Below are 57,671 nucleotides of genomic sequence, written 5' to 3'. Positions count from 1 at the left end.
CTGCTCTGGGGAACCGGGCTGACCCTTGCAGGCTATTTTCTCGGCTACATTCCGCCGGTTGCTGACTTTGTGACGGCCTACATCGACCTGATCCTAATCGGTGCCGTCGTGATCACATTGATCCCGACGGTGTACCACTACGTGCAGTCGGTCGTGAAGGCCCGTCGCCTGCGCGATCGGCCCAGCGAAGCCACCGGCAGCCACCTGCTCGACCCGGACACGTTCAACACGAACCACTCCGGGCGGCACGAGGTCTGATCAGCTGCTTCTGATCAGCTGCTTCTGATCAGCTCAGCGGTGCTGCTGGTCTTCGTGCTCGGCGTGCTCGGCCGGTTCCAGCTGAAAGGTGGAGTGGGCGACGTCGAAATGCTTCGCCAGGCACCCCGACAGCTCGTCGAGCAGGGTGCCCGTGCCGGCAGCGAGCACCGTCGGTTCGACGACGACGTGGGCGGTGAACACGTGCGCGCCGCTCGTAATGGCCCAAACGTGCACGTCGTGCACGGCGACGACACCGGTGGTACCGAGCAGGTGGCGCCGAATCTCGGACACGTCCGTGTCGGCCGGTGTTGACTGGCTGAACACCCGCACGACGTCCCTCAGCAAGAAGTAGGCGCGCGGCACGATCATTCCGGCGATGACCAGCGAGGCGACAGTATCCGCCCCCGCAAAACCGGTCAAGAGGATGACGATGGCCGCGACGATCACAGCTACCGACCCGAGAGCGTCACCGAGCACCTCGAGGTAGGCGCCACGCATGTTTATCGACCCGGCGGCGGCCGGACGCAGCAGCATCATAGCCGCCACGTTCGCGGCGAGACCGATGATCGCAACGACGAGCATCGGAGTGCCGAGCACCTCCGTGTCGCTCGGGCGCACCAGCCGCAGCACCGCCGCGACGGAGACGACACCGGCCACCACGAGCAGGATCAGACCATTGATGAGCGCGCCGAATACCTCAGCGCGCTGAAAGCCGAAGGTGGCCCGGTCCGTGGCTGGCCTTGCCGCGACCAGGGTGGCGGTCAACGCGACGATGAGCCCGAACAGGTCGGAGAGCATGTGCCCGGCGTCGGCCAACAGGGCGAGCGAGCCGGTCAGCCAGGCTCCCAGTACCTCGAGCACCAGAACGGAACCCACGATGCCGATGGCGATCGACAAACGCCTCCGGTTCGATCCGGTGCCGTGCGCGTGATCGTGGCCCATGGCACAAGGTTAGGGCCGTGGTGGGCTGCTCGCCAGCCGCCCGGCGAGTTGGCAGTGAATCAGCTGCCGAGCACCTCGCGCAGTACCGGAACGAGACCCTCGAAGGCGATCGCCCGATGGCTAACCTGGTTTTTCACGTGCCCCGAGAGTTCGGCGGCCGAGATGGCATAGCCCTCCGGCAGAAAGATCGGGTCGTACCCGAATCCATTCTCGCCGGCCGGTTCGAACAGAAGCTGCCCCGGCCATTCGCCGGTCACGGCACGTTCGGTGCCGTCGGGCAGTGCGAGGGCTGCCACGCAGGTGAAGTGCGCGTCGCGGTGCTGCTCGGGAACGTCGCTGAGCTGCCAGAGCAACAGGCGCAGATTCTCGCCAGCGTCTTTGGCCGGGCCAGACCAGCGCGCAGAAAAGATGCCGGGCGCTCCGCCGAGAATGTCGACACAGATACCGGAATCGTCGGCAATGGCCGGCAGCCCGGTGTGCGCCGCGGCAGCACGGGCCTTGATCAGGGCGTTCTCGGTGAAACTGACGCCGTCTTCGACCGGCTCGGGGCCGTCGTAGGCGAGCACCTCAACGCCCGGAAGCTGTGGGGCCAGGATGCGCCGCAGCTCTTCAACCTTGTGGGCGTTGTGCGTGGCGAGAACGATCTGCACGTGTCAGTTCCCCAGCGCGCTGGTCTGAAACTCGGTCAGGGTGAAGGCGCCCTTCAGCGCCAGATCGAGCAACGTGTCCAGTTCACTGCGGTCAAACGGTGCCGCCTCGGCGGTGCCCTGCACCTCGACGAATTTGCCCCGACCGGTCACGACCACGTTCATGTCGGTGTCGGCGCGCACGTCTTCGGTGTAGGCCAGATCGAGCATGGGGACGCCGCCGATGATGCCAACTGACACGGCCGAGACGCTGTCGATGAGCGGCCGCGCCTTCTGCGAGATGAACTTCTTGCTGCGACCCCACTCGAGCGCGTCAGCGAGGGCAACGTAGGCGCCCGTGATGGCCGCGGTGCGGGTGCCGCCGTCGGCCTGCAGCACGTCACAGTCGAGCACCAGGGTGTTCTCGCCCAGCGCCTTCATATCGACGACAGCGCGCAGGCTGCGGCCGATCAAGCGGCTGATCTCGTGCGTGCGGCCGCCGATCTTGCCCTTGACCGATTCGCGGTCCATGCGGCTGTTGGTCGAGCGGGGCAGCATCGAGTATTCGGCAGTGACCCAGCCCTTGCCCTTGCCGCTCATCCAGCGCGGAACGCCATTGGTGAACGATGCCGTGCAGAGTACCTTGGTGCGCCCGTAGGAGATCAGTGCCGACCCTTCGGCCTGGTCGCTCCAGCCGCGCTCGATCGTGATCGGGCGAAGTTCGTCGTTGGTGCGCCCGTCGGCGCGCAGGGTTTCGGTCACGGTGTACTCCTAGTGGTTCGGGTTCAAGACGGAAAAGGGTGGCGATGCGAGTGCGCTCAGATTGATCGCGCCGGTTTCGATCAGTTCGACCCGGTTGATTTCGGGGCCGATCAGGCGATGAGCGAGGGCCAGAAAATCCTCGGCGCTGTCACCGGTGGCCTCGTAGCGATAGGTCGGCGGACTCGTACGGCCACGTTCGAGCCCCTGGCTGACCAGCACCCGGTAGACGTCGTTGGCGGTTTCGGTGTCGCTGGAGACCAGACTCACCCCCTCCCCCATGACATATGAGATCGCGCCGCGCAGGAACGGATAGTGGGTACAGCCGAGCACCAGGGTGTCGACCTCGGCCGCGCGCAGCGGTGCGAGGTATTCCTCGGCGACGGCGAGCAGCTCGGCGCCGGTCGTGACACCGGCCTCGACGAACTCCACAAAACGGGGACAGGCCTGGCTGAACAGGGAGATTTGCGGCGCCGCAGCAAAGGCATCGTTGTAGGCGCGGGAGTTGACGGTGCCGACCGTTCCGATCACCCCGACCCGCTGGTTACGCGTGGTCACGACCGCACGCCGAACTGCGGGCTGGATGACTTCAATCACCGGCACGCTGTAGCGTTCGCGGGCATCGCGCAGCATGGCCGCCGACGCCGTGTTGCAGGCAATGACGAGCAGTTTCACGTCCTGGGCGACGAGGTCATCGAGCACGTCGAGTGCGAAACCGCGCACATCGGCGATCTTCTTCGAGCCGTAGGGCGAGTGCGCCGTATCGCCGATATAGAGGATGGATTCGTTCGGCAACTGGTCCTTGATCGCCCGGGCGACGGTCAGGCCGCCCACTCCGGAATCAAAAATACCAATCGGTGCATCCGTCACGAAGATCAAGCCTAGCCCGACCGAGCGGATAAGCTGTGCCGGGTGACCCCGTCCCCGACTTTCCCCGTTCCTGCGCATGGCGACCCGGCCGCCCGCACGCCGGCACTGCATTCACCGGCACTGCACTCACCGGCACTGCACTCACCGGCACTGCGAACCGACCGCTACGAACTCACGATGGTCGACGCCGCAATCCAAAGCGGGACCGCCGATCGCGAGTGCATGTTCGAGGCCTTCGCCCGGCGCCTGCCGGCGGGCCGTCGCTACGGCATCGTCGCCGGCACCGGCCGACTGCTGGACCTGATTCGGCAGTTTCGCTTCGAAACCGAAGAACTGACCTGGCTGGAGCAGAACGGGGTCGTGCGCACGCCCACCCTCGACTATCTCGCCAATTATTCCTTCAGCGGCAACGTCTGGGGCTATCAGGAAGGGGAAGCCTACTTTCCCGGGTCGCCGCTTCTGCTGGTGGAAAGCACCTTCGCCGAGGGCGTCATTCTGGAGACACTCATTTTGAGCGTGCTCAACTACGACATCGCGGTCGCGAGCGCGGCCGCGCGCATGGTCTCGGTCAGCCTCGGCCGCCCGATCGCCGAAATGGGCTCACGCCGCACCAATGAGCATTCGGCGGTCGCCGCCGCCCGCGCCGCATTCATCGCCGGCTTCGCCTCGACCAGCAACCTCGAAGCCGGCCGCCAGTGGGGCCTGCCAACGATGGGCACCGCCGCGCACTCATTTATTTTGCTGCACGACAGCGAAGAAGAAGCATTCCAGGCGCAAGTGGATGCCTTCGGTGCGGCCACGACGCTGCTCGTGGACACCTACGACGTGCCCGCCGGCATCGCCCGGGCGGTCAAGGTCGCTGGCCCCGACCTCGGTTCAATCCGCATCGACTCCGGAGATCTACCCACCGTCGTGGCCGCCGCGCGCGCGCAGCTTGACGCGCTCGGCGCGGTCAACACGAAGATCACGGTCACGAGCGATCTCGACGAGTTCGCCATCGCTGCCCTGTCGGCCAGCCCGGTCGACGCCTTTGGCGTCGGTACTTCGGTGGTCACCGGTTCTGGCGAGCCGGCCGCCGGCCTGGTCTACAAGCTCGTCGCGCACAAGGGCCACGGCGATGACTGGATTTCCGTTGCCAAGACCTCAACCGCGAAACTGTCCATCGGTGGACGCAAGAGCGCACTGCGCCGAGTGGATGGCGCCGGTATCGCGCAGGAAGAAATCGTCGTGCTCGACCATGGGCCCGCTGCCCAGTTCGATTCCCGCAGCGGACTGGAACGAACACTCCTCGTGCCCCTCATCGAAGGCGGCACCGTCGACGAACGCTACCTGGGATCTGCCGGGACCCTGCGCGCTCGCGCGCATAATGCATCCGTTATGCAGGAATTGCCGATTGAAGCGTTTCGGCTCGGGCGCGGCGAGGCTGTTATTCCGACCTCGTACCGATAGCTGCGGCCGGACTATCTGCTACTTGGCCTTCATCTTTTCGTAGATGGCCTTGCAGGTCGGGCAGACCGGAAACTTCTCCGGGTCGCGCCCCGGCAACCACTTCTTGCCGCACAGCGCCTTGACCGGCTTGCCGGAAATGGCCGACTCCATGATTTTGTCTTTCGGGACGTAGTGCGAAAACCGTTCGTGGTCGCCCGGTTCAAGCTGCTCCTGCTTGATGAGTTCTTCGAGCTCACGGTCAAGGGTGGACGTTCCGCCGCCGGGCTGGCCGGGTTCTGCAATGCTCGCGCGAAATTCAGTCATGGCACCAGTCTAAGCAATCTCGGGCCGTCTGGGCTGGCACGGGGTGATCAGGTAGGTGGTGATCAGGTAGGTGGTGATCAGGCGCGCTGCGCGGAGGCGAGCATCTCGGGTCCACGTCGTTCGAAGGTGCGCGAGCCGAGCCAGATTCCCACGATCACGGCGAGCAGACCGAGCCCGATTCCAGCTCCCAGGCTACGCAGATGCCAGACCGGATCCTCGGTAATTCCCAGGTATGCGAACAGGAGCGCGGGCAGCGCGAGAACGATCGAGCCGGTGAAGGTCAACGATTGCACCAGAGCCGCTGCCGTGTCGGAGGCCTGCGGCTGCGCAAACGGGCTGTCGCCGGGTTTCGTGACCGGGTACGGAAACCTCGTCGAGGTGTAGCTCGAAAAACCCAGACCGGCCAGGAGGATGCAGGTGCTCACTCCCAGCATGGACGGCAGCACCGTCCAGTCTCCGTAGAACCAGATACTGATGGCCGACCCGATACCGATAACGGGGATGGCCATGACCAATGCGGGAACAAGCCGACCGATGCGGTCGGCTACCCCGCGCGTACCGGAGGCAACGTGCAGCCAGATGGCCGTGCTGTCGTAGGCGACGTCGTTGTGCATAGTCCAGCCGAGGAAGACGCACATGAGCGGCACCGGGACCAGGGCGAGGTAGTGCAAGGGCACACCGGCGATATTGAGTGGCAAGACCGCGATAATCGGAACGATCGGGATCATGATGAGCGATACCCAGTAGCGCGAGTCACGGGCCCAGTAAGTGAAGGTGCGCGCCGCGATGGCGCCGACGGCGTTGTGCGGCATGCGGTCGAACCAGCCCAGCCCGGAATACTGCTTCGCTGCCGCTTCGCGACCAGGCGACACGAGCATACGCGCCACGACCAGCTGCCAGATCAACCACAGGGTGTAGACCGACGCTGCAGCGATGACGAGCTTGAGAATGGCCGGGCCCCAGGCACCGGTGGAGGCGTCCCCGGGCACTGCCCAGGCTGCACCGAGCGGCGTCCAGCCCAGAATTGAGGCGAGCGTGCCGAGCAGGGTACGGCCGTGCCGGGCCCAGTCCGTACTGATCAGCACCACGACCACCGGGGAAATCATGACCAGCACGACGACTCCGATGAGGCCGGTGAATTCTCGCGAACGCCGGGTGGAGAGCAGAAATGCTGCAAGGGATGCGCTCACTCGCGACAACAGAATGCAGGTGGCCAGGATGAGCCCGGCTGAGACGAGCGCGAGCAGCGTCTGGCCCACGCCACGCGACCAGGTAAACACCGTGCCGAGCAGAACAATGCTCAGCGTGACGGCCGGAACACCGATGAGAGCCGACCCTGCCAGGCCCAGCGACAGGGAACGATTCGGGATGCCCAGGAAGGCGAACTTGCGTGGGTCCATGCTGTCGTCGATTCCGGCGACGATCGGGATGAGCAGAAAGCCCAGCACCACCACCGATCCGGCCACGATGAGCGAATCACGAATCAGAACCGGGTCACCGACGAATCGCATTGAGATCAGGGCGACGAGAAAGGTTATGGCAACGCCGAGCCCGTAGAGCAGGCCGACGACCAGGCCGACGACCTGCCAGGGACTCCGGCGAAACAGGTTAGCGAGCAGCCGGAGTTTCAGTCCGAAAAATTGTGCAACCATTCCATGCCCTCCGCCACCTTGCGCCCACCGGCGAGTTCAACGAACCGGTCTTCGAGCGTCTTCTGACCACGCACCTCGTCAACGGTGCCGGCCGCCAGGACCCGCCCCTGCACGATGATCGCGACGTGATCGCAGACCCGCTGAATCAGATCCATACCGTGGCTGGACAGCACGACGGTGCCGCCGGCAGCAACATACTTCTGCAGAATTTCGGTGACGTTGACCGCGGAAACCGGGTCGACCGACTCGAAGGGTTCATCGAGCACGAGTACGCGGGGGGAATGGATCATGGCACAGGCCAGGGCGATCTTCTTGGTCATGCCAGCGGAGTAGTCGGCGACCAGCCGGTTGAGTGCGTCCTCGAGGCCGAACGCCGCGGCCAAATCCGCCGACCGGGTACGCACAGTGTCGTTGTCGAGCCCGCGGAGCGTGCCAGCGTAATAAAGCAGCTGCGCCCCGGTCAGCCGATCGAACAGCCGAAGCCGATCGGGCAGCACCCCGATGACGCGCTTGGCGTCGTTGGGTCGCTTCCAGACGTCGATTCCGTGCACGGTGACGGTTCCGGCGGCCGGCCGAAGCAGCCCGGTGATCATGGACAGGGTCGTGGTCTTGCCTGCGCCGTTCGGTCCGACGATGCCATAGAACGAACCGGCACGAACAGTCAGGTTGAGGTCGGAAACCGCGATGGTCTGTCCGAAGCGTTTGATCAGGCCACGGGCCTCGATCACAATCGGAGCCGGCTTGGCCACGGATGCGGGCACGGACTTCGGTTGTGCCTTCAGGCTCGCCTTCGGTCCGGCCTTCGGGGCCGTCTTGGGTGCCGTCTTGGGTGCCGTTTTGGGCGCTGACTGGGGCGCCGTTTGAAGCTCGGCCTGTGGCTCTAGCTCGGCTGGAACCTCGGTCTGAGGATCCGGCGCGGCCGGGTCTGTGGGCGCAGCGGTGCGGAGCCGGTCCTGGAGCGCATCGCGCGTCGCATAGGGACGAGTCGTTTCGTCGGTCGCGCTGTTGGCGAGCGACGACGTCGTGGCCGCGGATGGTGCCGGAGCGGTCGTTGACGCGGGGACGGATGCCTTTCGAACCGCCGGCTTGCGCACGGTCGGTTTACGTGCGGTCGGTTTACGTGCAGCCGGCTTGCGTGCGATCGGCTTGGCCGTTGTGTCCGTTGTGTCAGAGGAGGTTGATGCGTTCGGTCCAGGCGCGGTCGATTCCTTAGCCGTGGCCGCAGCCGATGCCCCAGCGGCTGGCTTGCGTACAGCTGGTTTACGCACGGCAGGTTTACGCGCGGCAGGCTTACGTGCAGCCGGCTTCGGAACGGGAGGTTCCAGCGTGGCCGGTTTGACGAGAGCTGACTCAATTGCCCCCGGACCCGAGGAGTTGAGTTCCACGATCTTTCGTTCCACGGCGTTCGGCGCTTTCGATTCAGCGGAAGTGACAGTTACAGATTCGTCGTCAGGTTCGGAGTCGAGCGGCACAAAAGTCACTCAGCTAACCTACCAAAGACCACCGACCTGAGGGCGCGGAAGGCCACTTGACAGCCATTTCAACCTGTGAGTACGCTCCATGCCGGGTCACGAAATGGGCACGTGCTGCGACGTTTCTGCCCGCGGAACGACCCGACGGGTTATGGTGAGATTGACATAACGGCGTGTCTTTACGTGAACACGTGGGTGAATCCTAAGCAAACTCTTCGCAAGCGAGTGGGTTTTCAGGCGTAGCCCCAACCATTCTTGAGGAGATAATCGTGACGACACAGGCAGGTAAGACGCAGTCGGTCAAGACGCAGGTCGTTATTCTGGCCGCCGGCATGGGCAGCCGCCTCGGACGCTCGCTGCCGAAGCCGCTCACCGAACTTAGCGATGGCCGCACCATCATGCAGCAGCAGTTCGACAACATCGCCCACGCCTTCGGCAAAGCCGCCAAGGTCACCATCGTCGTCGGCTACAAGCTCGAGCACATCATCGAAGCGTTCCCACAGGCATCCTTCGTTTACAACGAAGAATACGACCAGACCAACACGTCGAAAAGCCTGCTGCGTGCCCTGCAGGCGTCGAAGTCGGGCGGCGTGCTCTGGATGAACGGTGACGTCGTCTTCGACCCGGCCATTCTCGACCGCGCGGCCGCCATGATGGCCCGCGACCAGTCCTTCGTCACCGTGAACACCGACAAGGTGTCCGATGAAGAGGTCAAGTACACGACGAGCGCCGAGGGCTATATCAAGGAGCTGTCCAAGACTGTCAAGGGCGGACTCGGCGAAGCCGTCGGCATCAACTACGTGTCGAGTGCCGACAAGGCGACGCTGATCCGCCAGCTGAGCAAGGTAGCCGACCAGGACTACTTCGAGCGCGGCATTGAGCTTGCGATCGAGCAGAACCGCATGCTGGTGGAGCCGGTAAACATCTCCGACTTCTACGCCGTCGAGGTGGATTTCGCCGAAGACCTCGAGCGCGCGAACTTGTTCGTCTAACCGCCACCACATGGCCCGACCAAACCCCCGCGCCTCGGCGTGGGGGTTTTCTGGTGCCGCAACATAGTTTGCGCGCCGCTGGCGTAGATTTGACGTAGGAAAATTCAGAGGATGGACAGACGTGGCGCATAATTCCATGACCGATGATCGGGATGTTCTGGCAGGAGAGACCGTGGTGCTCGTTGCCGAGGACGGAACGCCGATCGGCACGGCCGACAAGGCGCTCGTGCACGACCGTGATACCGCGCTGCACCTGGCATTCTCCTGCCACGTCTTCGATGAGAACGAGCGCATTTTGGTCACCCGCCGTGCGCTGACCAAGAAAGCCTGGCCCGGCGTGTGGACCAATTCTTTCTGCGGTCACCCGGCGCCCGGTGAGACTCTGGCGAATGCGGCGCTGCGCCGGGCCAGCCACGAACTCGGCATCGAACTGACCGAACTCACCCTCGCTTTACCTGATTTTCGCTACCGTGCGATCGATGCGTCCGGAATCGTGGAGAACGAAATCTGCCCGGTGTTCACGGCAGTGACCCAGACGCCCGTTTCGCCGCGAGCCGACGAGGTCATGGAATGGCGGTGGGTGCCTCTCGACGACCTCGTCCTGGCGGTGCGTACCACGCCGTGGGCGTTCAGCCCGTGGCTGACTCTGCAGCTCCCGCTGCTCTTTCCGCAGGTCTAAATCGTTTCGGCACTCGCCAACAGCCCGGCCGAGCAACATCAATCGTTCAGAGCCTGGCCTCGTTTCTCGGGGAGCCCGAAGGTACCGAGCGCGGCGACCACGAAAAATGCCGCGAAAACAGTGAACAGCAACCCGGTTCCGCCGGTCTCGCGCAGTATGGGAACGGTCAGTGGCGCCACGATAGCGGCGATTCGACCGCTGCCAGCAGCCCACCCAGCTCCAGTTGCCCGAATGCGAGTGGGATACACTTCCGGCGTCACCGCGTAGAGCGCACCCCACGCGCCCAGATTGAAGAACGAGAGCAGCATACCGGCCGCGATCACCTGGCTGGCGTCGGTTGCGGTGCCAAACAGGGCAGCCGAAATGGCTGAGCCGATCAGGAACACAGCAAGGGTGCTGCGCCGCCCCCACCGTTCGATCAGATAGGCCGATGCGGCATAGCCAGGAAGCTGCGCCACCGTGATGATCAGCGTATAGCCGAAGGAATGTACCAGAGAAAAGCCGGAGGCGACCAGCAGGGTCGGCAACCAGATGAAAGCACCGTAATAAGAAAAGTTCACGCAGAACCAGACCAACCACAGGGCGGCGGTGCGGCCACGCAGCCCCGGCGACCACAAAGCGGCCAAGCCCCCCGTGCGAGCTCGTCGATCTGGTCTGTCACGATCGGACGGGTTCAACTCTGGGTGTGCCACCGCTACTCCGGCCGAGCGTTCGAATCGGCGAACGGTTGACTCTGCCTGCACAAATCGCCCCCGCGATTCGAGAAAACGAACCGATTCCGGAAGGCCCAGGCGCACGAACATGGCGTACAGTGCCGGTGCAGCGCCGACGGCCAAGGCCCAGCGCCATCCGTTTTCCGACGACGGCACCACGAGATATCCGATCACGGCCGCGATGGTCCAGCCAACTGCCCAGAACGATTCCAGCAGCACGATGATGCGCCCGCGAATTCGTGGCGGCGCAAACTCGCTGACCAGCGTCGAAGCGACCGGAAGCTCGGCTCCGAGACCCAGCCCCACGAGGAATCTCCAGGCGATCAGCACGGCCACCGATCCGGACAGAGCGGATGCTCCCGTCGCCAGGCCGTAGACGAGGAGGGTCAGAGCAAAGACCTGGCGTCGTCCGATGCGATCGGCCAGGAGCCCACCGAGAACGGCGCCTACGGCCATGCCGACGAAACCTGCGGAAGCGATCCAGGACAATTCCACGTCGGTTGTGTTCCATTGCACCGCCAATTGGGCCAAAACGAACGAGATCAGTCCCACGTCCATGGCGTCCAACGCCCAGCCCAGGCCGGAGCCGACCAACAGGCGGCGATGCTCGCGCGTAAACGGCAGGGCGTCTAATCGCGCCGTACGCGTCAATCGTGCCGGGACGTTCGCGGGCACTGCTCGATTCACATTTGCCGGAACTTCGGCCACAGGGTTTCCACTTCGCTTGGACCAGCACAATCAACAAATACTTTACGCGCGTGACGACGGAACCTATTCAGCGTGCGTCAGTACATTCCGAGCTGGAGCTTTGCCGCCTGCGACATCCGGTCCTGGTCCCACGGTGGATCCCAGACCAGTTCAATATCGATTTCGCTGACGCCGGAGACCGATTTGATCGCGGTTCGGGCATCCTCTTTAAGCACATCGCCCATGCCGCAGCCCGGAGCGGTCATGGACATTTTCACCTCGACCCGGTGGGTGCCATCGGGCAACAACTCGTCTTGGCACAGGTAAATCAGGCCCAGGTCGACGACATTGATCGGTATTTCCGGGTCGAACACGTTCTTGAGCGCGTCCAGTACGTGATCCAGCTCGAACGGGCCTTCCTTCACCATCATGGATCCGACGCTGGAGGTGGCGGGCTGGCTCAGGCCCAGCGCTGCGGAATCCTCAGCGCCTATGCGCACGAGGTAACCCATCGCGGTCTGCACGGTCACGCTGTCGCCCAGGGTCTGCGTCACGACCACCTGCTCGCCGGCCTGCAACAACATGGGCGATCCGCCTGGAATCACGGTTGCCTGACAGTTCTGACTGAGTTCCACTATCTGGTAACCGCTGGAGCCCATCATCAGTCTTCCTTCGTTTCCAGCGCGTTGCGCAGCGCCTGCCAGGCCAGGGAGGCACACTTGACCCGCGCCGGATATTCCCAGACACCGGAGAGCACGGCAAGCTTGCCTACCTCGGCCAGGGAATCGTCGCCGGAGGGTTCGGTCGTGAGCATGGCGTGGACGCGATCGAACAGCTCCAAAGCCTCATCTTCGTGCAGCCCCTTGACGGCCATGGTCAGCAGTGAGGCGGATGCTTGCGAGATGGTACATCCGTCGCCCAGAAAGGCCACGTCGGCAAGGACACCATCGCTGATCTGAACGGAGAGCACCACCTGGTCGCCGCAAATCGGATTGACCGCCTCGACCGTGCGGGTCGCGCGCTCGATCGTGCGAAGGTTGCGTGGTCGGCGCCCGTGGTCGATGATCATGTCCTGGTAGAGACCCCTAATACCCGCACTGGCCGAAGAGCCCGCTGGCTCGCCCGGGCGTTCCGCCCGTGCCCGCCTCTGACCGGGGCTCGTCGTCACGGCGCGAACGGGCGTCACGATGCAACCAGTTGGGCGTCATTTCCGAACCGACCGGCGACCACGCGTTCCAGCTGTGCCCGCAAAAGCAACAGGTCGATCCGGTCGACCATCTCGTGCACAAACGCGTAGATGAGCAGGCCCCGGGCTTCCTCGAGCGGGATAGCCCGCGCCCGCAAGTACATCAAGGCCTCGTCGTCCATTTGACCGACGGCGGCACCGTGTGTGCATTTCACGTCGTCGGTGTAAATCTCCAGTCGGGGACGAGTGTCGACCTCGGCCCGGTCGGAGAGCAGCAAATTCTTGTTCTTCTGGTTCGCATCCGTTCCGTCCGCACCGTGCCGCACCATGATATGACCGTTGAATACCCCGTGGGAACGCCCATCCAACACCCCCTTGTAGAGCTGGTGACTGGTACAGTCGGTCGCTGCGTGGTCGACGAAGATCGTGTTGTCGTGGAGTTGATCGCCCCGTGGCAGGTAGATACCGTCGAGGCTGACCGCGGCCCCGACGCCGTCCAGCAAAACGCGCACCTCGTGCCGGGCGATGGCGCCGCCCAGCATGATCGAGCGGGAGGAGAATCGGCTACCGCGCCCTTGCCGCACGGAGAGCAGCGCCACGTGGAAGGCCGTCACCGGCTCGTTCTGAACCTTGTAGTGCTCGATCTGCGCGTCCTCGGCCAGGACGACTTCGGTGACAGCGTTGGTGCAATACACGTCGGCCTCGATCCCGGCGTAGGTCTCGACGATCGTTGCTCGCGAGCCGGGGTCGGCGATCAGCACCGATCTGGGGCTGGAGATCAATGGCACTCCGCCCGCGTCAGAAAAGAACACGAGTTGGATCGGTTCGTCCACGATGGTGCCGGCCGTGAGGTGGATGAATGCGCCGTCTTCGGCGAGCGCATCGTTGAATGCGGCGAAGGCGTGGCGCGCCCCAGGCGTGTGGGCGAAGAAGGGTTCGAGGCGGTCAGGCCCGGCTGCCAGCACGGCGGCCAGGGTAGTGACGACGGCACCGGCTGGCAGCCCGGTCAGTCGGGAGAATTGCGCCGAATAGTGGCCGTTAATGAAGACCAGGCGTAGTCCACCGAGATCGACCGCTGCAGCGTCGATCAGTTCTGCCGTGACCCGACTGCCGGAGGCGACGGTAGCGGCAGCGAACGGCACGGCCAGGAGGGGGGCCAACCCGGTGTACTTCCAATCCTCGTTCTTGTGGGTCGGGAAGCCGTGTTCGCCCACCCAGTGCAGGGCGTCCACCCGCGCGTCATTGAGCCAGGCAGGGTCGCGCGTTCCGAGCCGAGGTTCGAAACCGGCGAGCACCCCGCCGGCCGCCCGCTGCAGGGTCACCGGGACACCCCGACCGGGGTCGAACGCCCAGAATCCACCGGCTGCGTGTCCGTGTAGCCATGCGCTTCGAGCTCCAGCGCCAGGTCTTTGCCGCCGGAACGCACGATGCGGCCGGCGGTCATGACGTGCACTTGATCGGGAATGATGTAGTCGAGCAGCCTCTGGTGATGCGTGATGACGAGCATACTCCGGCCTTCGCTCCGCAGAGCGTTCACCCCGCTGGCGACAACCCGCAGCGCATCGATGTCCAGACCGGAATCCGTCTCATCCAGGATGGCGAGCTTGGGTTCGAGGATCGCCATCTGCAAGATTTCGTTTCGTTTCTTCTCGCCGCCGGAGAAGCCCTCATTCACCGAGCGGTTCATGAACGTCTGGTCCATCTCAACCAGTTTCATTTTTTCCTGGGCCAGCTCAAGAAAATCCACCGGATCAAGTTCGTCCTGCCCGCGCTGACGACGGAGGGAGTTCAGTGCGGTGCGCATGAAGTACATGTTGCCGACGCCCGGGATCTCAACCGGATGCTGGAAGGCCAGGAATACGCCAGCGGCAGCGCGGTCCTCTGGTGACAGAGCCAGTAGGTCCTGCCCCTCATAGCTGACGCTGCCCGAGATCTGGTAACCGTCTCGACCGATCAGCACACTGGCCAGGGTGCTTTTCCCCGACCCGTTGGGACCCATGATCGCGTGAACCTCGCCCGGTTTGAGCTGCAGGTTCACTCCTCGCAGAATTTCTTTGTCCTCGATACTGGCGTGCAGTTCTTCGATTTTCAGCATTATCCAACGCTTCCTTCCAGGCTTACGGTTAACAGTTTTTGCGCCTCGACGGCGAACTCCATCGGCAGCATCTTGAACACTTCCCGGCAGAAACCGTTCACGATCATCGACACCGCTTCTTCTTCGGGGATGCCGCGCTGGCGGCAATACAGAAGTTGTTCCTCGCCGATTTTGGAGGTGGAGGCCTCGTGTTCGACCTGTCCGGTTTTGTTCTTCACCTCGATGTAGGGCAGGGTGTGTGCGCCGCTGTCCTTGCCGATCAACAATGAATCGCACTGCGTGAAGTTGCGCGCACCGACTGCCGAATGTCGCATATTCACCAGCCCCCGGTAGGTGTTCTGGCCGTGTCCGGCCGAAATCGCTTTGGAGATGATGGTGCTCTTGGTGTTCTTACCGATGTGCACCATCTTGCTGCCGGTGTCGGCTTGCTGATGCCGGGCCGTCAGCGCCACTGAGTAGAACTCTCCGACCGAGTTGTCACCCTTCAAGACGACGCCGGGGTACTTCCAGGTGATCGCTGAACCGGTCTCGACCTGAGTCCAGGAAATTCGGGAATTGCGCCCGGCTGCCATGCCTCGTTTAGTGACGAAGTTGTAGACACCGCCGTTTCCGTCAGCGTCCCCCGGGTACCAGTTCTGCACGGTCGAATACTTGATCTGAGCGTCATCGAGGGCCACCAGCTCGACCACGGCGGCGTGCAGTTGGTTCGTGTCCCGCACCGGCGCGGTGCACCCCTCGAGGTAGCTCACGTAGGCGCCCTCCTCGGCAATGATCAGGGTGCGTTCAAACTGACCGGTATCCGCAGCATTGATCCGGAAGTAGGTGGAGAGTTCCATCGGGCAATGCACGCCCTTGGGGATGTAGCAGAACGAGCCGTCGGTAAACACTGCAGCGTTCAGGGACGCGAAGAAGTTGTCGTTGTACGGGACCACCGTGCCGAGGTATTTCCGCACCAGGTCGGGATGATCTTGCACGGCCTCAGAGAAGGAGCAGAAAATGACACCGACCTCGGCCAGCTTGTCCTTGAACGTGGTCGCAACCGAGACCGAATCGACAATGGCATCGACCGCTACTCCGCTGAGTCGTTCTTGCTCCCCCAGAGAAATGCCGAGCTTGTCGAACATCTCCCGCAATTCCGGATCGACTTCGTCGAGACTTGCCAGGTTCTTTTTCGGCTTCGGGGCGGCGTAGTAAATAATGTCCTGATAGTCGACCGGTCCGTAGGAGACATGCTGCCAGGTGGGTGCCGTCAACGTGATCCAATGCCGGTAGGCACGCAGACGCGAATCCAACAACCATTCCGGCTCATTCTTCTTGCTCGATATCAGCCTGATGATGTCTTCGTTCAGGCCTCGGGGTGCCACATCGGTGTCCAGATCGGTGACGAATCCGTACTTGTAATCTTGATTCGCTAATTCACGGACCTCGTCCGAGATACCGGGCGTTATTGTCGGTGCACTCATCTTCGTCTCCAGTTGTTGTGTGGTATTTTCGGGCACGTTCGATCGAGCCATGCCTGTCGATCAGTCAGTTAGTGGCTGTCGATCAGTTAGTGGCTGTCGATCAATTAGTGGCTGTCGATCAATGCCTCTGTGGGGGTAGGGCCGCCACCAGCGGATGATCCTTGGCGTATGGACCGACCTTGGCCGCTCCGCCGGGGGAACCGATGTCGTCGAAAAACTCTACGTTTGCCTTGTAGTAGTCGGCCCACTCTTCCGGTACGTCGTCTTCGTAGAAGATCGCTTCCACCGGGCAGACTGGCTCGCAGGCACCGCAGTCGATGCACTCGTCGGGGTGGATGTAGAGCGCCCGGTCACCCTCATAAATGCAATCGACCGGGCATTCATCAATACACGCCCGGTCCTTGACGTCGACGCACGGCAAGGCAATGACGTAGGTCACAGTGCGGTCGGCTTGGTCGGGATGACTTCCAGCGGAATGAAGGTGGTGCACACGTGCTCACCGTCGACTAACCGAGATTGTCGTTCAACGGGCACTCCGAGCAGTCGCGAGAAGACATCGGCCTCGACGTCGCAGAACACCGGAAACTCCGCCGCGACGTGCAGTACCGGGCAATGCCCCTGGCACAGATGCACGCCGGCGATTGGCGTCTTCGCTTCAATCGGCCGGATCGATGCGGAGAAGCCGTCAGAACTCAGTGCCGAGGCGAGCGCCTCGGCGCGGGAACGAACATCTCCGCCGGTCGAGGGCAGTTGGGTGGCATACCGTCGTTCCAACTGTGCGCCACGTTCGCGCGCGAATTCGGCCACGGCATCCGGCCCGGCCTGTTCTGCGAGAAAGCGCAACGCCGAGGTGGCCACATCGTCATAGGCGGTGCGCATTCCGGCATGACCGGCCGCGGAGAGCACGTACGCGCGGGCCGGCCGACCACGGCCGCCGGCCATCGCGGGCTCGCGCTCCTCGACAGCACCCTCTTCGGCAAGCTGGTCCAGGTGGCGCCGCACGGCCGCCGGCGTCAACTGCAACCGCGAGGCGAGTTCGGCAGCGGTCAGCGGGCCGTCTTCGGCAAGCAGCTCCCGCACTCGGTCCCAGGTGCGGGTTTCCAGAACGTTCGGCCCGGGGCGTGACCCGTCGGCGTCCGCTGATCCACGGCGGTGATTTATTAACATTACATAAGCATGTCTTAATTCAGCTTCGACAGCAACGGTAATGCGTCAAACAGTTATCGAATCTCGGTGAGATAGGTGATGTAGCCGGCCTGGTGCAGAGCGGTACGGATCGGTTCGGCGCCAGCGGGCCCGGCCAGGGCGATAATCGCGCCACCGCCGCCCCCGCCGGTGAGCTTGGCCCCGAACGCACCGGCCCGGCGCGCGATGGCGACCATCTGCTCGAGCTCAGGGCTCGACACCTGCAGAGCATTGAGCAGGCCCTGATTGATGTTCATCAGCTCGCCCAGTTCGGCCGTGTCGCCCCGGCGCAGGGCGTCGGCCCCCTCCCCCACCAGGGAGTCGATCTGATCGAAGATCGCATCGTAACGCGCGCGGTTGTGCAGCCACGCCGCGCGCACCGCGGCCACGGTGTGCGCGGTCAGGGCGTGCACACCGCTGAGACCGATCACGATCGGGATCGGATGCGGTGTGACAATGTCGCTTATTTCGTGACCGCTCGGGGCATCCGTTTTTTTAAACAGGATCGGCCGACCGAAGGTGGCAACGGTGTTGTCGATGCCCGAGGGTGTGCCGTGCACGATCTGTTCGCACTCAAAGGCCAGGCTCGACACCTGTTCGTCGCTGAGCTCGATCGAGAAGCACTCGGCGGTCGCTCGAATCAGTGCGACGGCGAACGCGGCCGACGCTCCCAGGCCGCTCGCGCGCGGAAGCTTGGAAAACACGTCGACCCGCACGCCGGATTCGGGCAGCCCGAGACGCGCCGCGATCAACGCGGCGACCTGATGTGAGACGTCGGGGCTGATCGTTTCCTGCGCCGAACCATCAACGTTCCAGTCGGTGATGACCGGCGCCTGCCCCGGTTCGCCACGAACGACCTCGGCTCGCACGGTGAGGCCGATCGGCGCGGCAATAGCCCGGCGGCCGTAGACCACGGAGTGCTCGCCGAGCAGGATGATTTTTCCGTAGCCGACCTGCGAGCGGGCACCGAGCGGCGCACGCGTCGGCATTGCTGCAGCCGGCATCGCTGCAGCCGGCATCGCTGCGGTCGGGGGCACTGCGGCCTGGGGCGCTGCAGCCCGGGGCACGGCGGTCGGGGGTGCGCGGACCGGCGACGGCCGGGCTTCGAGTTCGGCCAGAATCTGCCGCGCCTTCCACACCTTGATCTCGCCGCCGACGAGGAGTCGCTCGACGACCTCATCGAACCGCGCCGGGCCGGTACCGGCGGCCACCGCGACCGCTCGGGCGTGCAGGCGCATGTGGCCGTGTTGGATCCCCGTGGTCGAGAGTGCTTTGAGCGCAGCCAGGTTCTGGGCCAGCCCGACGGCCGCCATTACCTCGGCCAGTTCGCGCGCCGAGGCGACATCCAAAATTGTATGGGCGATGCGCACGGCCGGGTTCGATTCCACCTGACCGCCGACCGTGCCGACCTTCAGCGGCATGGTCAGTTCGCCGACCAGGTCGCCGGCGTCGTTGGCGCTCCAGGTCGACAACGGTGCATAACGTGGCCCGCGGGCGGCGTACGCGTGGGCGGCGGCCTCGATGGCGCGCCAGTCGTTGCCGGTGGCGATCGCGACGGCGTCGATGCCGTTCATGATGCCCTTGTTATGGGTGGTGGCCCGATAGGGGTCCATGGCGGCGAATTCGCTGGCCAGAATGATCCCGTCGCGCACCCGGTCGCCGGGATAGTCCCCGGTTGCCAGCAGAGCTTCCGGGATGACCGCCCGGGCACGCACGAGGGCGCGATCGGTCAGGTTTGAGAGGATGCGCAGGAACACCCGACCAGCGCTGATCTGCTCGATCAGGGGTGCGATGCTTTCGCACATGGAGTTGACCAGGTTCGCGCCCATCGCATCGCGGGTGTCGACGAGCAGATGTACCACCAGCAGCTCGCCGTTTTGCGCCGTCGCTCCGCGCAGGTGCACCTCGATACCGCGCGCGCCGCCGCCGCGGGCGACCATGTTCGCGTGGCCGCTGTTGGCCAGCTGCAGAATGTGCTCGGATTGCGCAAGCAGAGCCTGGCGAGCACGCGCCGGGTCGGCAACGTCGACGATCTGCACCTGGCCGATCAGCAGCGGCTCGTCGGAGCTGCTGGCGAACCCACCCGCCTGGCGCACCAGAAGCGCGGTGGAACTGACCGCAGCCACGACGGACGGCTCCTCCACCACCATAGGAACCAGATAGTCCAGGCCGTTGATCTGAAAATTCAGTCCGAGACCGAGTGGCATCGAAAATACGCCGATCACGTTTTCAGTGAGACGATCGGCGGTTTCGGCGTTCAGCAGGCTGACACCGGGCTGCAGCATGGCGTAGTCAGCATCGTTCAACGTTCCGCGTTCGTGTAGCAACTCCAGTCGTTTCTGCACCGACATCCGATAGAACTTCGCGATGCGTGAGCCGCTCATGACCTTGTCCCCTCTGCGCCAAGGACCAGCGGTACAACGGATGCGCCGGCGTCGGTCAGTGCTGCCGCAAGCCGTTCGGCGGCCAAGCCGCTCGCGCTGAAGGCGAGTCCGACATCGCCGCCGCCAGCTCCGGAAGTCTTGAACACGCCACCAGCCCGCTGGGCCACGACGCGCAGCTCCCGGTGACGCGCGGTAACGATGCCGGCCTCGGCGTGGCTGTCGAGCCGGGCCAGCGCAGTGAAGTAGTCGTCGATCAGGCGCAGAAATTCGGCGCGGTCGGCGAGCGCTGATTGTGCCGTGTGCGCGAGCCGGGTCAGCCTCGCCACGTCCTGGGCGTGTTGCAGCGGATGCGCGGCACCAAAGTCGTTCACCCGACCGACCAGGTCGGTTGTCACCGACCCTTCACCGGTGACTACGGCCAGCATGGTGAGATCGGTGGGCCACTGCAGCGGCACCGGCGTCGCGCCGACGGCATAGGAGAGCAGACCGCCGTAGACGCTTGCGGCGACATCTCCGCCGCTACCCGTGCCGTCTTGGGCGGCCCGATGGGCCGACTGGGCCAGCGTGAACAGCGCCGCGCGATCGAGGTGCAGCCTCGAGGCCCTGGCCAGGGCGGCCGTGAGCGCGCTGGCCACCGCAGCGCTCGACCCGAGCCCTAACTTGTGGCCGTCGCGGGAGAGTTCCGCGCTGTCGATGCTGATCTCGAACGGGCCGCCGCCTACTCGGGCTCGCACTGCCGCTCGCACCGTATCGAACAGGCGCAGGGTCGACCGGGTCTGGGCGTTGAGAGCGGCCGGTAGTTGACCCTCATCGTCGAGGTCGAGGTGCTGGATACCAATGCTTTGGGCGTGCAGCCGCCAGGACCCGGCCGGTACGACCGTGACGGTGACTCGGCGATCGACGGCCGCCAGCAGCGCCGGTGCGCCGTGCAAAACCGCGTATTCACCGAGCAGAAAAAGTTTTCCAGGGGCCGATGACGTTATCGCTGTCACGTCAGTCCAGCCGGTAGGCGTCGGGGCCGAGCGCGCTCTGGCGCACCTCGAGCACGCCGCCCACGGTCGACAGTGCGGCGTGCACCCGGGACGCATCGGTCGGCAGGCAGAGCACCTTCACCTGCGGTCCGGCATCGATGGTGAAGTAGGCCGCAATGCCGGACGCGCGCAGGTCGCGAACGGCGTGCATCACGGCGACCGTCGCGGCGTTCCAATAGATCAACGCTGGCCGGGTGGTGAGCATCAGGGCGTGCAGCTGGAGGCAGTTGTACTCGGCGAGTTCGCCGACACGCACGAAGTCGAAAGCGGCGATCGCGGCCCGCATATCGGCGAGATCAGTCGGGGCCGTCGCCAGCCAGGCCGGGTAGAACGGCGAACTGACCGCGGTCGCGCCCATTCCGACGGTCGAATTGATCGACTTCGCCCCGTGCTCGGTGATAGCGACCAAAATGGCGAGCGGCCAGTCCGCGCCGGGCAGCAGCTGCTCAGCGTAGGAGTCCAAACCGTCGGCGGCACTGCCAGCGTGCATCTCGGCGAAACCGCCGAAAAGGGAACGGGCGGCCGAACCGGAGCCGTGCCTGGCCAGAATGGACAGCTCCCGCGCGGTCGGCGTGAGCCCGGCTGCGCCGGTCGCGGCGACGGCGAGAGCGGCGAAACCGGACGCCGACGAGGCCAGCCCGGCTCCGGTCGGGAAATTATTCGCGGACTCCACGATCGCGCACAGGGTAGCGCCTCGGGAATAACGCACCAGGTCGAGAACGCGGCTGGCCTTGGTGGCGTCGTGCCGGCATCCATTGAGCCATAATTCATCGGTCGCAAGCCCGGCGCGAAAGGTCACTCGGGTGTCGGTGTAGAGGGCGTCGAGGGTGATCGAGATCGACCCGACCGCCGGGGTATTGAGAACGGCATCGTTCTTGCCCCAGTACTTGACCAGTGCAATGTTGCTGTGTGCGCGGGCGCGGGCCGTAGCGCCGGCCTCAAGGGTCTGTGACACAGGACTGCTCCGATCGGTTCTGCCTCCATTTTAGCCGGGCCCCCCGACGTTATCCGTTCGAACCGGCCCGCGCCCCGACTCGCAGCTTGGCCGACTAAAATAACGTGACCGTCGCGGCCCCGCAATCACCTGAAAGTTAAGTGGACACAGTTGGCTCCTGGAATTAGTGGTTTCTCCCTGTACCTCCCGCCGTATCGCGTTCAGCTCGAATCGTGGTGCGAGTGGAATGACCAACCGTGGGAGAAATTCCGTTCGGTGGTCGGACGCAGTTTTCGCATGCGCGCACCCCGGCAGAGTGTCTATACCTTCGCGGCTACCGCGGTCTGGCGGCTGATTAGGGACTATGACATCGACCCGACCCAGGTCGGACTGCTCGCCCTCGGAACCGAATCAAGCACCGACAATTCGGCCGGTGCTGTCATCGTGAAGGGCATGGTCAATGAGGCCCTCGCCGCCGCCGGCCTGCCATTGTTGGCCAGAGACTGCGAAGTGCCTGAATTCAAGCAGGCCTGCCTCGGCGGCGTGTACGGCATGAAAGCTGCGCTGCGCTATCTGGCAACGGATGGCCGCGGTCGCCAGGCCATCGTCGTCTGCGCCGACATCGCCGAGTACGCGCGCGGTGGCAGCGGCGAGCCCACCCAGGGAGCAGGGGCCGTCGCCATGTTGCTGGAGAGCGACGCCCGGCTACTGGAGGTGGACCTCGCCGGGGCTGGCAGCGACTCCGACTATCGGGTGGCCGACTTTCGCAAGCCGTTTACACGTTTTCGCAATCAGCCCGACCGCGACGACGGCCAGCTGCAGGACCTGCCCATGTTCAACGGGCATTACTCCACCAGCTGCTACATCGATGCCACCCACCATGCGATGACAGCGATGCTCGACAAACGCCCCGGCCGAAATCTCGACTATTTTCACGACATCGACGCGGTGTTCATGCACCGCCCGTACCACCAGATGCCCACCACCGGGTGGGTCATGGCCTACCTGTTCGCTCTCGCGCACGATACTGACGGTCACGACGAGCTGCGCGCACTCGCCGCCGCAGCCGGCGTCGACGCCGATCGGCTGAGCGCTGAGCTGCTGGCCCCAAAACCATTCGGCATCATCGGTGCGCAGCTCGCCGAAAACACCGGCGATGCCTTTCCGCTGGCGCGCCGGGCGCGCAACCAGCTGCGCAAAACCCCGCTCTGGGACACCCTCGTTCGGGAAAAGCTCGGACTCGGCTCGGAAGCCATGCGCGACCTCGGTAATCTCTACACCGCTGCCCTGCCGGCCTGGCTCGCCGCTGGCCTGCACCAGGCACTGACCGACGGCCTGGATCTGGCCGATCAGGACTGGCTGGCCCTCGGCTATGGCAGTGGCGACGCGGCGGAGGCCCTGCCGCTGCGCGTTGTGGCCGGGTGGCAAGACGCGGCGGCGCGAATCAATTTCGACAGCGCGCTGCTCGGAGCTGTCGATCTGAACGAAACGCAATATATCGACGTGCACGCGGGACGCCTGATCGACGTCACCCCGCCCGCCCACGACGAGTTCGTGGTCGATCATGTCGGAACATCGAACGGACCCGACTTCTTCGATGAGGGCGTCGAGTATTACCGATACGTGGTCGACAGCACCGAATAATCAGAACGGGGCCGGCGGGAGCCGGTCCCGTTCTTTGTGCCGCTACTCGGCTGCGCCGATCTCGGGCTCGCCCTGCGCGTGCCGGGCACGCAGCCACGGAATGAGACCGCCGACCAGGAGCATCTCGATCTGGCGGGTGGAGAGTTCGTGCCGCACCGCATAGGTCTCGTTGCGGGTGGTGTTGCGAACGAGAATCTCGGTGCCGTTGGCGAGCGCCTCCCGAATGCCATCGAGCACCAGGACGTCGTCACGCTGGATGCGATCGTGATCGGCGGCATTCGTGAATTGCAGCGCGAGCGCGCCGAAGTTCGCCAGGTTCTGCCAGTGGATGCGCGCGAATGACACCGCCAGCACCACCCGCAGGCCGAGGAATCGGGGCGTGATCGCGGCGTGCTCGCGGGAGGAACCCTGCCCGTAGTTGGCGCCGGCGACAATCATATGACCGGTCGTGTCCCGGCTGAGCGCGGCGCGGGTCGGGTAGGTCGGGTCGACCTGATCAAAGGTGAATTCGGCAAGTTTGGGCACGTTGCTGCGAAACGGCAAGACACGCGCACCGGCCGGAAGAATCTCATCCGTTGAAATATCGTCGCCAACGATCAGCGCAACGGGCGCCTCAATACGCTCGGCGAGCGGGCCGAAGACCGGCAGGGATGAAATATTCTCGCCCTTGACCAGCGCGATGGTGAGCGATTCCGCCGCCGGCAGCGGCGCCTCAAGCATGGTCAGGTTCACACTGGAGAACTCGGGCAGGACGATCTCGGGATAGTCCATACCGAACAAGTCGGCGAGGTCGCGCGGATCGGTGATTTTTCCGGTCAACGCGGCCGCAGCCCCGGTTTCCGGCGAGCAGAGGTAGACCGAGTCCTCCTGGGTGCCCGAGCGACCCGGAAAGTTGCGCGGCATGGTGCGCAGGCTGATGCTGCCGTTGGCGGGTGCCTGCCCCATGCCGATGCAGCCCATGCAGCCGGACTGGTGCAGCCGCGCGCCGGCCCCGATCAGATCCAGCGTGGCGCCCATTTTGGTCAGGTCCTGCAGAATCTGGCGTGAACTCGGATTGACGTCAAGGCTCAGCCCGGGAAAGGACTGACGTCCCTTGGTGATCGCCGCGACGATCGCGAAGTCACGCAGACCCGGGTTAGCGGATGACCCGATCACCACCTGCTCGACCGGCCGGCCGGCGACCTCGCTCACCGGAACGACATTGCCCGGAGAACTCGGCAGCGCGATCAACGGCACGATCGTCGCGAGATCGATCTCCTCGTTCACGTCATAGGTCGCATCAGCGTCGGCGAGCAGTTCGACGAAGTCGTCCTCACGCGCCTCGGCGCGCAAGAATGTGCGAACCTGATCATCGGCGGGGAATACCGTCGTCGTTGCTCCGAGCTCTGCGCCCATATTGGCAATCACGTGCCGGTCCATCGCGGTCAGCGATGCCAGCCCCGGACCGTAGTACTCGACGATCCGGTTGACTCCGCCCTTCACACCGTGGCGACGGAGCATTTCAAGGATGACGTCCTTGGCGCTCGTCCACGGCGGCAGCTGTCCGGTGAGACGAATCCCCCAGATTTCGGGCATGCGAATGTAGAGCGGTTCGCCGGCGATCGCCAGCGCGACCTCGGTGCCGCCGACGCCGATGGCGAGCATGCCGAGAGAGCCAGCCGCCGGGGTGTGGCTGTCCGAGCCGACTATGGTCTTGCCCGGGATGCCGAAGCGCTGCATATGCGTCGGGTGCGATACCCCGTTGCCGGCCTTGGAAAACCAGATGCCAAAGCGTTGGCAGGCAGAACGCAGAAAGTCATGGTCTTCGGCGTTCTTGCTGTCGGCCTGCAGCAGGTTGTGGTCGACATATTGCACGGAAACCTCTGTGCGTGCGTAATCCAGGCCGAGAGCTTCCAGCTCGAGCATGACCAGGGTGCCCGTTGCATCCTGGGTGAGGGTCTGGTCGATGCGGATGCCGATTTCGGTGCCGGGGATCATCTCTCCGACTATCAGGTGCGAGGAGATTAATTTCTGGGCGACGTTGTAGGCCATGCGGGCTCCCTTGCTTGTGTGCGGGTGGCTGCGTCGACAAGCACCCATCCACGCAACCCGCTGATCCTTAACCTATGCGACTGCGGGGCTGACGACCACTGTTTGGGGGTGTTTGGGCCAGAGCCCAGTAAGTGTGGGCTGGCACGAGACCAAGTCCGGCTCCCATACGATAGACGGCGTGAGTAGTTACGCCCTGGTGCGCCCCGAACAGCGCACGCCGATCGCGCGGTATCGGCATTCCCTTTGGCTGCTGACGCAGCGCGATCTTCGCGTGCGCTACTCCACCTCGGTACTCGGCTACTTCTGGTCCATCCTCGATCCGCTCGTGATGGCCGGAATCTACTGGTTCGTCTTCACCCAGGTATTTGACAAAAACGTCGGCAACGAGCCCTATATCGTGTTCCTGTTGGCCGCCCTGCTGCCCTGGATGTGGTTCAACGGGGCTGTCTCCGATTGCACGAGGGCATTTCTGCGCGAGGCCAAGCTCATCCGCTCCACCCGCATTCCCCGCACCATCTGGGTGAACCGCCTCGTGCTCTCCAAGGGCATCGAGTTTCTCGCTTCGATACCGGTACTGGTTCTCTTCGCCATTGTTTACGGCGCGCAACTGCACATCGACGCGCTGTTCTTTCCCCTCGCCATCGTGATTCAGGCAGCGCTGACCGCGGGCGTCGGCCTGCTCGTCGCACCGCTCGTCGTGTTCTTTCGGGACCTGGAACGGGCCGTCAAACTCATCCTTCGATTTCTCTTCTACGCCTCCCCCATCATCTACAGCACCACCGATCTTCCGCCTGAACTGCAGTTCTGGGCTACTTTCAACCCACTGACCGGCATCTTCAGCCTCTACCGGGCAGCGTTTTTTCCGGAGCAACTCGACTGGTTCGCCGTTTTGATCAGCGTTGTCATGTCCCTGGTCTTTCTCGGGCTGGGGCTGCTGGTCTTCCGCCGTACCGAGCGCGCCGTTCTGAAGGAGATCTAGTGGTGAACCAGACAGCCGCGGTGCTGCCGGTGATTTCGCTAGTGGATGTCGGCATCCGCTTTCGCAGGAATCGTCGCGGTCGCCGCAATTTCAAGGACCTCTTCGGTGCCAGAAACCGGCGCAGCCGCCCGGGCGAATTCTGGGCCCTGCAGCACGTGAGCTTCACCGTGCAGCCGGGGGAAGCCATCGGTGTCGTCGGCCGCAACGGCCAGGGCAAGTCCACCCTGCTCAAACTCGTCACCGGAGTCGTACTTCCCGATACGGGAACGGTGCACGTGACCGAGGGCGTCGCACCGCTGATCGAGATCACCGGCGGATTCGTCGACGACCTGAGCGTACGCGACAACGTCTATCTCACTGCGGGATTGCACGGCATGACCCGCAAGCAAATTGCCGAACGCTTTGACGAGATCATCGACTTCGCCGAGATCGCCGATTTCATCGATACGCCGTACAAGCATCTGTCCAGCGGCATGAAGGTGCGCATCGCTTTCGCCGTGATCTCCCGGTTGGAAGAACCGATTCTCCTGGTCGACGAGGTACTGGCCGTGGGAGATAAGGCCTTTCGGGAGAAGTGCTATCAGCGCATCGAAGAGCTTCTCGCCGGCGGCCGAACGCTGTTCATCGTGTCGCACAATGAGCGAGACCTGCGACGGTTCTGCACCCGCGGCCTCTACCTCGACCGGGGCGATCTTGTGCTCGATGCCCCGATCACCGACGTGCTTGAGCGCTACAACGCGGACTACGCCGTCAAGCCCAAGGCCTGACCAGAAGCATCGTCAGCGAAAGTTGATGGCCAGGTAGGCGTCCCGGGTGGGCGGAAGCTGTTCGACCTCCAGACCGATCACCAGCTCACTGAGTTCGAGTTGCAGTACGGCGGCGAGTCGAATGAGGGTGTACATCGTCGGGTTTCCATACCCCCGATCGATTCGGGCATAATTCGACACGTTGAGTCCGGCGAGCAGGGCCACCGACTCCTGATTGAAGCCAAGAGTCAGGCGCCGTTCGCGCAGACGGCGGCCAAGCAGTCTGGATGCTTCTGATTTCGGCTCGGGCATTCCTCAGTTGTAGCCGCCCGCCCCGGTCTTGACTAGCGGCTGGACAATTGCCCAGACGTGGTATTTGATGTCTTGCCGGAGTCGCCGCGCGGCACAGCGTGTGCCCCGGCGCACCACGTACACTCGACGAGACGGGCGAGGGGAAGGCGATCAATGGCCAGGAAAAGCACACCGATGCTGTCATCGACCGGCGGGAATCCGCAGGGCGGCGCCCTACCGACCGGGTTTGTGAAGGGAATCGACCGGGTTCTGGCCATTCACCGGCCAGTCGTCCTGGCCCACATCCGCAGCATCCGTCGCCGCAATCCCCACGCCTCGCCGGAGCAGATCGTGCGCATCCTGGAGAAGCGCTATCTCGCGGCGGTCATCGCCGGGGGCGCAGCAGTGGGCGCGACCGCCGTCATTCCCGGGGTCGGCACGGGCGTGACCATCGCCCTGTCTGGCCTGGAGACCGCCGGCTTTCTCGAGGCAACGGCGCTGTTCACGCAGTCAGTCAGCGAGGTACACGGTATCGCCGTGGAGGATCCGGAGCGAGCCCGCGCCCTGGTCCTGACCATGATGCTGGGCCGGGAGGGCAGCGATCTGGTGCGCCAGCTCGCTGGCCAGGTCACCGGTTCGGGCACGGCCCGCACCACCTACTGGGGCGAACTCATCACGAACAGCCTCCCCCGGGCGGTTTTGGGCCCCCTGACCGACCGGCTCAAGAGCGCTTTTCTGCGTCAGTTCGCCACCCGTGGCAGCGCCAGCCTGCTCGGCAAAGTCCTCCCGTTTGGCATCGGAGCTGTCATCGGCGGTGTCGGCAATCACATTCTGGGCAATAAGGTCATGCACGCGTCACGACTCGCGTTCGGCCCGCCGCCCAGCGGGTTTCAGCCGGATTTGGACCCACGACTGCGAGAGATCCGAGTGCGGGAAACGCACCGGGGCAAGCCGGTGGCGGCCGGACCGGCCGAGCCTTTGGCATCCGCTTCGTGGCCGACTGCGCAGCCGCAGCAGCTCGAAGCGCCGCCCGACCCCGCACGGGAGTAGCGCGTCGGTCGTGCTGGTGCTGCTCGCGCAACCCCAAGCCGCTCGCGCGCGCGGCCGGCCCGGCGCGCGAGCCACAATTGGGCGCCCGTGCAGCACAGCAGCGCGCAATGTTCGCTGGGAGGCGCAACACCCGGTCAAAAGCCGACGCTAGAGCTCGTCGTCGGGGATCGTGGCGGGATCGGGCACGATGGGTGCATCGTGCCCGTGCACGGCTGCGAACCGATCCCATTCGTCCATGAGGTGCTGCACGGCCGTGTGCAGGCGCTCCGTTGCGACGCCGGGGGTGGTGTCGCCGAAATAGCGCTGCACCCAGCCCTGCAGTCGTTCGACCGCCGCGCCATCGTGGGTGAGCCGGTCGACGGCGGCGACGATGTCCATGGCCGCCTCGGCGGGCAGCCACTCACAGTCTGAGAGGTACCCGCTCGTGTCGATCACGGCCGTCGGGTTCACGGGGCGGGTGATAATGAGTGGCTTGCCGGTGGCAAGACGGTCGTACACCATCGCCGAAATGTCGACGATGGCGACGTCAGCGGCGGCCAACTGCCAGCCCAGGTCTGGGCCGGAATCGTAGACGTGCTGCGCGCGCGGATCGCGGGCGTTCGCCGCGGCGATGGCGCTGATGATGGTCTTATTGGCAGCACCGTAGAGGTGGTCGACAACGCCGCTGCGCGGGTGCGGACGATAGATGACCCGATGCGTTCCGGTGGCCAGCAAGGCGCTGACCAGCGCGACCCCGTGGGTGGCGACGGAGCCATAGGCGGCGGCGGCCCGATCGCCCTCCCAGGTGGGGGCGTAGAGCACCACCTGGCGGTCGTCGCGCGTGTACGGCAGTTCGCCGCTGAAATAGTCGGCCTGCGGGCGCCCGATTTTGATGGCGCGCTTGTCGAAGTCGTAGTCCCAGAGCACCCGGTCCAGTCGGGCCAGCGCGGCGTCCCCGGCGACGAAGGAGTAGTCGTAGGCCTTGAACTGGTTGGTGATCATATACATCTTGTCGCTCTCACCGTGGTTGATGAAAACGTGCCAGCAGCGCCCGTAGCGCATCATCTGAAAGTTGCGCGGGTTCTGGTTGACATAGAACACGATGCGGATGTCCTGCTCGGCGACGATCCGCTCGAGCTGCGGCACCGTGCGCGCGTAGGCGACCGGAACCGGCGACTCGTCCATGAGCTTGAGGGTGCCGCCGCCGGTGCGGCTGAGCACAAGCACCGGCCAGGTCTTGGCGAGGGTGGCGAGCGGCCGGTACCACTGCCGCATCTGGTACATGTTGACCGGCCCGTCAGCAAAGTAGACAGCGATCTTGAAGTGGTTGTCCTCGCGTATTTCCCGCGATTTCAGCGGGCCGCGCAGCGCGTGTTGCGCCTTGCGGGATGCCACAACATCCTTGACCAGCTTGACGGCACGCCTGACATCTTTCCGAATTACCACCGCACCAGCCTACCGTCCCTCAGATAATCGGCGGTCGCCCGGCGACGGTCATGCGCCAGATCGTGCGTGCTCGAAGCGGATGCCGCGGCCCCGGATCGCTGCGCCAGCCCTCGCGCCAGCCGCCGAACCAGGCGCGCAGGGCCGGCCGGTTGTTCGGGGCCCAGCGCAGCACCTGAATTGCCGTCCAGGCGCCGACATAGAGCGGCACCAACAGGGCTGGCAGGTTGCGACGGGCGAGCCAAACCCGATTGCGGGCATTCAGGCGATAATAGTCGGCGTGCCGGGTCTGCAGGATCACCGGATGGTTGGCCACGAGGTCGCCGGCATACCAGGCGACCCGGCCCTGGTCCCAGACCCGCCAGGCCAGTTCGATGCCCTCGTGGGCGTAGAAGAACGGCTCGGCCCAGCCGCCGGTCGCGTCGAAGACGGCCCGCGGCAGCACCACGGCGCCCTCCCAGACCGAGAACACCGGTCCGGGCGTGGTGGCCTCGCCCTTGCGGATGCGCGGAATCCACCGCCGGGGCGATTCGACGCCGGTCGGGTCCTCGACCCGCGGCTGCAGCAGGCCGATCGTGGGGTCGGCGCGCAGCTTGCCGATCGCGTTGATCAGAAAGTTCGGGTCGGGAATGCTCGCATCGTCGTCGAGAAAAAACAGGTAGTCCCCGGCGACGAGCGACACCCCGCGATTGCGTCCGGCCGGAATGCCGAGGTTCGTCGGCAGCCCGAGCGATGGCACGCCGGCGGGCAAGCCGGTCGGCTGCCAGCCGTTGCCGACACAGATTACGTCGAGGGTAACCCCCTGCTGGGCCAGCACCGAGCGGATTCCGCGGTCGAGGTCCACCGGCCGGGTGCCCTGGGTGAGCACCACGACACCGACCGTCGGGGTGCCGGAGCCAAAGCTAGGAACGGACACGCTTGGACGCCATAATGGCCACGAAATGGCCGATGAGCGACAGAAATGCGAGCGGAACCAGGATGCTCAGCACGGCCCGGTCGACGATCGGCTGACCGAGGAACAGCCCGATCAGGGCCGCAGCGAAGATGACCATGGTCAACTCGACGGAGTGGTATAGCCGGTGGAACGGCACAAAGCGGGCCAAGCGGCGCACCCGGGCGATCAGGCTCGACGTTGGCGTCTTCTCACCGTGGGTATCAGCGAGCTTGGTTAAGCCGGCGTTGGCGCGGGCGACGTGCACCATGTCGTTGAGCGCTTTGTTCAGCACGATGATCAGGGCGAGCAGCAGCGCGAGGCTGGTCCAGAGAAAATCCTCGGGCGACTCGAACGGGTACGCGGCTGCCCTAAAGCCGAGGGCAATGGGAATGAGCGACTCGGTGGAATAGTGCCCGACCTTGTCGAGAAACACCCCCGCGGGTGAGGACGTGCCGCGCCAGCGGGCGACTTCACCGTCGCAGCAATCGATCAGCATCTGCACCTGGCTGAGGGCGAGGGCCAGCAGTGCGCCCCAGATTCCGGGAATCAGCAGCGCTGCGGCGGTCGACCAGCCAGCCAGGATCATCAGAGCGGTCACACCGTTGGCGGAGATGCGGGTTTTCAGCAGCATCCAGGTCAGGTACGGCGACAGGTCGCGCAGGTACAGGCTTGCCGTCCAGTGCTCAGCGTTGGCACGCAGGCGCACCTCCGGCGGCTGGGCGACGGCTCGGAGCTGGGCGATCGACTCCGGTCGGGCCGGCCGGTTGGGAGAGATGTGGGGCGAACTGGTCATCTGCTCACCTTCCCGTGTGTGCCGTGATGTTGCTGGTGAGCTTGAGATATCCGAGGACGAAGCCGATTCCCCAGCAGAAGTGAATGCACGGCAAGACTACGAGAAAGTGCAGTCCTGCACGAAATCCGTCTGGTCGGGCCGCCGCGAGAGTCGCGGCGACGACGATGAGCAGGTACCCGGCCGGAATAATCAGGCCGAGGATCAGCCACGGCGTTGCGCCGAGAGTCAGCTGCAGGAGCCCCCCGAGGCCGAGGAGCACTCCGAGAGTCACACCGAGCACCATGGCCGGCGGCACGAAATAACGGATGCCGTTGGCCGCCGGGTAGCGCCGCGCGAGTTCTCCGCGCCACAGCCCGGTCGACAGCATCTGCCGCGCCAATTGGGCCAGGGTCGGCCGGGGCCGGTAGAGCACCCGCAGCTTCGGCGTGAACCAGACCAGGCCACCGGCCTCGCGCAGCCGACGGTTGAGGTCCCAGTCCTGGCCGCGTTTCACACCCTCGTCGAAGAGACCGACTTCGAGGATGCTCTGGGTGCGAAAACAGCCCAGGTAGACCGTTTCGGCGGCCCCTTCCGCTCCGCCCACGTGGTGCGGTGTGCCGCCGAGGCCGATGCGGGTGCCGTAGGCACGGGCTACGGCCCGTTCAAAGGCGCTGATTCCGCGAGCATCCATGATGCCGCCGACGTTGTCGGCGCCGGTGCGTTCGAGCGTTTCAACCGCGACGCGGGCGTACTCGGGGGGCAACACCGAGTGAGCGTCCACGCGAATGACGACCGCATATTGGGACGCGCGAATGGCCGTGTTCAGGCCGGCCGGAGTCGACCCCACTTCGTTGGCCACGACACGAATGCGAGCATCTACGGCGGCCATTTCCTCGACCAGTTCGGTCGTTCCGTCGATGCTCGGTCCGAGTGCCAGGGTGACCTCGAACGGTCCTTGATAGTCCTGCCCCAGCAGGCTCTCGACTGCAGCTCGCACGTGTGTCGCCTCGTTCAGCACGGGCATCACGTACGAGACCCCGGGCAGAAATCCCGTACTACCTTGGTGCACCTGGCTGGCCAGCTTTCCGATAAGGGGGTAGGACGATCGAGCCTACCAGCCCGGCAATTCGCCACGCACCGACGTTCCGTCACCCACCTGCCGACGAACACATCGCGTCGCCGGCGAGCCGGCGACGCGATGTGCAGGGAAGGAGCGGGGCTTAGCTGGTGAGCTCGCCGACCGTGACCGAGACGGTGAACGACTTGCCGTCTCGCACATAGGTGAGGTCAGCGGTTCCACCGGCGGGGAGTACCCGCACCTGGGCGGTGAGGTCGATCGCGTCGGTGATCGGCACACCGTTGAAGTTGGTGATCACGTCGTCGGCTTGCAGGCCGGCCTGTTCGGCCGCACCACCGGAGCTGGCTTCGACGATGAGGGCGCCCACCGTGCTGCTGGTCGAGCTCGATGCGTCTCTGACGCTCGCACCGAGCAGGCCGTGCGTGGCCGTTCCATTGGCGATGATCTCATCGGAGATGCGCTGAGCGAAGTTCGACGGGATCGAGAATCCCACGCCGATGCTTCCGGCCGCCGACGACGCGGTCGTGCTGCCGGCACTAGCGATGGCCACGTTGATGCCGATCAGCTCACCGGCGTCATTCAGCAGGGCTCCACCGGAGTTACCGGGGTTGATGGCGGCATCCGTTTGAATCACGGGGAGGGAGATGCTCGCGGTGGCACCCTGGGAGCCCTGCGACTGTTCGCCGTTCTGGTTGGGGAAGTCGAAGAAGAACGGGTTCTGGCTGTCGCCCTCGTCGGGTACCGTCTGGTCGGGCGAGCTCGGTGCGGCCGAGCTTGCGACGGTGATGCTGCGGTTGAGGGCGCTGACGATGCCGTCAGTGACCGTGCCGGACAGGCCGAGGGGGGCGCCGATGGCGATGGCGCTGTCGCCGACGTTGAGCTCGGAGGAGTCACCCCAGGTGATCGGGGTCAGGCCGCTGGCGTCGGTCAGTTTGATGACGGCGAGGTCGGAGATGGGGTCGGTGCCGACGAGCGTAGCGGTGTACAGCTTCCCGTCGTTGCTCTTGACCTCGATAGTGACGTCCGAGGCGGCCCCGTCGAGCGTGACGACATGGGTGTTGGTGAGCACGTAGCCGTCTTCGGTGAGGATGACCCCGGAGCCGGTACCGCCCGAGGAGCCATTGGCGACATCGATGGTCACGACGCTCGGCGAGGCCTTCGCGGCCACGGCGGTGATCTGATTGACGCTCGTGGAGTCATTGACCACGACGTTGCTCGGGCCGGAGGCTTCGCTGACCCGGACTCCGTTGCTCTGATTGCTCATCATCAGGGCGGTGATGCCGGCACCGGATGATCCGCCGACCAGGGCGCCGATGGCGAGGGCGGCGATGAGCGCGACGCTGCCCTTGCGGCGACCGGATTCCTTGGTCTTGCCGGCCGTGAACGGCTGCCCGGGGTAGGAATTAGCGGTGGCGTAGTCCTGCGGGGCGACGCTGGGGGCGTAGGCAGAGGCTGTGGCGGTCTCGACGGGGCGACCGAAGGCATCCGTCGGGTAAGTGGAGGTCGGGTTCGCGGCCGGGTAACCGGTCTCAGTCGCGGCAGGCTGGGTCGGTGCGTTGACGACCGGCACTGCGGGCTCGGAATTCGTCGACGGGGCGGTCGGGGCCGAGGGTGCACCCGGCGCTTCGGTGGGTGGCACCGGCGGTACCGTGGGCGGAGTAGCCTCGCCGGACTCATTCACGGCAAATGCTGCTGCATCATCAGCCGGATCGGGGGTGGTGCCAGAATCTTTATTGTTGTCGGTCATCGGGTGCTCCTTCCAAGCATTGCCAGCTTTGCGCCCGAACCTGAACGTTCGGTATGTACGGCCTGAGAGCATTCAATGATCAAGCCGAGACCTTGCCGAGGCGATAGCTTGGAGCCTATGCAGGACTCTTTCGACACAGAACATACCCCGATCGTCTCGGGTGCCTGGCGACGCACAGCCCGCGGGGCCGGGCTCCTCGCGGAAGACGGCAGCGTTGCAGCGAGTATATTCGCCGAGATGAGCGCGCTCGCCACGCGCACCGGTGCCATCAATCTCGGACAGGGCTTTCCGGATGAAGACGGACCGGCCGAGGTTCTCGAGGCCGCCCGCCAGGCGATCAGCGACGGGGTGAACCAATATCCGCCTGGGCGCGGCCATCCGGTCCTCCTCGAGGCGATTGCCCGGCACCAGCAGCGGTTCTACGGGCTGACGCTCGACCCCGGCAGTGAGATTCTGGTCACGGCCGGGGCAACCGAGGCGCTTGCGGCGACCATTCTGGCGCTGATCGAACCGGGTGACGAGGTCGTGACCTTCGAGCCGTTCTACGATGCCTACGGCGGACTGATCGGCCTGGGTGGCGGCATCCATCGAACGGTTCCGCTGCGTGCTCCCGACTTCCAGCCCGACCTCGACGCCCTTCGCGCCGCCGTGACTGATCGCACCCGACTGATCATCGTGAACGATCCGCACAACCCGACCGGCGCGATATTTCCCCGGGAGACTTTGGAGCTGATTGTCGAGCTCGCGCACCAGCACGACGCGTTGATCGTCACGGATGAGGTTTACGAACACCTCACGTTCGGGGCGCCGCATATTCCGATCGCGACGCTGCCGGGGGCGTGGGAGCGCACGGTCACCATTTCATCCGGGGGCAAGACGTTCAGCCTGACCGGCTGGAAGGTGGGGTGGCTGAGTGCGCCCGCCAAAATCGTGACCGCCATTCTCGCGGTCAAGCAGTTTCTCACCTATGTCAACGCGGCGCCGTTTCAGCCGGCCATCGCGGTGGGGCTCGACCTGCCGGACGCGTATTTTGCGCACATCGCCGCCGAGATGAAAGGCAAGCGCGATGTCCTGGCCACGGGGCTTCGCACGGCCGGATTCGCCATCAGCGTGCCGCAGGGCTCGTATTTCATCGTGGCGGACGCCACACCGCTCGGTTTCACCGAAGGTGCCGACCTCTGCCGCCGGCTCCCCGAACTCGCCGGGGTGGTAGCGGTGCCGGTTGCGGCGTTCTGCTCCCCCGCGCACCGGGCCGAATATGCGCCGCTCGTGCGGTTCGCCTACTGCAAGAAGGTCGGCCTGCTCGAGCAAGCCTCGGCGCAGTTGGCCGCATTTAACCCACGCTAAGTTTCGCGAGAGCGCAAAAAGTGCCCGATTGAGAGTGTCAATCGGGCACTTTTTGCGCTCTCGCGGGGTAGTTAGGAAGCCAGGGCGGGGTAGTCGGTGTAGCCGCGGGCGCCGTCGGCGTAGTAGGTGAGCGGGTTGGGCTCGTTGACCGGCAGGTCCTCCTGCCAGCGACGCAGCAGGTCAGGGTTCGCGATGGCCGCGCGACCGACCACGACGGCGTCCGCGACGTCGTCACGAACCAGGGCGAGGGCTTCGTCGCGCGAGGTGATCACGCCGAATCCGCTGTTCACCAGGAAGTTGCCACCGAAGCGCGCCCGCAGGTGTTGCACGAACTCTCCGGCCGGGTCGGCGTGCAGCACGCTCAGGTAAGCCAGGCCCAGCGGGGCGATCCCGCCGAGGAGGGCGCCATAGGTGGCCGCGAGGTCGTCGGCATCCGTTTCGAGGGCATCCTGAATGTTGTGCTCGGGCGAGATGCGCAGGCCCACCTTGCCGGCACCGATCGCCGCGGCGACCGCCGTGACAACGTCGATCACGAAACGGGCACGATTCTCCGGCGACCCGCCGAAGGAGTCGCCCCGCACGTTGGAGGCCGGCGAGAGGAATTCGTGCAGCAGGTAGCCGTTGGCGCCGTGCAGCTCCACGCCGTCGAATCCGGCCGCGATGGCGTTCTTCGACGCGCGCACGAAGTCCTCGATAATGCCGGGCAACTCCTCGGCGGTCAGTGCGTGGGGCACGGGAAAGTCCTGCTTGCCGTCGTAGGTGCGGGTACTTCCGGTGATGGCGATCGCGCTGGGCCCAACGACGCGGTAGCCGCCGGTGGTGGCTTCGTGCGTGACCCGACCGGCGTGCATGACCTGGGCGACGATGCGTCCGCCGGCGGCGTGCACGGAGTCGGTCACGGCCTGCCAGCCGGCGAGCTGCTCCGGTTCAACCAGACCGGGCTGGCCGGGAAAGCCCTGGCCGGCGTGGCTCGGGTAAGTGCCCTCGCTCACGATCAGGCCGAGTGTGGCTCGCTGCGTGTAGTGCAGGGCCACCAGCTCGCCGGGGACCCCAGACTGGCCAGAACGGATGCGGGTCAGCGGCGCCATCACGAGGCGGTTGGGCAGCTGCAGGTCGCCGAGGGTCAGCGGGGAAAAGAGGTTCACGGGTACTTCTTTCTGAAAATAACGAGTCAGCCGGTCAGTCAGATCGACAGGTTCAGGGAGGACGGGCGAGCGGTCGTCGCTCTTCGCCCGTAGGCGGCAACGGCCGCGGCGCACTCGATATTCCTGCCTGTTAATTGGCTCAACGCGTGCGCTTCCTGCGCGTTGAGATTTCGTGCCCCATCTTTGTCAGGGCTGGGAGCAATCCGGCGCGGTCTGCGCACCGAACTATGCACATGAGCATCTTGATGACCCGACCAACGAGCAGAAGCCTCTCCGTCGCGACCGCCCTTGATACTCCGGGGCCGCGGCCGAAGCCCGGCCCGCGCCCAGCGCAACCCGTGCCGGCACCGATCCCCGAGCCGGCCGCCCAGCCCCGACCGGCACCCCCGGCGACCGTGCTGGGCTACAGCCCCTTCGCGCTCGACCCGGATGCGCGTCATTTTGGGCTGACGACCAGTTCGATGCGGCTGCGCGGCGGCACCGTCGTCGTGCGGCACGGGCGCCGCACGACCAGCCAGACCGCGACCATTCTGCTGCACGGTGCTGCCGGATCCTGGACGACCTGGACGCCCCTGCTGCAGGCGGCCCACGCCACCGAACGTGATCTGCCCGATCTGATCATTCCCGACCTGCCAGGATGGGGCGACTCGCCGCTTCCCGCGGATGAAGCAAGCCTGACCGTCGAGTCGATGGCCGAGACAGTCGCCGAGGTGGCGCGCGCCCTCGGCTATGAGCGCTGGAACGTCGTGGGTCATTCCATGGGAGGGTTCATCGCGTTGCAGCTGGCGGCGAGCGAGACGCGGGCGACAGCATCCGTCGGTCTGGTCTCGGCCACGTCGTTTTCAATCCAGGACAGCGTGCGCTACCCGATTCGCCACTTCTTCGTGTTGCCGGCGTTCACCACGCTGCTGCTGACGATGCGGATGCTGCGGCGGGGCGGCAGCGCCAGCCGTAGCCTGATCACGGCCCTAGCCCGACTGAATCTACTGCGCGGCCTCGTTGCGCCGCTGTTTCGCCGCCCCGGAATCATCGACGGGACCGTGGTCGCCGCGATCGGAACCGAACTGCGTCCAGCCGGGTTCGTGCTGGCCGCTGTCCGCGCCGGCGCCTACGACGCAACCCGGCGGTGGGCTCAGATCGTGTGCCCGGTGCGCGCCGTGCACGGTGACGACGACGTGTTCGTCACTGCGGCCGACGACGCGAAGCTGCGCGAGGTTGTGCCCCAGTGCGTGATCAGTACGATTGCGGGAGCCGGGCACTTCGGTCAGATCGAACGCCCGCTCGAAGTGCTGCTCCGGCTCGAATTCGCCGCTCCGCTGCCGGTCGACCCCGCCACAACGTGACAATGCGCTGGGCACTTGCTGAACTGCTTGTATTTGTCCCCCCAACGGAGGACAGTGAGGACCATTACCCGGTTCCACGTAAAAGTGCAGGCCTCGCTTTCAATCGTTCCGGCTCCAGTGTTTCAACACCCTTCGCTTCTCGCTGAGGGCAGCACGACCGACCGAAAGTAGCACTCATGGGCTCGCTTACATATGATCGAGTCGTCGTAGAATTCGAAGACCGAATGTTGGCACATCTGCAACTCGTGATCGTTCAGAAGCTGCGCCACGGGGAGAGTTTTCTGCTCTCCTGGCGCGATACCCCCGTGATCGGCGACGGGCGGAGTTCGGCCTGGCTGAACCCGGCAATTCCGCTCTATTTCAAGTTCGCCGGTGACCACGCCCCGACCATCAATCCGAACTGGGTCGCTCAACTCACGCGTTCGGCGAACAGTTCCCAGGGGCTCGTCGTGACCGCCGAAGAGAGTGCGGCCGTCGACGCCACCCACACACCCAAGATTGAACCGGCCATCGGCATTCGGGCGGCCGCCCAGACCCGCGCGACCAAGGCGAGCGTCAGCGAACGCTAGCCGGGTCAGCTCCATCAGAATCAGCGCGGCACGACGGCGAACCGGCGCAGCGCCAGGGCCGGGTTGATCGCGCGCACCGTTGCAACGCGGGCCGGTTCCAGAAAGGCGATCGCGACATCCACTGCCTCACCAAGACTCACCAACGCGACGCCCATCGGGTCGATGATCAGGCTCGTACCCACGCCGATCGGCGGCGTGTGATCGGCGGCGGCTACGAACACGGTGTTCTCGAGCGCCCGGGCCGTCAGCAGCGTGCGCCAATGGTGCTCCTTGAGGGGACCGCGCACCCACTCGGCCGGCACCAGCACCAGGGTCGCTCCGGCATCGACGAGGCGACGGGTTACTTCGGGAAAGCGAACATCGTAACAGGTCTGCAGGCCCACCCGCAGTCCACCGACCTCGAAGATCTCGGGATCGTCGATGTCCCCCGGCAGCACCCAGTCGGATTCGCGATCGCCGAAGGCGTCGTAGAGGTGCAGTTTGCGATAGCTCGCGACGAGGCGTCCGGTCGGATCGACGGCGACGAGGGTGTTCGAAAACCGGGCCGGGTCCTCCGTCGTCTCGAGCATGCCGGCCACAATGTGGATGCCCAGCTCGGCTGCGAGCGCGGCGAGCGCCGTCCCGAACGGGCCATCGAGCGGCTCCGCGGCGGCCACGAAGGCCGGCCCGAGTTTGGGCTCGAAGAAGGCCGAGTACTCCGGGAACACGACCAGGTGGGCACCACGCCGGGCTGCGGTCGTGGCCAGCTGGCGAATCACGGCCCGGTTCTGCGCTTTATCGGTCCCCGGCGCGAACTGGGCGACGGCAACGCCCACCGCGGCTGGCTGGTCTGGCTGCGCTGTTGGGCTCATGGCGAAAGCCTAGCTGGCGGCCGATGCCGACACCGTGGGGCAAAAGGATTGGTCTTTGCAGCAAATTCGGGGCGTTTCGATGGCTACCGTTAACAATTGCTGGGTAGGTTGACCGGGTGACCTCCGCTATCGCGCCTCATCCCCTGGCTTCTCGCGCGCTGGCCCGACCCGATTTCACCCTCCGGTCAACCGGATGGTCAGCCTTTCTCGTGGGTCTCGTCGCCTTCGTCGTGTCGGTCGCCTGGTCCTGGCAGCCGTCGTACTGGGGCGATGAAGCGGCCAGTGTGATGTCCGCCGAGCGCTCACTGCCCTCACTGTTCCTGATGCTCGGCAACATCGATGCGGTGCACGGCGCCTACTACCTGTTTCTGCACGGCTGGATTGACCTGTTCGGCGCCTCCGAGTTCTCCACCCGGCTGCCGAGCGCGATCGCGATCGGCGCTGCCGCCGCCGGCACCGTCGTTCTGGCCGAAAAATTCATCTCCCGCCCGGCCGCGATCGGCGCCGGCCTGATCTTCGCCGTGCTGCCCCGGGTGACCTACATGGGGTCTGAGGCGCGATCGACGGCGATCGCGACGGCGATCGCCGTGTGGCTGACCGTGCTGCTGGTGCTCGCGGTGCGCAGCCGCACCGCGAGTCGCCGACGGCAGATCGCCCTGTGGGGTGGCTACTCCCTGCTGCTCGCATTGGGAATGTACGTGTTCCTTTACCTGGCCCTGCTGCTTCCGGTACATGCCGTGGCGGTCGTGGCGCTGGCCCGCCGGCATCCGCTTCGCCGACCCACTGCCCGACTCTGGTGGAGCCTGGCACTCTGGCTGGGGGCAAGCCTGCTCGGGCTGCTGCTGGCCCTGCCCATTCTGCTCGCGGGCTCAGCCCAGCGGGAGCAGATCGCGTTCATCGGCCGCCGCCCAAGGGTCACCGTCTCGGAAGCCGCGGTCATGCAGTGGTTCGACACCGTTCCGGTCGCGATCATGGCCTGGGCGCTCATTATCGTGGCCGTAATGGCCGTATTTTTTCGGCTCCGCGGCACGCACTATCAGGCTGGTCTGCCCAGCCGCGGTGCGCTGAGCATTTTCCTGGCCTGGATGCTGCTGCCGAGCGGCATCCTCTTGATCGGCAACGAGTTAGTCACCCCCATGTACTCGACGCGCTACCTGTCGATCTGTGCCCCGGCGGTGGCCATCGTGATCGCCGTGGGGGTGGCCGCTCTGGCCAATAATTGGCTGCGCGCCGCAAGCGTTGCCCTGCTCGTGGCCACCATCGTGCCCGTCTACACCGTGCAACGCGGTGAATTCGGCAAGAACGAGGGCAGCGACTGGCGTCAGGTGGCGGCCGTGCTGGCCGCCGAGGCACTGCCCGGCGACGGCGTCGTCTTCGACCAGAGCGTGCGCCCGTCGCGCATTCCGCGGCTGGCCATGCACCTCTACCCCGAGGCGTTCGCCGGCCTGCACGACGTGACATTGACCCGTGCCTACAGCGACACGGCCTGGCTCTGGGACGAAGTAGCCCCGCTGCCCGACGCGCTTCCGGCCGTAGCGAACCTCAACACGGTCTGGCTGCTGCAATACTCGGGGAGTGCGGACTGGCGGCAAGAAACGGATGTCCGCACGCTGCAACTGCAAGGATTCCGCGTCGCCGAGACGACGCTGGTCAACCGCACCATCATTATTGAAATGACGAGGTAAGCCAGTGCCCCTGAACTCCGCAGCCACCACGCTGGTCATCATTCCCACCTACAACGAGGCCGAGAACGTGGCCAGCATTGTTGGACGCGTTCGCTCGAGCGTCCCCGCGGCGCACATTTTGGTCGTCGACGACGCCTCCCCCGACGGCACCGGCAGCCTCGCCGATCAGCTTGCCGTCTCGGATTCGGCCGTACACGTTCTGCATCGCACCGACAAGACCGGCCTCGGCGCCGCCTACCTCGAGGGTTTCGGCTGGGCTCTCAGCCACGGCTATACCCAGCTTGTGCAACTCGACGCCGATGGATCCCACCGGCCGGAGCAACTCGCCAGTCTGCTGACCGCGGCCGAAACGGCCGACGTGGTGCTGGGATCGCGCTGGGTACCGGGTGGGGCCATCGAGAATTGGCCCTGGCATCGACGCGCTCTCTCCCGCGGCGGGTCCTTCTACTCCCGGATACTGCTGCGACTGCCCCAACGCGACGCCACCGGCGGTTATCGGGTGTATTCGGCCCGCGCCCTGTCACGCATGGACCTCTCCAGCGTCGACAGCCTTGGCTACTGCTTTCAGATCGAGATGCTGCTGCACGCCGTGCGCGCCGACCTGCGCGTCGTCGAGGTGCCAATCACCTTTGTCGAGCGGGTGCGCGGGTCGTCGAAGATGAGCCCGCGCATCGCGATCGAGGCGATGGCCCGGGTGACGCTCTGGGGTGTGACAGGCATGGGCATCAGCCGGGCCGGCGCGCGCGCAGCTGCCGCAGCCCGCGGGGCCTGACTCCCAACGAATTTCGTTGCGGACCTCTGTCCGCAACAACAACGGACGACCGCCGTGGATGAGTTGTGCCAGCCGGACAACGACGGGTTTTCGTCACATTCGGGTGTTTGAGTCAGTTTGACTATATGATGGATCCAGCAGTTAGAGTCAATTAGACCTTTACGACTGGATCCCCGTGCTGGAGCATTCCGTACAGACACCCCCGATCGCGCAGCCGAGCCCGCTCGCCGTCGGAGACGCCGGGGCGAGCGCTGCGCGGTCAGGCGCTGCGGGGTCAAGCGCTGCGGGGTCAAGCCTGGCCGTGTCGACCGTGATCTTCGCCCTGCGCCCCGACGACGAGTCCGGGCTCAAGACCCTGTGGCTGCCCCTCGTTCGGCGCACCCGCGACCCCCACCGGGACCTCTGGGCGCTGCCGGGCGGATGGCTGCCGGCCAACGAAGAACTTGCCGCAGCCGCAGCCCGCACCCTGCGCGAGACCACTGAGCTGTCGCCGCGCTACCTCGAGCAGCTGTACACCTTCGGCGATATCGACCGCTCCCCCGGGCTGCGCGTGGTCTCCGTCGTGTACTGGGCGCTGGTGCGCTCGGAGGTCGCGGAACGGGCATCCGTTGGTGAAAACGTGCGCTGGTTTGCGGCCGACCAACTGCCGCCGCTGGCGTTTGACCACAACCGCATCGTGGAATACGCGCTCTGGCGGCTGCGCACCAAGGTCGAATACGCCCGCATCGCGCACGCCTTTCTCGGTGACACGTTCACCCTCGCCCAGTTGCGCGAGGTACACGAGGCCGTGCTGCAGAAAGCACTCGACCCGGCCAATTTTCGGCGATCGATGGAGTCGAGCGGCACCCTGATCAGCACCGATCAGCACGTGGCCGGTGCCCGGCATCGACCGGCGCGGCTCTACCGCTATGACGATCGCGCCAGCGAGCACGACCCGCCGGGGCCGACGCTCTAACCTCCTTCTCACTTCCCATCACTTCCCATCACTTCCCTAGGAGCACGACCATGACTATTCCCTCGGTCGAGACCACCATTCGTCTCATCGGCACCGGCAAAGCCGCCGGCAGCACGTGCAGCCCCGACCTGGCAACAGATCCGTGGGAATTCGACACCCGAGCCCCGGGCTACGGCCCCGGATCGTCGATGGGTGACGTGATTCCGGCCGGCTCTCCCCGTCAGGGCGCACTGCCCGAGCGCTACCGCACTGCCTCGCCGGAGGAACTCAGCGCCCGCATCGTCGAGGCCAAGAACGTGCTCGGCGACTCGGTCGTCATTCTCGGACACTTCTACCAGCGCGATGAGGTGCTGCGGCACGCCGATTTCGTCGGCGACAGCTTTCAGCTCGCCCAGGCCACCCAGAGCCGCCCCGACGCCGCCGCGATCGTGTTCTGTGGCGTGCACTTCATGGCCGAAACCGCCGACCTGCTCTCCGGGCCCGACCAGGCCGTGATTCTGCCGAACCTGGCGGCCGGCTGCTCGATGGCCGACATGGCCGACATCGACTCGGTCACCGAGTGTTGGGAACAGCTGGAAGACCTCTACGGCACCGAAGCGGATGCCTCCGGCCGGGTTCCGGTAATTCCGGTCACCTACATGAATTCCTCCGCCGCACTCAAGGGCTTCTGCGGCGAGCACGGCGGCATCGTCTGCACCTCGTCGAACGCCACGGCCGTGCTGGAGTGGGCCTTCGAACGCGGCCAGCGCGTATTGTTCTTCCCCGACCAGCACCTCGGCCGCAATACCGCCAAGGCGATGGGGGTGCCGCTCGACCAAATGCCGATGTGGAACCCGACCAAGCCGCTCGGCGGCAACACGGCCGAGCAACTCGACACCGCCCGCGTCGTGCTCTGGCACGGTTTCTGCAGCGTGCACCGCCGCTTCACCGTGCCGCAGATCGACGCCGCCCGCGCCGAGCACCCCGGCGTGCAAGTTATCGTGCACCCGGAATGCCCGATGGCAGTCGTCGACGCCGCCGACTCGGCCGGATCCACCGACTTCATCGCCAAGGCCATCGCCGCAGCTCCGGCCGGTACAACCTTCGCCATCGGCACCGAGATCAACCTCGTGAACCGGCTCGCCGCCCAGCACCCCGAGCACAAGATATTCTGCCTCGACCCGGTGATCTGCCCCTGCTCGACCATGTACCGCATCCACGCCGGCTATCTGGCCTGGGTGCTCGAGGCGCTCGTCGGTGGCGGTGAGGCGCCGGGCCAGGTCCTCAACCAGATCACGGTGTCGGCCGATGTCGCCGTACACGCGCGCGTCGCCCTCGAGCGGATGCTGGCGGCCCGACCGCCGGCATCCGTTGCGCCCACTGCTTTGCCGGACTCACACCTGGTCGGCGCCTGACATGGCCGCGATCCTCGTGATCGGCAGCGGCCTCGGCGGCCTGCTGGCCGCAGTGCGGGCAGCGGATGCCGGCCACCAGGTAGTGCTGGTCACCAAGTCGGTACTGCCCGAGAGCAATACCCGCTATGCCCAGGGCGGAATCGCCGCCGCCCTGTTTCGGGACGACTCGGTGGACGCCCACGTGCTCGACACGCTGCGCGCCGGCGCCGGTCTGTGCGACCCGGCGGCCGTGCGCGTGCTCTGTGAGGAGGGTCCGGCGCGGGTACGCGACCTGATTCGATTCGGCGTGGACTTCGACCGGGATGAATCCGGCGTGGCCCGCGGCCTCGAAGCCGCCCACTCCCGCTCCCGCGTCGTGCACGCCGGCGGTGACGCCACCGGCGCTGCGGTCGAGGCAGCGCTCGTGGCGACCGTGCAACGCCGCGCCACGATCGAGGTGCGGGAGCACACCATGCTGGTCGACCTGATCGTGGACGATGACCGGGTGACCGGCGCCCGCGTGCTCGGCCCGGACGGCGTGCAGCTTTCGCTGGCCGCTGACGCCGTGATCCTGGCCACCGGCGGCGCCGGCGCGCTGTACACGCACACCACCAATCCCTCCGTCGCAACCGGGGACGGGGTGGCGGCGGCGTGGCGAGCGGGAGCATCCGTTACCGATCTGGAGTTTTACCAGTTTCACCCGACCGCACTCGCCGTGCCCGGCACGCCGCTCGTGTCGGAGGCGGTGCGCGGTGAAGGCGCCGTACTGCGCGATCAACTCGGCGATCGCTTTATGCTCGCCCAGCACGCCGACGCCGAGCTCGCGCCGCGCGACGTTGTCGCCCGGGCGATCGCCAGCCAGATGGAGCAGCAGGGCGGCACGCCGGTGCTGCTCGACGCCACCGCACTGGGCCGCGAGCTGCTCGAAACCCGGTTTCCCACGATCACAGCGGCCTGCCGGGCTGCCGGTTTGGACTGGGCGGTCGATCCGATTCCGGTGGCCCCGGCCGCGCACTACTGGATGGGCGGCGTGGAAACGGATGCCTGGGGCCGCACCACCCTGCCCGGCCTCTTCGCCGTCGGCGAGGTCGCCCGCACCGGAGCGCACGGTGCCAACCGGCTCGCCTCCAATTCCCTGCTCGAGGCAGCCGTGTTCGCGGACCGAGCCGTACGCGCGCTCGGCGAGCCCTGGCGGGCGAGCACGACGCTGTCCCCATTCACAGTGCTCTCCCCCAGCTTCGCCAACGCGACCCGCTCTGAATACCTCCCCCACCCGCTGTTCGACCCGGCCAACGCGAGCCAACCTGCGGATAGCTCCCCCTCGCTGGTCGAGCCTGCCGAGACCGCCACGAGAACACCGCCGGCCGGTCTCGGCACGCTGGTCAACCGCCAAACGCTGCAGCAGCTCCTCTGGGACTCTGCCGGAGTACACCGCTCCGGCGTCGGCCTCCGGCACGCCGCTCACAGCCTCACCCAGTGGGTCTCGCCACCAGCGACCAGCCGCGACGTCACCGCCTTCGAGGACCGCAACCTGCTCGACCTGGCCCGCCTGCTCGTGAGCGCAGCCCTGGCCCGCGAGGAGTCGCGCGGCGCGCACTACCGCTCCGACTTCACCGACACCCGGCCCGAACTCGCCACGTCTTACTCGCAATCCCGCTCACTCATTCCGGCCAAGGAGGCCATCGCATGCTGACCGCACACTCCATCGACGTTGTCGTGCAGGCCGCCCTCGACGAGGACGCGCCCTGGGGCGATCTCACTTCGGCCGTGCTCATTCCGGAAGACGCCGTCGCGACCGCCCGGCTCGAGGCGCGCGAACCCGGCGTCTTCAGCGGCACCGCCGTCTTCGCGGCGGCCTTTCGCCTGACCGACCCGCGCATTGAGGTGCGTCCGTTCGTCCAAGACGGCGATTCGTTCGACACCGGCGCCACGCTGGCCGAGGTGACCGGCCCCGCCCGCGGCATCCTGCAGGCGGAGCGCATCGGGCTGAACTTCGTGCAGCGGATGAGCGGAATCGCCACTCTGACCGCCCGGTACGTCGCCGAGACGGCCGGCACCACGGCCCGCATCGTCGACACCCGCAAGACCACGCCCGGGCTGCGCGCCCTGGAGCGCCAGGCCGTGCGCGATGGCGGCGGCCACAACCACCGGTTCAGCCTCTCCGACACGGTGATGGCCAAGGACAACCACCTCGCCGTCCTCGCAGCCGGCCCGCTCGGCCTGACCGAGGCCCTGCTTGAAGTGCGGGCGAAGCTTTCGCACACCACCCACTTCGAGGTGGAGGTCGACCGCCTCGACCAGATCGACGACGTGCTTGCGGCCGGCATCGACACGATCATGCTCGACAATTTCTCTTCGGAGGACCTGCTGAAAGGCGTTCAGCAGATCGCCGGTCGGGCCATCGTCGAGGCCAGCGGCGGAGTCTCGCTCGACACGGTACGTGCCATCGCGGCATCCGGTGTCGACGTCATCTCGGTCGGTGCGCTCACCCACAGCGTGCACTCGCTCGACCTCGGTCTCGACGTGGCCATTCGGGTCAGCGCGCCGGCCGGATTCGCACTCTGACCCCATGATCTACCTGGACAACGCCGCAACGACCCCGGTACGCCGCGAGGCCCTCGAGGCCATGTGGCCGCACCTCACCAGCGGCTTTGGCAACCCGTCGAGCCACCACCAGGTCGGTGAGGCGGCCGCCGCCGCGCTGCGGGAGGCGCGGCGCGGCGTCGCCCGCTCGCTCGGCTGCCGCCCCGGCGAAGTGACCTTCACGAGCGGCGGAACCGAAAGCGACAACCTCGCGATCAAGGGGATCGCACTCGGCGCCCCCCGCGGCCGCCACATCGTCACGACTCCGATCGAACACGAGGCAGTGCTCGACTCCTGCGATTACCTGCGCCGGCTGCACGGTTTTGAGATCACCCTGCTGCCAGTGGATGCCGCCGGCCGCGTCAACCCCGCCGACCTGGCCCACGCGCTCCGCCCCGACACCACCCTGGTCTCGGTGCACTACGCCAACAACGAGGTCGGCACCGTGCAGCCCCTGGCCGAACTGGCCGCTGTCGCGCAGGGTGTGCCCTTTCACACCGACGCGGTGCAGGCCTGTGGCTGGCTCGACCTCAACGTAAAAGCCCTCGGCGTGGACGCACTCAGCCTCTCCGGCCACAAGCTCGGTGCTCCCCCCGGCATCGGCGCCGTCTTTCTGCGCGGCCGCCTCGTGATCGAGCCGCTGCTGCACGGCGGTGGCCAGGAGCGCGGCAAGCGCAGCGGCACCGAGAACGTCGCCGGTGCGGTGGCCCTCGCCGTGGCGCTCTGCCTGGCCGGCGAGGAACGGGCTCTCACTGCCCAGCGCACCAGCGCCCTCCGCGACGAGTTCATCGGCACGGTGCTGCGCGAGACGCCGTCGGCCCGGCTCACCGGGCACCCGACCGACCGCCTGCCGGGCACCGCATCGTTCGTCTTTCCGGGCACCAGCGGCGAGGCGGTGTTGCTCGAGCTCGAAGCGCGCGGCATCGTCTGTTCGAGCGGGTCCGCCTGCGCGGCCGGCAGCAGCGAGCCTTCGCATGTGCTCACTGCCATGGGCCTATCGGCCGACGTGGCGTTGACCGCTGTTCGGTTCACGCTGGGTGCTGGCACGTCGGCGGCGGAGGCGGCCGAGGCGGCGGCATCCGTTCGTGCGGCGGTAGCTGCGGTCGCCAGTCTCGGCACCTGACGCGAACCAAGTCGGCATGGTCCGGCCAACGCTAGAGTCATCGTTATGAGCAGATCTCAGATCGGGCGTGCGCTGGTACTCGTGAGCCTGGGCCTCACGCTCATGCTGAGCGTGACTGCGTGTGCGCCCCTGAACCTGCCCCGGTCGCCATCGTCGTCGACGACACCTCGAGTGATGCCTACTCCCCAACTCGCCGAGGCGCCCACGGCACGCGACGTTGCAGGTTGTCCGCGCGCGACGATCAACGTGGCATCCGCTGACGAGCTGTCCTCGGCACTCATCGACGCCGCACCCGGGGACGTCATCGGGCTGGCGGACGGAAACTATCAGGGCAACTTCGTCGCGACGACGTCAGGCACCGTCGACGAGCCGATCACTCTGTGCGGCGGAACCGACAGTGTGCTCGACGGCGGCGACCCGATGAACGGCTACGTGATGCATCTCGACGGCGCCCAGTATTGGAATCTGGTGGGGTTTTCTGTCACAAACGGGCAAAAAGGTGTCATGGCTGACGGTACTGTCGGGTCCACCATTCGCGCACTGACCGTCTCTACGATCGGCGACGAAGCCATCCACCTTCGCCGGTTCAGCACCGACAACACCGTCGCCGACAACACCGTTTTCGACACCGGGTTGCGCAAACCGAAGTTCGGCGAGGGTGTCTATATCGGCACAGCCGACAGCAACTGGTGCGATATCAGCGGATGCCAGCCAGACCGGAGCGATCGCAACACGGTGACGGGCAACTCGTTCTCGCAGACGACCTCGGAAGCCGTCGATGTGAAGGAGGGCACGAGCAACGGAATTGTCAGCCACAATACCTTCGACGGGTCGGCGCTGAGCGAGGCCGACTCCTGGGTGGATATCAAGGGAAACGGCTGGGTCATCGACTCGAACACCGGCACGAATTCGCTCCGTGACGGTTTTCAGACCCACGAGATCCTCGACGGGTGGGGCACAGACAATATCTTCCGCAATAACACCGCCGCCGTGAACGGTCCGGGCTTTGGCTATTCGATGACGCCGGAGCTCAGCAACATTGTCGAATGCAATAACACCGCCACCGGCGCCGCGGAGGGCGTCATGAATGTGGCCTGCCGCGCCTCCTGACAACGTCGCTATGACCTGATATTGTCATGACAATCAGCCAAAGCTCTTGGCATGTCAGTGAAGGGGTCACATGAGCGCGAAGGAAGAAAACACCCTCCCCATGGGAATGTTCATGGATCTGGAACGGTCCGGCCCGATTCCGCTGTATTTTCAAGTCTCGCAGCGCATCGAGAAGGCCATTCTCAGCGGCGAACTGCCGGCCGGATCACGCTTGGAGAACGAGGTCGCCCTCGGCCAGCGCCTGGGCCTCAGCCGCCCAACAGTGCGCCGCGCCATCCAAGAAATCGTCGACAAGGGCCTGCTGGTACGCCGACGCGGCATCGGAACCCAGGTCGTGCACGGCCAGGTGACGCGCAAGGTCGAACTGACCAGCCTCTACGACGACCTCACCAACACGCATAAGGTGCCCTCGACGCACCTTCTCGCTCTCGAAACCCGGGTAGCGGATGCGAAAACGGCTGAGCGACTCAGCGTGGCCGAGGGCAGTCCCACCCTGTACATTCGGCGCGTGCGCCTGGCCGATGACGTGCCGGTCGCCGTGATGGAAAACTGGCTCCCCGAGGAATTCATCGGAATCGAACCCAACGATCTCGTCGCGCACGGGCTCTACCAGGTGCTGCGTTCGCGCGGAGTGACGATGCGGGTCGCCCGCCAGCACATCGGAGCACGCAAATCCACCAACGAGGAGTCCGTGCTGCTGGAGATCGAGAAGAATGCGGCGCTACTCACGATGGACCGCACGGCCTTCGACAACTCCGGATGCGCGGTCGAGTTCGGCCAGCACTGCTACCGCCCCGACCTGTACTCCTTCGAAGTGACGCTGGTCGAGAAGTAGCAGTCCTGCCAAAAGCATCAAAAAAGTCTGGCCGCCTAACCCCGAAGGGTCAGACGGCCAGACTTATTTGTAGATCCAGCGGGTTAGGCGCGAGCGAGTTCGTGGGCGAGAGCGTCGAGTTCCGCTCCCCCGGCCATGAGCTTGGTCATCTCTTCGATCGTGATCTCGCTCTTCTTGAAACCGCCGAGGCTGGTTCCACGCTTCAGCAGCAGAAACCGGTCGCCGAGCGGGTAGGCGTGGTGCGGGTTGTGCGTAATGAAGACCACGCCGAGGCCGCGATCGCGGGCCTGAGCGATGTATTTCAGCACGACACCGGCCTGTTTGACTCCCAGAGCAGAGGTCGGCTCGTCGAGGATGACAACCTTCGCGCCGAAATACACGGCTCGGGCGATGGCCACCGACTGGCGTTCACCGCCCGACAGGGTGCCGATCGGCTGGTCGACATCGCGCAGGTCGATGCCCATCTTGGCGAGTTCTTCCTTGGTGATCCGGCGCATCCCCTTGACGTCCAGCTGGCTGAACGGGCCGAACCCGCGCGTCAGTTCGGAGCCGAGAAAGAAGTTGCGCCACACCGGCATCAGCGGAACCACGGCGAGGTCCTGATACACCGTGGCTATCCCCAGGTCCAGTGCCTCGCGCGGGCTGCCGAAGGTGCGCTCGACACCGTAGGCGAGAAGCTTGCCGTGGGTGTGCGCGTGCGCCCCGGAGAGGATCTTGATGAAGGTCGACTTGCCGGCACCGTTGTCCCCCAGCACACAGAGCACCTCACCTGCTCCAACCGAGGCCGATACTCCCTGCAGCGCCAGAATCGAACCATACGTCTTGCCGATATCCCGAACCTCAAGAATGGGCGGGGCAGCGGATGTGTCTCCCGGCGTCATGAGCGAACTCCTGCCTGGCGGCGTACATAAAGGTTGACGAGCACGGCCAGCAGCAGCATGCCACCGAGGAATGCTTTGAGCCAGTTGTTATCCCACTGGGCGAAGACGATGCCCTGCAGGGTCATGCCGTAGATGAGAGCGCCGAGCGCCGCACCGATGGCCGATCCGTAGCCGCCGGTCAGCAGGCATCCGCCGACCACAGCGCAGATGATGTAGATGAATTCCTGGCCGATTCCGGTCGTGGCCTGCACCGTCGAGACATCGAACAGCTGGAGCATTCCGACGAGCCAGCCCGCACCGGCGGTGGTCATGAACAGGCCCATTTTGACCTTCATGACCGGCACGCCCACCTGGCGTGAGCTTTCGATCTGGCCACCGACCGCGAAGATCCAGTTTCCGGATCGAGTACGCAGCAGAATCCAGGTGGCGAGAGCGGTTATCGCGATCCACCAGACGATGGAGATCTTCACGTCCATGCCGAACAATGCGAACGAGGAGCCGAAGAACACCTTGACAGCATCGAAGCCGGGAACGTCGCTCATGCCCTGAATCGACACCGTGCCGGTGATGATCTTGGTGACCGCGAGGTTCACTCCCTGCAGAATGAAGAAGGTGGCGAGGGTGACGATGAAGCTCGGCAGCCCGGTCTTCATCACCACGAAGGCGTTCGCCGCGCCGATGGCCAGGGCCATCGCCAGGGCAATCACGAGGGCGAGCCAGATAGTGACGCCCCACTCGGTTGTGACGATTCCGACGATCAGTCCGGTCGTACCGACCATGGCACCGGCGGAGAGGTCGAACTCTCCGCCGATCATGAGCAGGGCAACCGCGACGGCCATGATGCCGAACAGCGATGCCGAGTAGAGCCAGGTGGCCACGCCGGCAGGCGTCAGAAACGCCTGCGTCGAGACCGAGAAGAAGATAAAGATGGCGAGGGCGGCCACTGCTGCGCCGACCTCGGGTCGGCGCAGCAGCGTGATGATGAGACCGGCTGGCTTGAGCCTTTCATCGATCATCCGTTCATCAGTCACCGCGGGTGCGGTACGGGTCATCGCGTTCCATTCTTCGCGAACTTCGCGACCTCGGCTGCGTTGTCTTTCGTGACGAAGCCGGGGCCGGAGTAGACCGGCAGACCGCCGCCGACAACATCGCCGTTGCGAGCCTGCAGGGTGAGGAAGGTCACCGGGAGGTAGCCCTGGGAGTAGGGCTGCTGGTCGACGGCGAACAGGATCTTGTCGTCGAGTATCAACTGGGTGACGTCGGAAGACACATCAAAGGTCGCCAGTTGCGCCGTGCTGGCGGCTTCCTCGATGGCCTGGCTGGCCGCGACGGCGATGCCCGGGTTCAGGGTGAGCACGCCATCGATGGACGAGTCGGCCAGAAGGCTGCTCTTGATGGTGTTCTGAGCGTCCGCGATGTTCGTGACGTCAACCTGAACGTTGGTGACCGTGCCGCCGAGGGTGTCAGCTGCTCCATCGCAGCGTTCTTCCAGCCCGGTGTTGCCGGCCTCGTGAATGACGCAGATGACGTTGCTGACACTAGCTTCGGCGAGCTGCTCGCCCGCGCCCTGGCCGGCGATGAACTCACTCTGACCGATGTGGGTCTGGGCACCGAATTCCTTGGACTGATCAACGCCGGAGTTGATGGTGATCACCGGGATGCCAGCGGCGACCGCCTTTTCAACCGCATTCCGAACGCCGTCGGGGTTGGCCATCGAGACGATGAGGCCATCCGGATTCGTGGCGATGGCTGCAGCGATCAACTGGCTCTGCTTCACCGGGTCGCCATCGCCCTGGTACGTGACGGTAACCCCGAGGTCGGTGCCGGCCTGCTCCGCGCCGCTCTTGACGACGTCCCAGAAGGTGTCGCCCGGTGTTCCGTGCGTGACGACGGCGATGACAATCTCCGCGGATGCGGCGGTCGTCGTGTCTGCCGAATTGGCCGTGCATCCTGCCAGCGCCAGGGGAATGACGATGAGCGCGGCGAGCCAGTTTCTGTTCTTCTTCATGTCTGCAACCTTCGTTGCATCAATTGTCGCCTGTCCAGCGTGAAATCGACGTACGCGATCCAAATCGCAGTCACGCGCCCGATTCGCTCCCGACCTTCTCATCTTGCCCAAAAGTGATCTCGCCACGACCTGGATCGAGCCTGTCGAGACTTCGATTAGCAAAAGTCAGGCGCCCAGCGGACGGAAGGTACAAAAAAGCCCCCGGAACCAAGGGTTCCGGGGGCATCTGTTGCGGGGGCAGGATTTGAACCTACGACCTCTGGGTTATGAGCCCAGCGAGCTACCGAACTGCTCCACCCCGCGCTACAAGTACAAATTTAGCACACCCTGAAAGCTCGGTCGACCACTTGTGGCGATATTGCCAATTGGGCACCGAAAATGGTTTCCTCTACTGGCATCAAACACCATCAAGCAGGACAGCCGCAAGGGATCGCCATTCTCCGTGCCAACAGGTGTTCAGGTATGGACAGCTGCTCTAACCCGGTGAAGTCGGAAACGATTCACGGGAAGACCGCGGCCTTCCACCTTGCCGCTGCACGCCACGGGTCTGCGGCGTTCCCAGCGCACCACTTCCGGGCGTCTCAGCGCTCCCGAAGTGTGGCGTGGAATGCATTACTCCGCAGTGTTGGCCATATAAACAAACAGTGTAAAAGTTTCACTTATATATTCGATTTACTATCAACTTGACCACCCGCCTCAGATGATGGCCGCCAGTAAACTCCCGCTCATTCAATGGTGAATCACGTAGAACTGCGAATCAAACCTCTGGAGTTTGAAATTTCTCCGCATAAATAAAAAATGAGTTGCTCTCGCTTTTGTGTTCGATTCAGAGTAGAATCATTGCGAAGGAGGCAATGGCGCCCATGTTCATGGAAAACACCGGTGAGGCCAGTTCGAATGCTGTCATTGTGGCGGTCGGGCAGGCTCGGGAGATTCTCCTGAAAGCGTTGAGTTCGGTATCGTTCGGGTCGCTGGGTGATGAAGAATCCTTGAGCATATTGCTCGCCCTCGAGAGCGTCGGCCGGGTTGTTGATGGTGCCCGGGTGCTGTCCACGACGGATGTGCTGCGCCGCTCCGAATACCTTGATGTGTCCGTTGCCAAGACTGCTGCGGCAAAGACGGCCGATCAGACCGAGATAGAAGCGGCTGGCGCGGTGTCTCTGGCACGTCGGCTCGGCTGCCGAAGCGGCCTCGTGCTGGTGTCCACCCTGGCGCGGTTGTCCCGCAGTGAGGTGCGGCAGCGCGCGTCGCTCGGCAAGAATGCCGGCGAGCGGATGCTGCTCGGCCGGCCCCTCGCACCGACCTACCCCGTGGTGGGTGAGGCGTTGCAGGGTGGGGAGCTCGGAGTGGAGCAAGCCCGCGTCATCGTGTCCGTGCTCGACGGCCTGCGCGCCTCGGTGCTGGTGGATGACCTCGACCGCGTCGAGCGCTCCCTGGTAGCGAGCGGGTCCGGCACCATTACCCCGGAGACCGAGGGACTGCCCGGTGCCGGTATCGCATTTGCGCCGGAGTTACTCCGGCAGCAGGGCATCGCGTGGCAGGCGCGCCTCGCGCCCGACGGGTGCGCTCCGGGCGAGGCCACGGCGGAACGGCGTAGCTGGTTCGCCTTCGGTGGACTGAATAACGGCGGCTACAGCCTGAACGGCTGGCTGACCACCCTCGACCGCGCCATCATCGGCACCGTCTTCGACGCGTACCTCTTCTCCGCTGCAGCCAACCCCGTTCCCGGCGCGGTACCCCGAGCCACGGTCGCCTTCCACAAGACCGAACCGTGCGAACTCTCCGATGCGGACAGCACGCACAACGATGAAACCGACGGCATCACGGACAGCGATGATAATGACAGCAAAGCAAGCACCAGCATTGATAGCAGCGCCAGCGACGTCCTCGCGATTGGCGCCAACGATGACCGTGGCGCGCAGGCCTCGAACGACGTCCCGGTCGAGCACTGCGAAAGCGGCGAGCAGACCGGGGGCCAGCACGGGCAGGCCGACGACGAGAACGGCCCGATCGGCCACGAACAGGGCTACGACGAGCGGACCGGAGCAAACGCGGGCCAGGCCCTCAGCCCCTGCCCGCAGGAACCCGCCGATACCCGCTCGATCAGTGAGAAGCAGGCCGGGATCCTCCGCGCGGTGTTCGAAGCGGCCGCCCGGCAGCCGGGCACCCCAACGATGGGCGGCGCGGCACCGACGGTACTCGTGCACATCAATATCAACGACCTCCTCGCCGGCCGCGGCGCAGGCTGGATCGACGGCATCGACGGACCCCTCACCGTGAAACAAGTCGATGAGCTGCTCTGCGCCGGCGGGTATCAGCCCGTGTTGTTCGGCCACAAGGGTCAGGTTTTGCACCTCGGCGACAGCAACCGGTTCTTCACCGCTAGTCAGCGCCGCGCATTGGCCGCCCGCGACGGCGGCTGCGTCATCCCCGGCTGCACCGTGCCACCGCAGCTAACCCAAGCGCACCACGTCGTGCCCTGGCGCAAGGGCGGCCTCACCAACATCGACAACGGCACAAGTTGTTAATCCATCCTCTCAAGTCCAGCGCCTATGGGTGGGAGCCCATCCACGTGTACGCGTCGGCTACCGTAATTTGTCCTCGCGCCGAACGCAGCCAAGCCCGACATTCTGAGGCTCGGGTGCTCCCAGGCTCGATCGACTGAGAAAGGACGTACAGCGCGCTTGTATCGAGGGCAATTCCATTGTGCGTCACGAGCGTCTGAATGTCATCCGCGCGATAGAGGTCGCCCCGAGTGAGCGGGTCGCGGTGAAACAGTTGATTGACGATCACCCACATGCTTGGCTCACGCTCACGCTCACGCTCACGCTCACGCTTGTCGGCGACCAGATACTTCATGATGTATCCCAAGATCGTCGCGAGCTTGGACCCGGGGGCGCCTTTTGAGACTCCTGTGACGTCCGCGATCGCGACCCACCCCGGTGCGTCTGTGTCGCGTATACGAAAGTCTTCCCGGCGCTCTCTTGGATCCCAAACAAGATCCATGTCTTCGACCTTGAAACCGAGTTGCTCAAGGGCAATGCGCGCCGCGTCCTGAAGCTCGTCGTCCTGACCGTTCAGCAGATGCTTCGGCCCGCTACTCGCAATCGCGTGCTCGGCCTCTAGTGCCGTTGCTGCCACACTCCGCTGAGCTTCATACCTGCTCAACGCCTCAGCCTGCTCGGCGTCGAGTTTTTCCAACTGCTCTCGCGCCAGCCGTTCTTTGCGAGTGTCCCAGTCGGGGTTGCTCTGCCAAGTTTGGACGCTGGGAAACCTGCGGCGGTCCTTTAGGTGCCACTCAACGAGGGCGATGTCGAACCAATTTTCAAGGGACTTCGCGTCGTCGGGAAGTAACCAGACGGCAGCACCACCCGGACGCTCGTAGCTGCCAGCGAGGTATATATCGCCTGGTCCAGCGAGAAATGGTCTGAAGTTGAGTACAGCTGGAGCGAGCTGCTCTCCGTCCACTTGTATACCGAACTGCCGTAAGCGAGCCTCGGCGCTTGGCACGAGGGTCGACTTCACGAGATCTTGGATTGCTTCCGGAAGCGCCTGGATGCGTCTGAGCTGGTGGCCGGGGACTGAATCCACCCGACGCAACGCACGACTACTGTCCGCCATGCCGTCCTCAATGTTGAATTCGAAAAATCGGCTTCCGGCCTGCCCATTCCCTGGCCTGAATGTGCGGAAGATGAAAAGGTGGTCGGGTACCCGATCCCACAAACTGGCATCCAGACCCCAATCCGTTGTGCGAATGGTGGTGTACGCCTGATCGGTGACCAAGACATCCCATTCGGACGGGTCGACCTCTAACAGCGCGTTGACCCGTCTGTATGTTCCGCAACGTGCCGACAGCCAGGCGAAAGTGCTTTCTTCGGCCGCAGGCGTTGCAACAAGCAGTACGCGCGGTCGATCGCGGTCATTCAGGACATTGGATGGGAGATATTCAGCCATGGGACGAATCCTATTGCGCGCGCAGCGCGCCGCTTTACTTGAATAAGCAACATAACTCGGGAGCCCGGCAGGGCGATCGAGGGCAAGGTTTTGGCCGTCCGCAGGACGGACGAAACCGCGGCAGCTTGGAAGACCCTGTGAATGAATGACAGGGGTGTAATTCGTCGGGTAGAAATAATTTAGTAATACGTAACGATGCCGAGCTTGTGGCTCTGCATAAACACACAAGGTGAATGGAACCCCAGTCGGGGTTGAGCGGCGCTAAAAGGCCAGTGTCCCCGCTCGAACAGATGCATCTAGAGGCCAGACCCGGTCGAATTCCGGGATCCGAAGTCGTACGCCCCGGTTCACGGTGTTGGCGTCCTGCTTCGACACTCCTCTGTCGGCGTCTAGCTCTGGTTCCCTATGCTCCCGGATTCAACCCATGCACACCTGCGCACCCTCGCTCGCCCTGACTCTGGGTGGACGTTCTCCCTGTACCCGGGTGCCAGCGAGGGTGGCGGGACGTTCCACGGGTCCACTCGCCGCGCGCCCTCGTATGTTTCACGCGGCTTTGCTGCTGATCCGGAACGCGCTGCGGCAGAGGCCGGGCGTCGTGCCCGTGCGTCGTTGCGCCGGTACTGCGCCGCGAATCGCCTCAACCGACTCGGCACGCTGGCCTTGCCCCCGGTTAGTGGACACGGGTTAAGCGGCGAGTTGAACTTCCGCGGTCTCTGACGAGTATTGCAGTTCGAAGGTGACGGGGCTGACATCGCCGATCGAG

The 57,671-nt window shown here is 65.0% G+C and carries 52 protein-coding genes and 1 tRNA gene (1 of these 53 running past the window's edge); 21 read left to right on the top strand and 32 right to left on the bottom strand.

Annotated elements, in window-relative coordinates; genetic code table 11:
- On the top strand, positions 1–258 hold the 3' portion of the coding sequence (locus E3O45_RS06715) for a DedA family protein (protein ID WP_134442688.1). Its footprint begins 480 nt before the window's first position; 258 of the gene's 738 nt are visible here — the last part of the coding sequence; its start codon lies beyond the left edge, outside the window; it ends in the stop codon at positions 256–258.
- A 33-nt stretch (positions 259–291) separates the two neighbouring features.
- Here E3O45_RS06715 and E3O45_RS06710 read toward each other — a convergent pair whose 3' ends face one another.
- From E3O45_RS06710 to murI, 4 genes are read right to left on the bottom strand one after another with little or no spacing between them, the layout of a single operon-like run.
- Entirely contained in the window at positions 292–1,200 is a 909-nt protein-coding gene (locus E3O45_RS06710) for a cation diffusion facilitator family transporter (protein ID WP_134442687.1), read from the bottom strand.
- Between the two features lie 59 nt (positions 1,201–1,259).
- Positions 1,260–1,850 carry an RdgB/HAM1 family non-canonical purine NTP pyrophosphatase gene (gene rdgB / locus E3O45_RS06705; protein ID WP_092449379.1) on the bottom strand — a complete coding sequence of 197 codons (591 nt, stop codon included), beginning with the start codon at positions 1,848–1,850 and terminating at the stop codon, positions 1,260–1,262.
- A 3-nt stretch (positions 1,851–1,853) separates the two neighbouring features.
- A complete protein-coding gene (gene rph, locus E3O45_RS06700) occupies positions 1,854–2,588 on the bottom strand; it encodes a ribonuclease PH (RefSeq protein WP_134442686.1) in 735 nt (244 codons plus the stop codon).
- Positions 2,589–2,597: 9 nt separating this feature from the next.
- Positions 2,598–3,455 (bottom strand): glutamate racemase, encoded by an 858-nt coding sequence (murI, locus tag E3O45_RS06695; protein WP_134442685.1) that lies wholly within the window; start codon positions 3,453–3,455, stop codon positions 2,598–2,600.
- A 177-nt stretch (positions 3,456–3,632) separates the two neighbouring features.
- Here murI and E3O45_RS06690 point away from each other — a divergent pair, with 177 nt between their 5' ends.
- Positions 3,633–4,904, top strand: a complete 1,272-nt coding sequence (locus E3O45_RS06690) for a nicotinate phosphoribosyltransferase (protein ID WP_241977625.1) — start codon at positions 3,633–3,635, stop codon at positions 4,902–4,904.
- An 18-nt stretch (positions 4,905–4,922) separates the two neighbouring features.
- Here E3O45_RS06690 and E3O45_RS06685 read toward each other — a convergent pair whose 3' ends face one another.
- The 3 genes from E3O45_RS06685 to E3O45_RS18380 form a co-directional block, all read right to left on the bottom strand.
- Positions 4,923–5,207 carry a DUF3039 domain-containing protein gene (locus tag E3O45_RS06685; RefSeq protein WP_092449385.1) on the bottom strand — a complete coding sequence of 95 codons (285 nt, stop codon included), beginning with the start codon at positions 5,205–5,207 and terminating at the stop codon, positions 4,923–4,925.
- Positions 5,208–5,284: 77 nt separating this feature from the next.
- A complete protein-coding gene (locus E3O45_RS06680) occupies positions 5,285–6,859 on the bottom strand; it encodes a hypothetical protein (RefSeq protein ID WP_134442684.1) in 1,575 nt (524 codons plus the stop codon).
- Positions 6,835–8,340 (bottom strand): ATP-binding cassette domain-containing protein, encoded by a 1,506-nt coding sequence (locus E3O45_RS18380; protein WP_370450324.1) that lies wholly within the window; start codon positions 8,338–8,340, stop codon positions 6,835–6,837. The genes E3O45_RS06680 and E3O45_RS18380 overlap by 25 nt, the downstream gene beginning before the upstream one ends.
- A 260-nt stretch (positions 8,341–8,600) precedes the next feature.
- Here E3O45_RS18380 and E3O45_RS06670 point away from each other — a divergent pair, with 260 nt between their 5' ends.
- Positions 8,601–9,323: an NTP transferase domain-containing protein gene (locus tag E3O45_RS06670; protein ID WP_255452963.1), complete on the top strand. Its 723-nt coding sequence runs from the start codon at positions 8,601–8,603 to the stop codon at positions 9,321–9,323.
- A 136-nt stretch (positions 9,324–9,459) separates the two neighbouring features.
- Positions 9,460–10,002 carry an isopentenyl-diphosphate Delta-isomerase gene (gene idi / locus E3O45_RS06665; protein WP_134442683.1) on the top strand — a complete coding sequence of 181 codons (543 nt, stop codon included), beginning with the start codon at positions 9,460–9,462 and terminating at the stop codon, positions 10,000–10,002.
- A 38-nt stretch (positions 10,003–10,040) separates the two neighbouring features.
- Here the strand turns inward: idi and E3O45_RS06660 are convergent, their stop codons facing one another.
- The 11 genes from E3O45_RS06660 to mvaD form a co-directional block, all read right to left on the bottom strand.
- The gene (locus E3O45_RS06660; RefSeq protein ID WP_241985256.1) at positions 10,041–11,390 is read right to left on the bottom strand and encodes an MFS transporter; all 1,350 of its coding nucleotides are present in this window, start codon (positions 11,388–11,390) and stop codon (positions 10,041–10,043) included.
- Between the two features lie 110 nt (positions 11,391–11,500).
- Positions 11,501–12,064, bottom strand: a complete 564-nt coding sequence (locus E3O45_RS06655; protein ID WP_198418232.1) for an iron-sulfur cluster assembly protein — start codon at positions 12,062–12,064, stop codon at positions 11,501–11,503.
- A complete protein-coding gene (sufU, locus tag E3O45_RS06650) occupies positions 12,064–12,570 on the bottom strand; it encodes a Fe-S cluster assembly sulfur transfer protein SufU (protein ID WP_255452964.1) in 507 nt (168 codons plus the stop codon). Before sufU ends, E3O45_RS06655 begins: the two co-directional genes overlap by 1 nt.
- A 14-nt stretch (positions 12,571–12,584) precedes the next feature.
- Positions 12,585–13,910 carry a Fe-S cluster assembly protein SufD gene (gene sufD, locus E3O45_RS06645; RefSeq protein WP_198418231.1) on the bottom strand — a complete coding sequence of 442 codons (1,326 nt, stop codon included), beginning with the start codon at positions 13,908–13,910 and terminating at the stop codon, positions 12,585–12,587.
- Positions 13,907–14,683 carry a Fe-S cluster assembly ATPase SufC gene (gene sufC, locus E3O45_RS06640; protein WP_134442681.1) on the bottom strand — a complete coding sequence of 259 codons (777 nt, stop codon included), beginning with the start codon at positions 14,681–14,683 and terminating at the stop codon, positions 13,907–13,909. Before sufC ends, sufD begins: the two co-directional genes overlap by 4 nt.
- Positions 14,683–16,146 carry a Fe-S cluster assembly protein SufB gene (gene sufB, locus E3O45_RS06635; RefSeq protein ID WP_134442680.1) on the bottom strand — a complete coding sequence of 488 codons (1,464 nt, stop codon included), beginning with the start codon at positions 16,144–16,146 and terminating at the stop codon, positions 14,683–14,685. The genes sufC and sufB overlap by 1 nt, the downstream gene beginning before the upstream one ends.
- 118 nt (positions 16,147–16,264) lie before the next feature.
- Positions 16,265–16,585 (bottom strand): ferredoxin, encoded by a 321-nt coding sequence (gene fdxA / locus E3O45_RS06630; protein WP_134442679.1) that lies wholly within the window; start codon positions 16,583–16,585, stop codon positions 16,265–16,267.
- On the bottom strand, positions 16,582–17,313 hold the full coding sequence (locus E3O45_RS06625) for a metalloregulator ArsR/SmtB family transcription factor (RefSeq protein WP_134442678.1): 732 nt from the start codon (positions 17,311–17,313) through the stop codon (positions 16,582–16,584). The genes fdxA and E3O45_RS06625 overlap by 4 nt, the downstream gene beginning before the upstream one ends.
- Positions 17,314–17,366: 53 nt before the next feature.
- Positions 17,367–19,715: a hydroxymethylglutaryl-CoA reductase, degradative gene (locus E3O45_RS06620; protein ID WP_134442677.1), complete on the bottom strand. Its 2,349-nt coding sequence runs from the start codon at positions 19,713–19,715 to the stop codon at positions 17,367–17,369.
- Positions 19,712–20,707: a mevalonate kinase gene (locus E3O45_RS06615; RefSeq protein WP_166789416.1), complete on the bottom strand. Its 996-nt coding sequence runs from the start codon at positions 20,705–20,707 to the stop codon at positions 19,712–19,714. The genes E3O45_RS06620 and E3O45_RS06615 overlap by 4 nt, the downstream gene beginning before the upstream one ends.
- Before the next feature lies 1 nt (position 20,708).
- Positions 20,709–21,701 carry a diphosphomevalonate decarboxylase gene (gene mvaD / locus E3O45_RS06610; protein ID WP_134442675.1) on the bottom strand — a complete coding sequence of 331 codons (993 nt, stop codon included), beginning with the start codon at positions 21,699–21,701 and terminating at the stop codon, positions 20,709–20,711.
- 150 nt (positions 21,702–21,851) lie between these two features.
- Between mvaD and E3O45_RS06605 the strand changes: the two genes are divergently transcribed.
- On the top strand, positions 21,852–23,324 hold the full coding sequence (locus E3O45_RS06605) for a hydroxymethylglutaryl-CoA synthase family protein (RefSeq protein WP_134442674.1): 1,473 nt from the start codon (positions 21,852–21,854) through the stop codon (positions 23,322–23,324).
- A gap of 42 nt (positions 23,325–23,366) precedes the next feature.
- On the opposite strand, the gene E3O45_RS06600 is transcribed toward E3O45_RS06605, so the two are convergent.
- On the bottom strand, positions 23,367–25,355 hold the full coding sequence (locus tag E3O45_RS06600; protein ID WP_134442673.1) for an aconitate hydratase: 1,989 nt from the start codon (positions 25,353–25,355) through the stop codon (positions 23,367–23,369).
- A gap of 178 nt (positions 25,356–25,533) precedes the next feature.
- On the opposite strand from E3O45_RS06600, the gene E3O45_RS06595 reads away from it, so the two are divergent.
- Positions 25,534–26,334, top strand: coding sequence for an ABC transporter permease (locus E3O45_RS06595; RefSeq protein WP_241985255.1), 801 nt, complete (start codon positions 25,534–25,536; stop codon positions 26,332–26,334).
- A complete protein-coding gene (locus E3O45_RS06590) occupies positions 26,334–27,101 on the top strand; it encodes an ABC transporter ATP-binding protein (RefSeq protein WP_370304229.1) in 768 nt (255 codons plus the stop codon). The genes E3O45_RS06595 and E3O45_RS06590 overlap by 1 nt, the downstream gene beginning before the upstream one ends.
- Positions 27,102–27,113: 12 nt before the next feature.
- Here E3O45_RS06590 and E3O45_RS06585 read toward each other — a convergent pair whose 3' ends face one another.
- Positions 27,114–27,392, bottom strand: coding sequence for a helix-turn-helix domain-containing protein (locus tag E3O45_RS06585; protein WP_092450179.1), 279 nt, complete (start codon positions 27,390–27,392; stop codon positions 27,114–27,116).
- Between the two features lie 153 nt (positions 27,393–27,545).
- Here E3O45_RS06585 and E3O45_RS06580 point away from each other — a divergent pair, with 153 nt between their 5' ends.
- Positions 27,546–28,421 carry a hypothetical protein gene (locus E3O45_RS06580; protein ID WP_370450323.1) on the top strand — a complete coding sequence of 292 codons (876 nt, stop codon included), beginning with the start codon at positions 27,546–27,548 and terminating at the stop codon, positions 28,419–28,421.
- A 147-nt stretch (positions 28,422–28,568) separates the two neighbouring features.
- On the opposite strand, the gene E3O45_RS06575 is transcribed toward E3O45_RS06580, so the two are convergent.
- From E3O45_RS06575 to E3O45_RS06555, 5 genes are all read right to left on the bottom strand, one after another.
- A complete protein-coding gene (locus tag E3O45_RS06575; RefSeq protein ID WP_134442672.1) occupies positions 28,569–29,846 on the bottom strand; it encodes a CDP-glycerol glycerophosphotransferase family protein in 1,278 nt (425 codons plus the stop codon).
- Between the two features lie 19 nt (positions 29,847–29,865).
- Positions 29,866–30,759 (bottom strand): glycosyltransferase family 2 protein, encoded by an 894-nt coding sequence (locus tag E3O45_RS06570; protein ID WP_134442671.1) that lies wholly within the window; start codon positions 30,757–30,759, stop codon positions 29,866–29,868.
- Positions 30,746–31,570: a CDP-alcohol phosphatidyltransferase family protein gene (locus E3O45_RS06565; RefSeq protein ID WP_134442670.1), complete on the bottom strand. Its 825-nt coding sequence runs from the start codon at positions 31,568–31,570 to the stop codon at positions 30,746–30,748. Before E3O45_RS06565 ends, E3O45_RS06570 begins: the two co-directional genes overlap by 14 nt.
- 4 nt (positions 31,571–31,574) lie before the next feature.
- The gene (locus E3O45_RS06560; protein ID WP_370450328.1) at positions 31,575–32,630 is read right to left on the bottom strand and encodes a glycosyltransferase family 2 protein; all 1,056 of its coding nucleotides are present in this window, start codon (positions 32,628–32,630) and stop codon (positions 31,575–31,577) included.
- 139 nt (positions 32,631–32,769) lie between these two features.
- Positions 32,770–34,374, bottom strand: coding sequence for a S1C family serine protease (locus E3O45_RS06555; protein ID WP_134442669.1), 1,605 nt, complete (start codon positions 34,372–34,374; stop codon positions 32,770–32,772).
- A 117-nt stretch (positions 34,375–34,491) separates the two neighbouring features.
- Here E3O45_RS06555 and E3O45_RS06550 point away from each other — a divergent pair, with 117 nt between their 5' ends.
- Complete coding sequence (locus tag E3O45_RS06550; RefSeq protein WP_134442668.1) at positions 34,492–35,721, top strand: aminotransferase class I/II-fold pyridoxal phosphate-dependent enzyme; 1,230 nt, start codon at positions 34,492–34,494, stop codon at positions 35,719–35,721.
- A gap of 71 nt (positions 35,722–35,792) precedes the next feature.
- Here the strand turns inward: E3O45_RS06550 and E3O45_RS06545 are convergent, their stop codons facing one another.
- Positions 35,793–36,866, bottom strand: coding sequence for an alkene reductase (locus E3O45_RS06545; protein WP_134442667.1), 1,074 nt, complete (start codon positions 36,864–36,866; stop codon positions 35,793–35,795).
- A gap of 233 nt (positions 36,867–37,099) precedes the next feature.
- On the opposite strand from E3O45_RS06545, the gene E3O45_RS06540 reads away from it, so the two are divergent.
- Entirely contained in the window at positions 37,100–38,209 is a 1,110-nt protein-coding gene (locus E3O45_RS06540; protein WP_134442666.1) for an alpha/beta fold hydrolase, read from the top strand.
- A gap of 224 nt (positions 38,210–38,433) precedes the next feature.
- Positions 38,434–38,778 (top strand): ATP-dependent DNA ligase, encoded by a 345-nt coding sequence (locus E3O45_RS06535; protein WP_370450322.1) that lies wholly within the window; start codon positions 38,434–38,436, stop codon positions 38,776–38,778.
- A gap of 20 nt (positions 38,779–38,798) precedes the next feature.
- Here E3O45_RS06535 and E3O45_RS06530 read toward each other — a convergent pair whose 3' ends face one another.
- The gene (locus E3O45_RS06530; RefSeq protein WP_134442665.1) at positions 38,799–39,629 is read right to left on the bottom strand and encodes a carbon-nitrogen hydrolase family protein; all 831 of its coding nucleotides are present in this window, start codon (positions 39,627–39,629) and stop codon (positions 38,799–38,801) included.
- Positions 39,630–39,745: 116 nt separating this feature from the next.
- Between E3O45_RS06530 and E3O45_RS06525 the strand changes: the two genes are divergently transcribed.
- The 9 genes from E3O45_RS06525 to E3O45_RS06485 all read left to right on the top strand — a co-directional run bounded on the left by E3O45_RS06525 (position 39,746) and on the right by E3O45_RS06485 (position 50,065).
- On the top strand, positions 39,746–41,314 hold the full coding sequence (locus E3O45_RS06525) for a glycosyltransferase family 39 protein (protein WP_134442664.1): 1,569 nt from the start codon (positions 39,746–39,748) through the stop codon (positions 41,312–41,314).
- A gap of 4 nt (positions 41,315–41,318) precedes the next feature.
- Complete coding sequence (locus E3O45_RS06520) at positions 41,319–42,086, top strand: polyprenol monophosphomannose synthase (RefSeq protein WP_134442663.1); 768 nt, start codon at positions 41,319–41,321, stop codon at positions 42,084–42,086.
- 295 nt (positions 42,087–42,381) lie between these two features.
- Positions 42,382–43,041 (top strand): NUDIX domain-containing protein, encoded by a 660-nt coding sequence (locus tag E3O45_RS06515; RefSeq protein ID WP_174843060.1) that lies wholly within the window; start codon positions 42,382–42,384, stop codon positions 43,039–43,041.
- A 50-nt stretch (positions 43,042–43,091) separates the two neighbouring features.
- Positions 43,092–44,435 carry a quinolinate synthase NadA gene (gene nadA, locus E3O45_RS06510; protein WP_134442662.1) on the top strand — a complete coding sequence of 448 codons (1,344 nt, stop codon included), beginning with the start codon at positions 43,092–43,094 and terminating at the stop codon, positions 44,433–44,435.
- A 1-nt stretch (position 44,436) separates the two neighbouring features.
- The gene (gene nadB / locus E3O45_RS06505; protein WP_134442661.1) at positions 44,437–46,107 is read left to right on the top strand and encodes an L-aspartate oxidase; all 1,671 of its coding nucleotides are present in this window, start codon (positions 44,437–44,439) and stop codon (positions 46,105–46,107) included.
- The gene (gene nadC, locus E3O45_RS06500) at positions 46,101–46,979 is read left to right on the top strand and encodes a carboxylating nicotinate-nucleotide diphosphorylase (RefSeq protein WP_134442660.1); all 879 of its coding nucleotides are present in this window, start codon (positions 46,101–46,103) and stop codon (positions 46,977–46,979) included. The genes nadB and nadC overlap by 7 nt, the downstream gene beginning before the upstream one ends.
- Positions 46,980–46,983: 4 nt before the next feature.
- Positions 46,984–48,120 (top strand): cysteine desulfurase family protein, encoded by a 1,137-nt coding sequence (locus E3O45_RS06495; protein ID WP_134442659.1) that lies wholly within the window; start codon positions 46,984–46,986, stop codon positions 48,118–48,120.
- A 45-nt stretch (positions 48,121–48,165) separates the two neighbouring features.
- Positions 48,166–49,230, top strand: coding sequence for a right-handed parallel beta-helix repeat-containing protein (locus E3O45_RS06490; protein WP_134442658.1), 1,065 nt, complete (start codon positions 48,166–48,168; stop codon positions 49,228–49,230).
- A 70-nt stretch (positions 49,231–49,300) separates the two neighbouring features.
- Positions 49,301–50,065, top strand: coding sequence for a GntR family transcriptional regulator (locus E3O45_RS06485; protein WP_134442657.1), 765 nt, complete (start codon positions 49,301–49,303; stop codon positions 50,063–50,065).
- Between the two features lie 83 nt (positions 50,066–50,148).
- On the opposite strand, the gene E3O45_RS06480 is transcribed toward E3O45_RS06485, so the two are convergent.
- From E3O45_RS06480 to E3O45_RS06465, 4 genes are all read right to left on the bottom strand, one after another.
- On the bottom strand, positions 50,149–50,946 hold the full coding sequence (locus E3O45_RS06480; RefSeq protein ID WP_134442656.1) for an ATP-binding cassette domain-containing protein: 798 nt from the start codon (positions 50,944–50,946) through the stop codon (positions 50,149–50,151).
- Entirely contained in the window at positions 50,943–51,998 is a 1,056-nt protein-coding gene (locus tag E3O45_RS06475; protein WP_198418230.1) for an ABC transporter permease, read from the bottom strand. Before E3O45_RS06475 ends, E3O45_RS06480 begins: the two co-directional genes overlap by 4 nt.
- Positions 51,995–52,954, bottom strand: coding sequence for a sugar ABC transporter substrate-binding protein (locus tag E3O45_RS06470; protein ID WP_134442655.1), 960 nt, complete (start codon positions 52,952–52,954; stop codon positions 51,995–51,997). The genes E3O45_RS06475 and E3O45_RS06470 overlap by 4 nt, the downstream gene beginning before the upstream one ends.
- Before the next feature lie 229 nt (positions 52,955–53,183).
- Positions 53,184–53,257 (bottom strand) — tRNA-Met (locus E3O45_RS06465).
- Positions 53,258–53,808: 551 nt separating this feature from the next.
- Here E3O45_RS06465 and E3O45_RS06460 point away from each other — a divergent pair.
- Complete coding sequence (locus E3O45_RS06460; RefSeq protein WP_134442654.1) at positions 53,809–55,482, top strand: HNH endonuclease signature motif containing protein; 1,674 nt, start codon at positions 53,809–53,811, stop codon at positions 55,480–55,482.
- 22 nt (positions 55,483–55,504) lie between these two features.
- Here the strand turns inward: E3O45_RS06460 and E3O45_RS06455 are convergent, their stop codons facing one another.
- Positions 55,505–56,908 (bottom strand): hypothetical protein, encoded by a 1,404-nt coding sequence (locus E3O45_RS06455; protein WP_134442653.1) that lies wholly within the window; start codon positions 56,906–56,908, stop codon positions 55,505–55,507.
- Positions 56,909–57,671: the final 763 nt, after the last annotated feature.

It is taken from the genome of Cryobacterium sp. TMS1-20-1, from assembly GCF_004402355.1.
Classification (GTDB): Bacteria; Actinomycetota; Actinomycetes; order Actinomycetales; family Microbacteriaceae; genus Cryobacterium; species Cryobacterium levicorallinum.
Note: the sequence above shows the minus strand (reverse complement) of the source record. Positions and strands in the feature narration are given on the sequence as shown.

Excerpts from the sequence above, each read along its gene's own strand:
- E3O45_RS06585 (WP_092450179.1), bottom strand. The coding sequence starts at position 27,392 with ATGCCCGAGCCGAAATCAGAAGCATCCAGACTGCTTGGCCGCCGTCTG.
- E3O45_RS06455 (WP_134442653.1), bottom strand. The coding sequence starts at position 56,908 with ATGGCTGAATATCTCCCATCCAATGTCCTGAATGACCGCGATCGACCG.
- E3O45_RS06690 (WP_241977625.1), top strand. The coding sequence starts at position 3,633 with ATGGTCGACGCCGCAATCCAAAGCGGGACCGCCGATCGCGAGTGCATG.
- E3O45_RS06620 (WP_134442677.1), bottom strand. The coding sequence starts at position 19,715 with ATGAGCGGCTCACGCATCGCGAAGTTCTATCGGATGTCGGTGCAGAAA.
- nadB (WP_134442661.1), top strand. The coding sequence starts at position 44,437 with ATGGCCGCGATCCTCGTGATCGGCAGCGGCCTCGGCGGCCTGCTGGCC.
- E3O45_RS06540 (WP_134442666.1), top strand. The coding sequence starts at position 37,100 with ATGAGCATCTTGATGACCCGACCAACGAGCAGAAGCCTCTCCGTCGCG.
- E3O45_RS06680 (WP_134442684.1), bottom strand. The coding sequence starts at position 6,859 with ATGGTTGCACAATTTTTCGGACTGAAACTCCGGCTGCTCGCTAACCTG.
- E3O45_RS06530 (WP_134442665.1), bottom strand. The coding sequence starts at position 39,629 with ATGAGCCCAACAGCGCAGCCAGACCAGCCAGCCGCGGTGGGCGTTGCC.
- E3O45_RS06535 (WP_370450322.1), top strand. The coding sequence starts at position 38,434 with ATGTTGGCACATCTGCAACTCGTGATCGTTCAGAAGCTGCGCCACGGG.
- nadC (WP_134442660.1), top strand. The coding sequence starts at position 46,101 with ATGCTGACCGCACACTCCATCGACGTTGTCGTGCAGGCCGCCCTCGAC.
- E3O45_RS06485 (WP_134442657.1), top strand. The coding sequence starts at position 49,301 with ATGAGCGCGAAGGAAGAAAACACCCTCCCCATGGGAATGTTCATGGAT.
- E3O45_RS06555 (WP_134442669.1), bottom strand. The coding sequence starts at position 34,374 with ATGACCGACAACAATAAAGATTCTGGCACCACCCCCGATCCGGCTGAT.
- E3O45_RS06685 (WP_092449385.1), bottom strand. The coding sequence starts at position 5,207 with ATGACTGAATTTCGCGCGAGCATTGCAGAACCCGGCCAGCCCGGCGGC.
- nadA (WP_134442662.1), top strand. The coding sequence starts at position 43,092 with ATGACTATTCCCTCGGTCGAGACCACCATTCGTCTCATCGGCACCGGC.
- E3O45_RS06655 (WP_198418232.1), bottom strand. The coding sequence starts at position 12,064 with ATGATGGGCTCCAGCGGTTACCAGATAGTGGAACTCAGTCAGAACTGT.
- E3O45_RS06495 (WP_134442659.1), top strand. The coding sequence starts at position 46,984 with ATGATCTACCTGGACAACGCCGCAACGACCCCGGTACGCCGCGAGGCC.
- E3O45_RS06565 (WP_134442670.1), bottom strand. The coding sequence starts at position 31,570 with ATGACCAGTTCGCCCCACATCTCTCCCAACCGGCCGGCCCGACCGGAG.
- idi (WP_134442683.1), top strand. The coding sequence starts at position 9,460 with ATGACCGATGATCGGGATGTTCTGGCAGGAGAGACCGTGGTGCTCGTT.
- E3O45_RS06490 (WP_134442658.1), top strand. The coding sequence starts at position 48,166 with ATGAGCAGATCTCAGATCGGGCGTGCGCTGGTACTCGTGAGCCTGGGC.
- E3O45_RS06480 (WP_134442656.1), bottom strand. The coding sequence starts at position 50,946 with ATGACGCCGGGAGACACATCCGCTGCCCCGCCCATTCTTGAGGTTCGG.
- E3O45_RS06475 (WP_198418230.1), bottom strand. The coding sequence starts at position 51,998 with ATGACCCGTACCGCACCCGCGGTGACTGATGAACGGATGATCGATGAA.
- sufB (WP_134442680.1), bottom strand. The coding sequence starts at position 16,146 with ATGAGTGCACCGACAATAACGCCCGGTATCTCGGACGAGGTCCGTGAA.
- sufC (WP_134442681.1), bottom strand. The coding sequence starts at position 14,683 with ATGCTGAAAATCGAAGAACTGCACGCCAGTATCGAGGACAAAGAAATT.
- E3O45_RS06550 (WP_134442668.1), top strand. The coding sequence starts at position 34,492 with ATGCAGGACTCTTTCGACACAGAACATACCCCGATCGTCTCGGGTGCC.
- E3O45_RS06710 (WP_134442687.1), bottom strand. The coding sequence starts at position 1,200 with ATGGGCCACGATCACGCGCACGGCACCGGATCGAACCGGAGGCGTTTG.
- E3O45_RS06600 (WP_134442673.1), bottom strand. The coding sequence starts at position 25,355 with ATGGCCTACAACGTCGCCCAGAAATTAATCTCCTCGCACCTGATAGTC.
- E3O45_RS06625 (WP_134442678.1), bottom strand. The coding sequence starts at position 17,313 with ATGTTAATAAATCACCGCCGTGGATCAGCGGACGCCGACGGGTCACGC.
- E3O45_RS06470 (WP_134442655.1), bottom strand. The coding sequence starts at position 52,954 with ATGAAGAAGAACAGAAACTGGCTCGCCGCGCTCATCGTCATTCCCCTG.
- E3O45_RS06460 (WP_134442654.1), top strand. The coding sequence starts at position 53,809 with ATGGCGCCCATGTTCATGGAAAACACCGGTGAGGCCAGTTCGAATGCT.
- E3O45_RS06580 (WP_370450323.1), top strand. The coding sequence starts at position 27,546 with ATGGCCAGGAAAAGCACACCGATGCTGTCATCGACCGGCGGGAATCCG.